The sequence below is a fragment of the Phenylobacterium zucineum HLK1 genome, from assembly GCF_000017265.1.
Classification (GTDB): Bacteria; Pseudomonadota; Alphaproteobacteria; order Caulobacterales; family Caulobacteraceae; genus Phenylobacterium; species Phenylobacterium zucineum.
Window position 1 is genome coordinate 160,339 of the sequence record NC_011144.1, and the last position, 53,898, is coordinate 214,236.

Genomic DNA, 53,898 nt, shown 5'->3' on the forward strand with positions numbered 1-53,898 from the left:
CGTCGTGCTGGGCGGTGATGTCGTAGCCGCCGTTGGCCTCCAGGAGGCGCTGCCGATCGGTCTCGTAGCGGGTCAGGATGTCGGTCATCGGCGTCACTCCGCCGCCATCAGGGCGGCCCCAGCGTGGGCGGTCAGGTAGCGGTGCATGGCCTCGGCGGCGTCGCGTCCGTCGCGGATCGCCCACACCACCAGGCTGGCGCCGCGGACGACGTCGCCGGCGGCGAACACGCCGGGGATCGAGGTCATCATCGAGCGCAGGTCGGTCTTCAGGGTGCCCCAGCGGGTCACCGACAGGCCGTCGGCTTTGAGGGTGGCGGGCAGGTCCTCGGGGTCGAAGCCCAGCGCCTTGATGACCATCTCGGCCTGCAGTTCGAAGTCGGCGCCCTCGATCTCCTCCGGGCTCTGTCGGCCCGAGGCGTCGGGCGGGCCAAGGCGCATGCGCGCGGCGCGCACGCCGGCGGCCTGCAGGGCCTCGCCGGTGATCGCCTTGGGGGCGGCCAGCCATTCGAAGACCACGCCCTCCTCCTCGGCGTGGCCCACCTCCCGGGCCGAGCCCGGCATGTTGGCCCGGTCGCGGCGGTAGAGGCAGGTCACCGAGGCGGCGTCCTGGCGGATGGCGGTGCGCACGCAGTCCATGGCCGTGTCGCCGCCGCCGACCACGACGACGTGCTTGCCCGCGGCGTTGAGGCGGGGCTCGACCGCCCCGTCGCCGAGCTGCTCGCGGTTGGAGGCGATCAGGTACTCGAGCGCGGGCACGACGCCCTCCGAGCCGGCGCCGGGCACGGTCAGGTCGCGGGCCGCATAGACGCCGGTCGCCAGCAGCACCCCGTCGTGGCGCTCGCGCAGCTCGGCCAGGGTGGCGTCGCGGCCGACCTCGAAGCCCAGCCGGAACTCGATGCCGCCCTTGGCCAGCCGCGCCGTGCGGCGCTCGACGACGTCCTTCTCCAGCTTGAAGCCGGGAATACCGTAGATCAGCAGACCGCCGGCGCGGTCGTGCCGGTCGTAGACGGTGACGGCGTAGCCCATCTCGCGCAGGCGCTCGGCGGCGGCCAGGCCCGCGGGGCCCGCGCCGACGATCCCCACCGACTGGCCGCGGTCGGCGCCGGGGACCAGCGGCTTGACCCAGCCCATCTCCCAGGCCTTGTCGGTCAGGTAGCGTTCGACCGCGCCGATGGTGACGGTGCCGTGGCCCGACTGCTCGATGACGCAGTTGCCCTCGCACAGGCGGTCCTGCGGGCAGATGCGGCCGCAGATCTCAGGCATGGAGTTGGTGGCCTGCGACAGCGCATAGGCCTCCTCGAGCCGGCCCTCGGCGGTCATCCGCAGCCAGTCGGGGATGTTGTTGTGCAGCGGACAGTGGGTCTGACAGAACGGCACGCCGCACTGCGAGCAGCGCGAGGCCTGCTCGGCGGCCTTGGCGTCGATGAAGTCCTTGTAGATCTCGTGGAAGTCGTGCGAGCGCGCCATGGCCGGCCGCTTCTCGGGCGTCGCGCGCGGCGTCGTCGTGAACTTCAGCATCTTCTCGGCCATGGGGGCGCCTCCTCCCGGTTGGCCGCGCATTTAAGGGGCGGCGCCGTGGCGGGAAAGATGATCATACAAAAACGGGACTATCAGAATCGTTCTGGGCTGCTCCATCAGTGCTGCTGCGAGCGCCTCTCGAAAATTAGTCCAATTTTGAGATGAACCGCTTCTTCACCATAGTGCCGCCCTCTTCACCCCCTTCATCCCTGTTCACGCGGAGCCGCCGATGCCCGATTGGGTCCTGGCCATCATCCTGGGCGTCGTCGAAGGCCTGACCGAATTCATCCCGGTCTCGTCCACCGGGCACATCCTGCTGCTCGGCCACTTCCTGGGCTTCCACTCGACCGGCAAGGTGTTCGAGGTGATGATCCAGCTGGGCGCGATCCTGGCGGTGATCAGCGTCTACTTCGGCCGGCTCTGGTCGGTGGCGACCCACCTGCACACGGACCCGGCCGCGCGGCGCTTCGTGGCCTCGATCGTGCTGGCCTTCCTGCCGGCGGGCTTCGCGGGCTTCCTGCTGCACGACTACATCAAGGCGGTGCTGTTCGAGACGCCCGCGGTGATCTGCGTCAGCCTGATCCTGGGCGGCTTCGCACTGCTGGCGGTGGACCGGATCCAGCGCGAGCCGGTCTACACGGACGCCGGCGCCTTCCCGCTGAAGACCGCCTTCATCATCGGCCTGTTCCAGTGCCTGGCCCTGATCCCCGGCGTCTCGCGGTCGGGCGCGACCGTGGCGGGCGCCCTCCTGATGCGCTGCGACAAGCGCTCGGCGGCCGAGTTCTCGTTCTTCCTGGCCATGCCCACCATGGCGGGCGCGTTCACCGTCGACCTCGCCAAGAACTACAAGCTGCTCAGCGCCGACGACGCCGGCATCATCGCCCTGGGCTTCGTCTGCGCCCTGGTCGCGGCGATCATCACCGTGCGCAAGGTGGTCGACTTCGTGGGCCGCCACGGCTTCGCGCCCTTCGCCTGGTGGCGGATCGCGGTCGGCGCCCTGGGCCTGCTGGGCCTGGCGTTTATCGGCTAGCGGATCGTCAGGCGTGGCCGCCGGCCACGGCGCGCGCTTCCTGGTCGGCGTACTGGCCGCCCCGGCGGTAGCGATAGAGGTAGGTCGGCAGCACCGCCTCGAGCGTCGTCGGCGTGATCCCGAGCTCGGGCAGGCCCGGCAGCGAGCCGCTGACCACGTTGTCGCTCCGCAGCAGCGTCACCTGGTCGGAGGTGACCGGCGGCGGCAGCACCATGGCCATCACGTCGCCCAGCGCGCCCAGCATCCCCGCCACGCCGAACGGCACGGGCAGCAGCAGGCGGCGCTGGCCCGTCTCGGCCAGCATGAGCTGCATCAGCTCGCGGAAGGTGAAGACCGCCTGACCGCCCAGCTCGTAGGTCTGGCCGGCCGCCGCGCTGTCGGTGACCATGCGGGCGATCGCCTTGCCGACGTCGCCGACGAACACCGGCTGGAACCGCGTCGTCCCGCCGCCGATCAGCGGCAGCACCGGGCTGACCTGGGCCATCGAGGCGAACTTGTTGAAGAAGCCGTCCTCGGGCCCGAACACGATCGAGGGGCGCACGACCACGGCGTCGGGGCGGACCTGCCGCACGGCGGCCTCGCCTTCGGCCTTCGTGCGGGCGTACTTCGAGGCGCTGTCCGCGGCGGCGCCCAGGGCGGACATCTGCACCACCCGGGTCACGCCCTCGGCGGCCGCCACCTCGGCGACGGTCCGCGCGCCGTCGACGTGGACGGCCTGGAAGCCCTGGCGGCCCGCCTCGTAGAGCACGCCCACCAGGTTCACCGAAGCCGTCGCGCCCTCCAGCGCCCGGGCCACGGAATCGCGGTCGCGGATGTTGGCCTGGACGACGTCGATCTGGCCGACGTCGCCGTGCAGGCGCATGGCGTAGCCCAGGCTCGGGTTGCGCACCGCCACGCGGATCCGCCAACCGGCCTTGGCGAGCTGGCGCACCACCTGGGTTCCGACGAAGCCTGATCCGCCGAAGACGGTGACGAGGTTCTGCATCTGGGCCGGCCGCCTCAAGAAAATGGGTCCGCGGGAGCCTGCCGATTAGACGATGCGGCCCCGCGCCGCAATGCGACTTCAAACCTTCTGCCGCGCCGCCGTTGACCGGGGGCGGCGGGCGCCATATGTAGCCGCCTCCCGATCCTACGGACGGGGCCCAGGTGGCGGAATTGGTAGACGCGCTGGCTTCAGGTGCCAGTGGCTTAACGGCCGTGGAGGTTCGAGTCCTCTCCTGGGCACCACCGTCGGGTGGAGCCGCTCTCCGGAAATGCGGCGCTCTCCGGAAATGTGGCAGGGACCCCCGCCTCAGTTCATCTTGAAACGGACCGGCACCGACTTCGGGCCGCAGACGAAGCTGGCTTCCATGCGCCGGGGCTGACCGTCCAGTTCGACGGATTCCAGGCGCGGCAGCAGCTCTTCCCAGAGGATCCGCATCTCCATCCGCGCCAGGTGCTGGCCGAGGCAGACGTGGGCGCCGTAGCCGAAGGCGACGTGCTTGTTGGGCGAGCGGGTCACGTCGAAGGCGTAGGGGTTGTCGAACACCGCCTCGTCCCGGTTGCCGGACGGATAGCTCAGGAACAGCCAGTCGCCCTTGGCGATCTTCTTCCCGGCGAGCTCGGCGTCGTCGGTGGCGGTGCGCATGAAGTGCTTCACCGGCGTCTCCCAGCGGATCGATTCCTCGATCAGCCCCTTCACCAGCGACAGGTCGTCCTTCACCGCCCGGAACTGGGCCGGGTTCTCGGCGAGGGCCCAGAGCGCGCTGGCGGTGGTGGAGGAGGTGGTGTCGTGCCCGGCGGTGGCGACGATGATGTAGTAGCTCATCGCCTCCAGGTGCCCGAGCGGCTTACCCTCGATCATGCCGTTGGCGATGATGCTGGCGACGTCCTGGCGCGGCTTGGCCCGCCGGTCCTCGGTCATCTCGTTGAAGTAGGCGATGAAGTCCGCGATCGTCCCCTGCAGGGCGAGCAGGGCCTGGTCCACGTCCTGCAGCTGGCCGGCCGACCGGTTGAGCTCGGGGTCGGCGTTGCCGAACAGCTCCTGGGTCAGCTTCAGCATCCTGGGCTCGTCGATTTCGGGGACGCCCAGCACCTCCATGATGACGTGCAGCGGATAGAGGAAGGCCACGTCCTTGGCGAAGTCGCAGCGCCCGCCGTGGGCGGCCATGCGGTCGACGAAGCCGCGGGCGATCACCCGGATCCGCTCCTCGAGGGCGCGCAGGTTCTGCGGCTGGAACCAGCCCTGGGTCAGGCGCCGGTAGTTGCCGTGGTCGGGGTTGTCCATCTGCACCAGCGAGCGGACGAGGTGCGGCGAGCCGCCCATCAGCGCCCGCACCTTCTTGTCGGCCTCGATGGTGGTGACCACGGTCGAGCGGTCGCCGTTGTGGAACAGCTCGTTCTGCAGCTCGACGGCGCGGATGTCGTCCTGGCGGGTGACCACCCAGAAGGGGTCGAAGCCCTCGGGTTGGGCCTGCTCCAGCGGGGCCTCGCGCCGCAGGTAGCCGAACGCCTCCTCGATCGGCGTCCAGGCCGCATAGGCCTTGGGGTCCACGATGGTGTTGGCGACGTCCTGCGGGATCATGGGCGCTGTTCCTCCGGGTCCCGCTGTGTCCGCGGGCTTGCCCTACGGCATAGGCGCAACTTGCTATACGTTCAACAAATAAGTACCAGGGTTACATGAGCGAGACCCTGCAGGTTCCGGGCCTTCCACCCGGCCTCACGCCAGCGCGGCGGACCCAGGCCGAGCGGAGCGACGAGTCCGGGCGGCGCCTGCTGGACGCGACGGCGAAGGTGGTGGCCGAGGGCGGGGTCTCGGCGGCGACGTTCGAGGCCATCGGGCGCAGCGCCGGCTACAGCCGGGGCCTGGCGACCCAGAAGTTCGGCTCGAAGGACGGGCTGATCGAGGCGCTGATCGCCGACCTGCAGGAACGCCAGGCGCAGATGCTGGTCCTGCACCACATCGACGACCGGCCGGGCCTGGAGGCGGTGCTCGCCTACGTGGACCTCTACCTTAGCCACCTGCGCGAGGAGCAGGCGACCCGGGCCTATTTCATGCTGCTGGCCGGGGCGGTGGCCGACGCCTCGCCCCTGCGGGCGGCGTTCGCCCGCACCCACGAGGCGGTGAAGGCGAGGCTCGCCGAGCTGGTCATGCGCGGCCAGGCCGAGGGCGGGATCCGGCGCGAGATCGACCCGCAGTCGGCGGCGCTGATGGTCGGCGGCCTGCTGCTGGGCCTGTCGGTGCAGTGGCTGGTCGACCCGGACATCGACCTGGACGCGATCCGCCGCACCAGCCTCGACACCCTTCGCCTGGCCTTCGCGCCCGGCCCCGCGACGGAGCACGCCTGACGTGAGCGCCGAGCCCAACAAGACCGAGCCCTACAAGACCTGGCAGTGCCGGACCTGCGGCTATCTCTACAGCGAAGCCGACGGCGATCCGGGCGAGGGCCTGGCGCCCGGCACCCGCTGGAGCGACCTGCCCGACGACTGGCGCTGCCCCCTCTGCGGCACGCCCAAGAGCGACTTCGACATGGTCGAGGTCTGAAGCCCCAAGCCGGGGCCCAAAGCGGGGGCCGCCAGCCGGCGCTAGCCCCCTTCCGCCGGATCATCTAAACACGGCCCTGGCGCCGCAGCTTGTCCGGGCGCCTGGCGTCGCGTCGCGGCCGGGTTGAACCTGCGGGGCGGAGATCCTAGATCGCCGCTCTTCCTGTCGTCCCGGCCGGCGCGGAAACGCCATGGAATTCAACGCCCATCGCGCGACACTCGGAAAGCGCGGGGCGGGCCGATGTCGGAGTCTCAAGGCGACGTGACCACTTTCGTTCATGAGGGGGACCTGCCCGCCGACGTGCTGGCCAGCGCCTCGTCCGTCGCCATCGATTCCGAGACCATGGGCCTGCGCCTGGGCCGCGACCCCTTGTGCGTCGTGCAGCTCTCGGACGGCGGCGGCGACGCCCACCTCGTGAAGCTGGACCGGACCACCTACGACGCGCCGAACCTGAAGCGGCTGCTGACCGATCCGGCGGTGACCAAGATCTTCCACTTCGGCCGCTTCGACATCGCCATGTTCTGGCTGCACCTGGGCGTGCTGACGGCCCCGGTCTACTGCACCAAGATCGCCTCGAAGATCGCCCGCACCTACACCGACCGGCACGGCCTGAAGGACATCTCCAAGGAGCTGCTGGGCGTCGACATGTCCAAGGCCCAGCAGAGCTCGGACTGGGGCGCGGGCAAGCTCTCGGACGAACAGGTCGCCTACGCCGCCTCGGACGTGCTGCACCTGCACGCCCTGAAGGACCGGCTGCAGCAGATGCTGGTCCGCGAGGGCCGCGACAGCCTGGCCCAGGCCTGCTTCGACTTCCTGCCGCACCGCGCCGTCCTCGACGTCGCCGGGTGGGAGGACGTCGACATCTTCGCCCATTCCTAGAGGCCGGCCATGACCGCGTCCCACGCCTCGATCGACGCCACGCCTCCCCGGCGCGCCGACTTCGAGCGCTGGCGGCGGCGCTCGAAGCTGATCCGGCTGCTGCGCGTGCTGCTGCCGGCGCTGATCGCGCTGATCTTCCTGGGCCTGGCGGGCAGCGTGGTGTGGTCCACCTTCAGCTCCCAGCCCCAGCGCGCCGCCTCGGGCGACGAGCCGATCCGGCTGATCAACCCGCGCTTCGTCGGCCGCGACGACAAGGGCCGCGCCTTCGTGCTGACCGCCGATTCCGCGATCCGCGACCGCAACGACTACCAGCGGGTGCTGCTGAAGGCCCCGGCCCTGGTGCTGGACGAGGGCGGCCCCGACGAGATGCGCCTGGCGGGCGCCGAGGGGGTGTTCCACGAGGCCACCGGCAAGCTCTCGCTGAGCGGCGGGGTCAAGCTGGCCGACGCCAAGAGCGCCTTCGACACCGCCGCCTCGATGTTCGACACCAAGACCGGCGAGCTGGTCGGTTCAGGCCCCATTCAGGGCGCCGGTGATCTTGGAGAGATCACCGCGGAGTCGTATGGCGTTTACGGCAAAGGCGACCGCATGGTCTTCAAGGGCGGGGTCCGGGCCCGGCTGCAGCCGAACCAGGAACAACCGAAGCAAGAATAGAAGCTGGGCAGTCATGAAGTCTCTCGTCATCCCGATGGCTCTCGCCGCGGCCCTCCTGGGCGCCGCGCCGGCGGCCGCCCAACTGGGGCGCAGCTCCGACGGACCCATCGACGTGACCGCCGACGAGCTCGAGGTCCAGCAGAGCGAATGCGTCTCGATCTGGCGCGGCAACGCCGAGGCGCTGCAGGGCGACACCCGCCTGCGGGCCAGCGTCATGCGGATGTACATGGCCAAGTCGTCGTCGCGGCCCGGCTCCGGCTCCAGCTGCGGCGAGCTGCTGCGCCTGGAGGCCGAGGGCGGCGTCTACTATGTGACTCCCCAGCAGCGGGTGCGCGGAGACCGGGGCGTGTATGACGCCGTCAAGGAGACCGTGGTGCTGACCGGCGACGTGGTCGCGGTCCAGGGCCAGAACGTGCTGCGCGGCTCGCGCATGGTGTTCAACACCCGCACCGGCGAGGGCAAGATGGAAGGCCAGGCCACCGGCCGCAACGCCACCGCCCGCCCGCGCGGCGTGTTCTATCCCAGCAAGAAGGGCGAATGAGCGCCGTGAAGCCGGAACGGATCGACCCGCGATCGGGCGTGCCCGCCGACGGCCTGGTGGTCGACAACATCGGCAAGTCGTTCCGCGGCCGGCCGGTGGTGAAGGGCGTCTCGCTGCGCCTGGCGCGCGGCGAGGTGGCGGGCCTGCTGGGCCCCAACGGCGCCGGCAAGACCACCTGCTTCTACATGATCACCGGCCTGATCCCGGCCGACTACGGCGCCATCTACCTCGACGGCGAGAACATCACCGCCCAGCCGATGTACCAGCGCGCCCGCATGGGCGTGGGCTACCTGCCGCAGGAGACCTCGATCTTCCGCGGCATGACGGTGTGGGAGAACGTGATGGCGGTGGTCGAGCTGCGCCAGCGCGACCAGAAGCAGGCCCGCGCCACGGTCACCGAGCTGCTGGAAGAGCTGCACATCGAGCACCTGCGCAACGCCCCGGCGGTGTCGCTGTCGGGCGGCGAGCGGCGGCGGGTGGAGATCGCCCGGGCCCTGGCGTCCGAGCCGTCGTTCATGCTGCTGGACGAGCCGTTCGCCGGCATCGACCCGCTGGCCATCGCCGACATCCGCGAGGTGATCGGCTATCTGAAGACCCGCGGCATCGGCATCCTGATCACCGACCACAACGTCCGCGAGACGCTGGACATCATCGACCGCGCCTCGATCATCCACGCGGGCGAGGTGCTGTTCGAGGGCGGCCCCGACGAGATCGTGGACGACCCGGAAGTCCGCCGCGTCTACCTGGGCGACCGGTTCGCCTGACGGCGGCTCCCTTCTCCCCTTGCGGGAGAAGGTGTCGGCCGAAGGCTGACGGATGAGGGGTTGAAGGCGGGTTCAGCTTCCGTGCCGCGGCGGGACGGGCGGTGCGACCCCTCATCCGACCTGCTGCGCAGGCTGCGTTCTCCCGCAAGGGGAGAAGGGTTCTAGTTATCCTCCCCCCAGGCGAGCCACTGGCGCTCGGCGGCCATGTGCCGGCCGACGTCGTGGCCCAGCGCCAGCAGCCGCGCGGCCTTGGCCCGGTGTTTCGCCCAGCCCTGGACGGTGCTGCGGCCCGGCATGCGCGGGTCGCGGCAGATCGTCCGCAGCGGCTCGCCCGCGCAGAGCCGCATGTAGATCGCCTCCATCAGCGCCTCGCCGTAGAGCGACGGGCGGCCCGGCCGGTCTAGCCCGCCATAGGCGCGCGCCGCCGCCACGTCGTGGGCGAAGTCCGGCCGCTCCTTCAGCCAGCGCATGACCGTGGGCCGCGTCGGCATGTCGGCCCCCCGGCAGATCGCCCGCAGCCCCCGCCCCGAGGCGAGCCCGGCGATGATCCGGTACGCCACCGGCTCGGCGAACGGGACGTAGGGCTTGGGGGGCCTGGCCATCCGGCGGATGTAGGGTGGGAACATATGGGGAACAAGGGGCGGGGGTTCGCGGTCGGTGGGTCCGGCACCGCTCAAGCGGCGCGGCGGCGACGCCGAGAGCCATTGGGATTTGTTGCGGCAGACGGGAAGTCGATGCTGGGGAGATCTGTCGATCTGCAATCTTAACCCGCGCCGTTGAGCGGATGGATTGCGTTGCTGTAAGTCTCGCCCGATACGCGTCGTGGCCGCCGCGGACGAACCGCGGTCGCGTAGTGGGGGACTAAGCAGTGGAAATGCGCTCTGACAAACGGGAGCTCGACAAGATTTTCAAGCGCCGTGATCGCTACGAGATCCCGGACTGGCAGCGTGACGAGGTCTGGGATGTTCCGCGCAAGCAGAAGCTGATCGACTCCATCCTGAGAGGTTGGCGACTTCCGAAATTCTACTTCGTCGTCACGGGGCCACAGACGTATGAGGTCGTGGATGGTCAGCAGAGACTTTCGACCATATTTGAGTTTCTTTCTGGAGAACTGACCCTCTCTGAGCAAACGGCCGAGGAATTTGGAGGTGCGACCTACGCCGAGCTGCCCGCCGACATCTCCGATCAAGTAGATGACTTCGAAATCGACTTTGACGAGATCAGCGACGCCTCAGATGACGAGCTGATGGATTTCTTCCAACGGCTGCAGAGTGGCCTGCAGCTGAACTCGAGCGAGAAACTTAACGCGGTTCCAGGCAAGCTGAAGGATTTCTGCAAGAAGTCAGCGAAACACAAGTTCTTCAAGGACTGCGTTGCATTCAGCGACCGCCGATACGCACACTTTGACGTTATGGCAAAGGTAGCTACCCTCGAAGTGGAGGGTCCGGGAACGGGCCTGAGATATCAGGACGTGAAGCAGGTGTTCGAAAGCAACGCCGGCTTTTCCGAGCAGTCACAGGTGGCGAAACGGATCAAAGCTGCGCTTGACCTGCTCGCTGGGGCGGTGCCCGTCGGCTCGAAGACCTTCCGTAGTCGGTCGATCACACAATCGTTCATTACCATGGTCTGCCACCTGCAGAAGACCACAAGCCTGAAAGGAAAAGAGCAGACAATCGGGGCCTTCGCCGAGCACTTCGTGAAGTCGCTCGCCGCCGAGGTGGAGAAGGGCCAAGACGCGACTGACGTCGACCTCATCGCCTTCCAGAAGAGCGTCAACGCCAATGTGAAGGCTGGCCCGATCGTCCGGCAGCAGGTACTGCTCCGGAAGCTCTTCCAGTTCGCCCCGGACTTCCTCGACGCCGTGGATCCACAGGCGCTCGCCGGTGCGAACTTCAGCGGCGAGATCGCCAGTGTTGCGAAGGCGATCCGCGCCGATATCCAGGCAATCAATGAAGCCTACGCCGGGACCCATGGCTCAGATCTGTTCAAGGCTACCAGCAAGACCGCTGAGGCCCAGGCGGTCATCGGGGAACCCGCAACCAACTACGACGCCTACAAAACCCTAGTGGACAATATGTATTTCCTCTTTTGGGAGGGACCAGGGCCGAAGATCGACAGGCCGGCGTCATTCAAGGACGTCAACGCTCTCCGGACAGAGCTCCAGCACGACACTGACCACGGGAATGCCAAAGACGTAGCGAAGAAGAAAATGAAGAACGCCAGCGTCTTCCAGAAGTACGCCGGTACCGCCTCGCCGCTCGTGGCCGCGCCTGCCCGCTTCCAAGTCCTGCAGTTGAATCTGCTGAGAGAGATCCGCAACGACCTACAGGCGATGCTTGCCGAACTTGCGTGAGCGCTGGAGGTAGCGCTGGCGACCCCCGCGCCGCGCCTGATCGCGGCTTTCCCACCCCGATCGCTGCGCGATCTGGCCCTCCCCAGACGGGGGCCTCACCCCGCCTCCTTCATGTTCTGCCAGTGCTCCTCGCGCAGGCGGCGCCAGCGGGCGCGGAGGGCGGCGGGGCGTTCGGGGTAGCGCTCGTCGGTGAACTCGGCGGCCGAGACGCGGTCGGTGCGGAAGCTGCGGAAGGCCTGGCGCAGCTCGCACCAGGTGACCAGGAGGCGGCTCGTCTCGTAGTAGCCGATGGCGAAGGGCCAGACGGTGCGGCGGGTCTCGCGCTCCTGCTCGTCGCGGTAGGTGAGGGCGATCTTGCGGCCCGCGCGGATGGCGCGGCGGACCTCGGCCATGTCGAGGTTGTCGGGCTTGGCGTGCCAGTTGGGCAGGGCGCGGGTGGCCGGCTCGAGCGCCAGCGGCCGCAGGGTCTCGGGGATGACGGCGGCGATCTTGGCGATCAGGTCCTCGGCGGCGCGCTTCAGGGCCGGATCGCCCCGGGCGGCGACCATCTGGGCGCCCAGCACCGCGGCCTCCACCTCGTCGGGCGTCAGCATCAGCGGCGGCAGGTCGAAGCCGTCCTCCAGGATGTAGCCGACGCCGGCCTCGCCGCGGATCGGCGCCCGCTGGCCGATCAGGTCGGCGATGTCGCGGTAGACGGTGCGCTTGGAGGTCTCCAGCTCCTGGGCGATGGCGTCGGCGGTCACCGGCCGGCGGGTGCGGCGAAGGATCTGGATGATCTGGAACAGCCGGTCCGCGCGGCGCATCGGGGCCTCCCGCCAAGCTGCTGACAGAATGCTGGCAGCAAGGCCGCCGTAGCGTCGGTCTGTCAAGTGAGGTCGGCGAGCGAGGCCGGCGAGCGAAGGACGGAGCGCGGCGATGATCACCCTGCATGGACGCGGCCCCGGCGCGGGCCTGCCGGAAGCGAGCCTCAGGGCCATGACCTCCGAGGTGCTGCTGAAGATCGCCGGCGTGGGCTACCGCAAGGCGGCGGGGGCTGTGGCCGACGCGCCGGTGCTGGAGGTCTGCGGGCGCGGCTTCGCCAGCCAGGCGATCGGCGGCGACGCCCTGGTGCGTGCGTTCCTGGAGCAGGTGCACGGCGTCGACTTCGAGGAGGGGCTGGCCGCGCGCGAGCGGGCCGGCGCCTGGATGGTGGAGCGCATGGCCGAGGACCACCTGCGGCCGGTGGCCGAGGGCGCCGAGGTGGAGCGCGAGACCTTGGTGCTGGCTGTCCGCTCGCTGGCGGCGCTGGCCGAGCTCTTGGGCGAGAACCCCTACCTGTTCGGCCGCCGGCCCTGCGCGGCCGACGCGGCGGTCTTCCCGGTGCTGGCCAGGCTGATGTCGCCGGCCGGCCACCCGCAGCTTAAGCGCCGGGCCGAGGCGCACGGCGGGCTCGTCGCCTACGTGGACCGGCTGATGGCCCGGTTCTATCCGGAGTTCCCCTGGCTGCTGGAGGCGGCCCAGGCTGCGTAGCGAGGGCCCGGGCGGGGCCGCGTCAGCGCGGCGGTTAACCAATCGGTCGCAAACACAGGCCTAGCCTCCCCTCAGCAAGAAACAGGCCAGAGGGGGCTTGAGGACCTTGGCGCTCGCCGCGCGACTGGAGCTTCGACAGGGGCAGGGGCTGGTCATCACCCCCCAGCTGCAGCAGGCGATCAAGCTGCTGCAGATGTCCAACCTCGAGCTCGAGGCCTTCGTCGAGGCCGAGCTGGAGCGCAACCCGCTGCTGCAGCGGGACGAGCGCGACCACGAGCCCGAGGAGGCGCCGGCCGAGGCCCCTGTCGCCGAGGCCGCCGCCGACCGCATCGATGATTCCACCGCCCGCGCCGACCTGGACGCCGCCCACGACGCGGCCTCGCCGGGCGAGCTGGCCACCGGCGACGCCCCCGCCCAGGCGGCGGGGGAGGCCGGCGGCGCCGTCGACTGGTCCCGCGCCGGCAAGGGCGGCGGCTTCGAGGGCGACGCCGACGGGCTGGACGGGCTGCTGGCCCACGAGAAGAGCCTGGCCGAGCACCTGCACGACCAGGTGGCGGTGGCCGGGCTTTCGCCCGCCGAGGCGGCGGTGGCCCAGGTGCTGATCGATTCGGTGGACGAGGGCGGCTACCTGCGGGCCGACCTGGAGGAGATCGCCGAACGCCTGGGCTGCGGCCTGCCGCTGGTGGAGCAGGTGCTGGGCGTGCTGCACGGCTTCGAGCCGGTGGGCGTCGGCGCGCGCGACGTGCGCGAGTGCCTGGCGCTGCAGCTGAAGGACCGCAACCGCTACGACCCGGCGATGGCGGCGCTGCTCGACAACCTGCCGCTGCTGGCCAGGCGCGACCTCGCCGCCCTGAAGCGGGTCTGCGGCGTGGACGACGAGGACCTGAAGGAGATGATCGCCGAGCTGCGGGGCCTGACCCCCCGGCCCGGCGCGGCCTTCGGCGGCGAGCCGGCCCAGCCGGTGGCGCCGGACGTGTTCGTGCGCGAGGGGCCGGGCGGCCTGTGGCACGTGGAGCTGAACTCCGAGACCCTGCCGCGGCTGCTGGTGGACCAGCGCTACCACGCCCACGTCAGCGGCAAGGCGCGCTCGGACCAGGAGAAGACCTTCGTCGCCGACTGCCTGGCCCAGGCCAACTGGCTGATGAAGAGCCTGGACCAGCGGGCCAAGACGATCCTGAAGGTCTCGTCCGAGATCGTCCGCCAGCAGGACGCCTTCCTGGCCTTCGGCGTCGAGCACCTGCGGCCCCTGAACCTGAAGACCATCGCCGAGGCGATCGGCATGCACGAGAGCACCGTCAGCCGGGTGACCTCGAACAAGTACATGGCCACGCCGCGCGGCGTGTTCGAGATGAAGTTCTTCTTCACCGCGGCCATCGCGTCGGCCGACGGCGGCGAGGCGCACTCGGCCGAGAGCGTGCGCCACAGGATCCGCCAGCTGATCGACGCCGAGGCGCGCGAGGAGGACGTCCACTCGGACGACCGCATCGTCGAGATCCTCAAGCAGGCCGGCGTCGACATCGCCCGCCGCACCGTCGCCAAGTACCGCGAGGCCATGCGCATCCCCTCGTCGGTGGAGCGCCGGCGCATGCTGAAGGAAGCCGTCTAGCGCTTCCTGCGTTGAGCCCCTTGGCGCGGCCGTTTGGGAGCGCCAGATGAGGGGGCGATGCTGCTATCCGATCCGCACCAGCCTCTGTCCGAGGTCCTGCAGGAGATCGCCGAGACGCCCTCGGAGCGGATCTCGCTGAACGAGCTGTCGGCCAGGTTCGGCGGCCGGGCGCTGGGCGCCCTGCTGCTGGTGTTCGGGATCCTGTGCCTGCTGCCGCTGCCGCCGGGCGCGACGACCATCTTCGGCCTGCCGCTGCTGCTGCTCGCCCCGCAGCTGCTGGTGGGCCTGCGCGCGCCCTGGCTGCCGCAGACGCTGCGCCACCGGGCGGTGGAGATGGACCAGGTGCGGCCGAACCTGCCGCGGGTGATCCGCTGGCTGCGGCGCATCGAATCGGTGTCGCGCCCGCGGCTGACGTTCCTGTTCGGCCCGGTCGGCCAGCGGCTGATCGGCCTCGTCTGCACGGTTCTGGCGGTGGTGCTGATCCTGCCCATCCCGCTGGGCAACCTGCTGCCGGCGGCCTCGGTCAGCGTGCTGGCCCTGGCGCTCATCCAGCGGGACGGAATCCTGGCCCTGATCGGCTACGGCGCGGCGCTCGCCAGCGCCTCGGTTCTGGTGCTCGCCGCCAGCATCGTGATCAAGGCTTTCCAGGGCCTGATGGCCCTGCTTTCGGCTGCTTGACACCTTCTGAGCGGAGGCGCGTTGATCGTCACATGGAAGTCCAAGTCACCGGCAAACACGTCGATGTCGGCGAGGCTCTGCGTTCGCGAGTCGCCGACGAACTCTCAGCCAGCATCGAGAAGTACTTCGACCGCGGCGGCGGCGCCGACGTCGTGGTCAGCCGCGAGGGCAACGCCTTCAAGGTGGACTGCGCGGTCACCCTGGCCTCGGGCCAGCAGCTGACCACCCACGGCGTGGGCGGCGACGCCCACATGGCCTTCGACGTGGCCCTGCAGAAGATGGACAAGCGCATCCGGCGGTATAAGCGCCGGCTGAAGGACCACTCGCCGCAGGCCGCCGCCAAGCAGGCCGAGAGCGCCGCCTACTTCGTCATCCGCCCGATCGACCTGGAGGAGGACGAGGAGGAGGATTCGGGCGAGCCCCAGGGCTTCCCCGAGCCCATGATCATCGCCGAGACCGAGAAGCCGGTGCGGACGATGACCGTTTCGATGGCGGTCATGGAGCTCGATCTGACCGAAGCTCAAACAATTGTGTTCCGAAACGCTGCGCACGGCGGGATCTCGGTGGTATATCGCCGCCCCGACGGAAACATCGGCTGGATCGATCCCGAGCGGACGAAGGGCCGCAACGGGATGGACGGGGAGGGAACCGGTCCGGCCCACTAGCGCTAACGAACGATCGTCACACGCCCCCGCTAGAGGCGCGGCCGACGGTCAGTAGTGAGTTCAAGACGAAGCATGCACATCGGCGACCTTCTCGATCGCACCGCGATCTCCCTGCGCGTCAGCGCGTCCAGCAAGCGTCAGGTCCTGGCCGTGGTCGCCGAGATCGCCGCCCGCAAGCTCGGCCTCGAGGCGGGGGCGGTGCTGGACGCCCTGCTCGAGCGGGAGGCCGCCGGCTCCACCGGGGTGGGCTACGGCGTCGCCGCGCCCCACGCCCGGCTGGAGGGCCTGGACCGCATGCGCGGCGTCTTCGTGCGCCTGGAGCAGCCGGTGGACTTCGACGCCGTGGACGACCAGCCCGTGGACCTGGTGTTCGCCCTGTTCGCCCCCAAGGACGCGGGCGCCGACCACCTGCGGGCCCTGGCCAGGGTCTCGCGCCTGCTGCGCCAGGCAGAGGCGCGCGAGCAGCTGCGCCAGGCGCGGACGGCCGACGCCGTCTACGCGCTGCTGGTGCAGGACGCCGCCCCCCGCTCGGCGGCCTGAAACCCCGATCCTGAAGCCGCAACGAAAAAGGCCGGCGTCTCCGCCGGCCTTTCCCGCATTTCGCGGTGAACTCTTCGCTTAACGGTCGGGCCTAGTGGACCGATACCGGCGCCAGCTCGTGCGCCAGGGCGGCGGCCACGGCCGATTCGCGGTCGGTGAGGACGGCGAGGCGCTCGCCGTCGGCGCGGTGGACCGCATAAAGGGTCTGGTCGGGATCGAGCTCGAAGCCCTGGATCTGGGACGACGGGACGCTCGCCAGGATCTCGGCCGCCTTGACCGGGCGGACATAGACCAGATGGGGGGCGCCCAGCGCCGCAAAGGCTTCAGTCGACAGTACAGGCGTCATCATGACCACCTCCATGTAACTCAACGCTCCGAACGGTCGCCGGTTCAGCCGGCCGTTCGTTTAGGGGAAGGCCCCGGATCATCCGGCGACCTCGAACAAGTTCTTCGACTAAGCTTGGCCGGCGCTCCGGATCGGGATGGTCTGCACCCGTTTTTCCGGCTCGGGCCTGGCAAGGTCGATGTGGAGCAGGCCGTGCTCCAGGGTCGCGCCCTCCACCACCATGCCGTCGGCCAGCACGAAGCTGCGCACGAAGCCGCGGGCGGCGATGCCGCGGTGGAGATAGGCGTCCTCGGGCTTGGACCCGGCCCCGTCGCGCTTGCCGGCGATCACCAGCTGGCGGTCCTCGACGGTCACCTGCAGCTGGTCGGGCGAGAAGCCCGCCACGGCGAGGGTGATGCGCAGGCCGCCGGCGCCGCGGTCCTCGACGTTGTACGGCGGATAGCTCTCCGCCGCCGCCTTGGCCGCCCGCTCGATCAGGCTGCGGGTATGCTCGAAGCCCAGCAGGAAGGGGCTGTCGAAAATCAGAGACCGGTTCATCCTTCAGAGCCCTCGCAAGGAAGCGACTCTCCGGCCTCGCCGCCCGGCATCGGCGCGGCAGGGCCGGACAGGCTCTATGTGGGGTCGGGCCGCCCCCCGCGCAACGGCCTAGCCGCGGTGGCGGAAGGCCCAGAGCCGCGAGGCGACGAAGGTGGCGGGCGGCACGGTCAGCACGGTGATCGCCAGCGCCAGCCAGAACGGCTGGCCCAGCCGGTCGGCCACCAGGTGGGTGATCCCCTGGTTCAGGGCCAGGCCCGCGAGCGAGACGGTCAGGAACCGGGCGAACTGGCCGCCGTGCAGCGCGTCGCGGCCGAAGGTGACCCGCGCATTGCCGAAGTAGGAGACGCCCACGGCGCAGGCGTACCCCAGGAAGTTGGCGACGAGGGGGCTCGCCCCCGCCAGATGGTGGGCGGCCAGGGCCACGGTCACGTGCACGCCGGTGGCGATGACGCCGAAGATCGCGAACAGGACGCCCTGCCGGGCCAGGATGCGCGCGCTCAAGGCTTGTCCCCGAAGCCGGGCTCGTCCCCGAAGCCGGCTTTCCGGCGGACCATGTAGATCGGCCGCCGCTTCACCTCCTCGTACATCCGCCCGACGTACTCGCCGAGGACGCCGAGGGCGATCATTTGCAGGGCGAAGCCGAACAGCAGCACGACCATCAGCGAGGCGTAGCCCGGCACGTCCCGGCCGATGACCAGCACCCGCACGATGATGACCAGCCCGAAGAGGATGGCGGCCAGGGCCGCGAGCACGCCGACCACGCTCCACACCCGCAAGGGCGCGGTGGTGAAGGCGGTGATCCCGTCGACGGCGAAGCGCCACAGCTTCAGCCAGCCCCACGAGCTGGTCCCCGCCGAGCGGGGCGGACGGACGTAGGGCACGCCCACCTGCCGGAAGCCGACCCAGGCGAACAGGCCCTTCATGAACCGGTTGCGCTCGGGCAGCCGCTTCAGGGCCTCGACCACCTGCCGGTCCATCAGGCGGAAGTCCCCGGCGCTGGCCGGGATCGGGTGGTCGGAGACGAGGTTGAAGACGCGGTAGAAGGCGCCGGCGGTGACCCGCTTGGCGGCGCTGTCGCTGGCCCGGTCGGCGCGCACCCCGTAGACGACGTCGTAGCCCTGCTCCCACAGCGCCAGGAACTCGGCGATCAGCTCGGGCGGGTCCTGCAGGTCGGCGTCGATCGGAACGACCATGTCGCCGCTGGCCGCGTCTAGCCCGGCGGTGAGCGCCGCCTCCTTGCCGAAGTTGCGCGAGAGGCCGATCAGCCGGATGCGCGGGTCGGCGGCGGCGCGCGCGGCGAGGCGCTCATAGGTGTCGTCGCGGCTGCCGTCGTCGACGCAGACGATCTCGAGCTCGACCCCCAGGCCGGCGGCGGCGGCGTCCACCCGGGCGAAGAAGGCGTCCAGCGCGGGCGCCTCGTCGTGCATGGGCGTTACGAGGGACAGGCGCTTGCCCTGGCGGCTGCGGATCACGGCCGGACCTCCCCGGGGCGGCGCAGCAGCAGGCCCGCGCCGGCGAGGATCAGCAGCAGGCAGAGCACGTTCGAGGGGAAGATGTAGCGCGCATCGCCCGCGGGCGCGGCCACGTACAGGGGCGCGAGGTAGGCGAAGGCCCCGCCCAGCAGGGCGAGCAGCAGCGGCGCGGCCTCGGGCCGGCGGAAGGCGGCCGCCAGGCCGATCACGGCGGCGGCGAGGTAGAGCAGGAACGGCCGGCGCCAGGCCTCGCCCGCATTGCGCTCCACATAGGCGACGGCCGCCGCGGCGAGGCCGGGCCTGGCCACCTCGAGGCCGAAGCGGTTGGGGTCGATCGTCCCGTGCGTGGGATAGAAAACGCCGGCCGGCGGCAGGCCGAGCTGGACGAGGGCGATCTGCGTGCGGTGCCACAGGTAGCAGCCCGGCTCGTCCGGGATGGTCTCGCGCCAGCGCCGCGGCGTGGCGCGGTAGGTGTCCTGCTCGTAGAGGCGCGGCACGCCGGGCTTGGGCGCCATGGTGATGTTCAGGTGGCGGGGATCGTAGGCGCGGCGGATCTGCTCCACCGTGATCGGCGCGCCCTGGGTCACCGCCGCCGGCAGGAGGTCGCGCCCGGTGCAGACCGAGACGCCGAACAGGTCGTGGAGCTGGGCGGTGGCGAAATTCGAGGGCTTGGGCAGGCGCTGCAGGTCCGGCAGCCGCCAGACGGTGGAGGCGCCGGCGAGGCCGATGAACAGCACGAGCGAGGCCGCCGCGGCGAGGCGCGCGGCCAGGGGCGCCCTGAGCGTCAGGAACGGGGCGGCGACCATCAGCGGGATCACCAGGGCGAAGAGGGCGAGCGCGTTATAGCGCAGCGCCGCCGCGCAGCCGATCGCGGCGGCCGCGCCCACCAGCAGCGGGATCGAGCGGGCCCGCGCCGCCGCCAGCCAGAGCGCCAGGGCCAGCAGGCCGAAGCTGGCCGTCGTCACGTCGCGCCACTGGACCATGGCCGCCCCGAGCAGCACCGGAAAGTAGACGAAGCCCAGGGCGAAGCCGGCCTGGCCCAGGAGCGCGAGCCGTCGCCCGGGCGCCAGCATGTTCAGGACGACGCCTGCCCCCAGGAACAGCAGGACGGTCTGGGCGACGAACACGCCCCAGGCGCCGGCCCCCAGGCTCTTGCTGATCCAGAACAGGTAGGTGTGCATCGGCGGCCAGCCGGCCGTCTGCACGCCGGTGAAGGCCTGCTCGTAGGCCAGCAGGCTGTCGAACGACATGAAGCCCGGCCAGCTGAGCAGACAGATCGGCGCCGCGGCCACGGCGGCGTAGACGCCGGCCTGCAGCCAGCCCGGCGCCGCCAGCGGCGGGCCGTCGCGGAGGCGCTCCCAGAGCCTCTTCATGCCGGGGCTAGAACTCGATGTGGCCCAGCGGGCAGACCCCGCGCCCGCCGCTGGTCACGCCATAGGCGTCGAGCGGGCCCGCGGTGCGGCTTGTGAACGCCTGCCAGCCGGTGGTGGGCGAGGTGATGTCGGGCTGGGCGCGGGTCACGTCGGGCCGGGGCAGGCCGGTCTCGCCAGCCCCCACGATCCGGAAGTCGGCGTCCACCAGGACGATCCGCTCGACCGCCGTCTTCTCGGCCTTGTCCCAGCCCCAGCCGATGATCTTGACCCCCGGCTGCGCGCCCTCGTAGCGGGCGCCGACCGCGTCGGTGTTGCCGATGCATTCGCCCGTCTCGGCGAAAGCCTCGCGCAGGCCCTTGCCCATGACCTCGGGCGCCCAGGCCGGCAGAGCCGGCAGCGGCTCGCCCGTGCGGGCCGCCCCGGGGCCCGGGGCCAGTTCGGCGGGCGCCTCGCCGCGCGGCTTCGGCTCGTCGCAGGCGGAGAGCGCAAGGGACAGGCCGGCGAGCGCGGCGAGCATGGCGGGAGCAAGCTTCACGGGGACGCACCTTTACCTAGCGGCGCAGGCAGTTATGCGCGCATCGCGGCGCGGCGCAACCGGGCCCCTGAAGACGGATCGCCGAAAGGCGAAGGCCCGCCGGCGTTACCGGCGGGCCTTCATGGTGGAGCTAAGCGGAGTCGAACCGCTGACCTCTTGAATGCCATTCAAGCGCTCTACCAACTGAGCTATAGCCCCGAGGTCTTGTCCTTCCCGGCTGTTGGCCGGCCGGGAAGGCGCGGAACCTATTCAATGAGGTTTCCGCAATCAAGCCCGCTGTGCGGGCTTTTTTTGCGACCTTTTATCTAGCGGTCCTCCTCGTCCCCCTCGTCGGGGAGGCCCTCGATCTCGGACTCATCGAAATCGTCCTCTTCCTCGTCCTCGAGGAAGGGCACGTCGTCGGCCTCCTCGACGTCTTCGTCGTCGGTGAATTCGCCCAGGTCCTCGGAGACCGCGGGGCCGGGTTCGGCCGCGTCCTCGTCGTCGTCGCCGGCCAGCGGCGGCTCGTCGGCCACCTCGTCCAGCTCGGGGGCGCCCACGTCCTCTTCCTCGTCCTCCTCGCGCTCGGCCTCCTCGGTGACCTGATCCTCACGATCCTCCTCGGCCTCGGTGTCGGGCGTGACGGCCCGGGCGCGGACGCGGCGGTTGCGGACCGCCTCGTCGGGATCGAACTCGGAGTGGCACTTGGGGCAGTGCGCGGGGCGCTTGCCGAGGTCGTAGAACTTCGCCTGGCAGTTGGGGCAGATTTGCTTCGTGCCCAGCTCGGGATTGGCCAAAGTAGGCGACCCTCTGAAATGTCGGTGGTTGCTCGCGAAAAGCGGGCTCCCTTGCCACGCGCGAACGCCGCTGTCAAAGCAATCCCCCTCGTGATTTTGCGCTTATCCCGGAGGCTCGTTTTCGGCACATGACGGCGGCCCACCTGACCGCCAGGCGCGCGGGGTCCCTCAAGGGGACCGTGCGGGCCCCGGGGGACAAATCCATCAGCCACCGCGCGCTCATCCTGGGCGCGCTCGCCAGCGGCCTGACCGAGGTCGACGGCCTGCTCGAGAGCGACGACGTGCGCCGCACCGCGGCCGCCATGCAGGCGTTCGGCGCGGGCGTGATCCGCACCGGCGAGGGCGCCTGGCGCGTCGAGGGCAAGGGCGGGTTCGCCGAGCCGGGCGACGTGATCGACTGCGGCAACGCCGGCACCGGCGTGCGGCTGATCATGGGCGCGGCGGCGGGCTTCGACCTGGCGGCGACCTTCACGGGCGACAGCTCGCTGCGCGGCCGGCCGATGAATCGGGTGCTGAAGCCGCTGGGCGAGATGGGGGCGAGCTGGATCTGCCGGGCCGGCGGGCGGCTGCCGCTGACGCTGAAGGGCGGGAGCCTGAAGCGCATCGCCTACCGCCTGCCCGAGCCCTCGGCGCAGGTGAAGTCGGCCGTGCTGCTGGCGGGCCTGAGCGCCGACGGCGGCGCCGAGGTGTTCGAGGCCGAGGCCACCCGCGACCACACCGAGCGGATGCTGCGCGGCTTCGGCGCCGAGGTGGACGTGACCGAAGAGAGCGCGGGCCGGCGCATCGTGCTGCCCGGCGGCCAGGCGCTGAAGGGCACCCGGATCCGGGTGCCGGGCGACCCGTCGTCGGCGGCCTTCCCGCTGGTCGCGGCGCTGGTCACGCCGGGCTCGCAGGTGACCGTCGAGGGCATGCTGCTCAATCCGCTGCGCATCGGCCTTCTCGAGACGCTGGGCGACATGGGCGCGGACCTGTCGGTGACCAACGTGCGCGACGAGGGGGGCGAGACGGTGGCCGACGTCACGGCCCGCCACTCCGCGCTGGAGGGCGTCGAGACGCCGCCCGAGCGGGCGCCGTCGATGATCGACGAATACCCGATCCTGGCCGTCGCCGCGGCCTTCGCCTCGGGCCGGACCGTGATGCGCGGCATCGGCGAGATGCGGGTGAAGGAGAGCGACCGGATCGCCCTGATGGCCGCCGGCCTCGCCGCCTGCGGGGTCGAGGTGGAGGAGGAGCCCGAGGGGATGATCGTCACGGGCCGCGGCGGCGCCGTGCGCGGCGGCGGGCGGATCACCACCCACGGCGACCACCGGATCGCCATGTCCCACCTCGTGCTGGGCATGGCCGCCGAGGAGCCGGTGAGCGTGGACGAGCCCGGCATGATCGCCACCAGCTTCCCCGGCTTCGTCGAGATGATGCGCGGCCTCGGAGCGGACGTGGGAGCGGACGTGGGAGGGGATGTGGGCGCGGACTCGCCGGTCGGCGCATGAGGGGCCCGTTCGTGATCACGGTCGACGGGCCGGCGGCCTCGGGCAAGGGCACGATCGCCAGCCGCCTGGCGCGGGAATACGACCTGCCGATGCTGGATTCCGGCCTGCTCTACCGGGCGGTCGGCGTGCTCGCGACCCGGGCGGGCCTCGACCTGGACGACGGCGAGGCCGTCGCGCGCCTCGCGCGCGGGCTGAAGGCGGAGCACCTGGGCGATCCCGAGTTCCGCACCCGCGGGGCGGGCGAGGCGGCGAGCCGGGTGGCGGTGCACACGCCCGTGCGGCTGGCCCTGCGCGACGTGCAGCTCGCCTTCGCGCGCCGGCCGGGCGGGGCGGTGCTGGACGGCCGCGACCAGGGGACGGTGATCTGCCCCGAGGCGCCGGCGAAGCTGTATGTCACCGCGAGCCCCGAGGTGCGCGCCGAGCGGCGCTGGAAGCAGCTGAAGGGCCAGGGCGAGGACGTACCCTACGCGGAGGTGCTGGCCGACATCGTGCGCCGGGACGAGCGCGACGGCGGGCGGGCCGACTCGCCCATGCGGCCCGCGCCGGACGCCGTCTTGCTGGACACCTCCGAATTGAGTATAGACGGCGCCTTCGATGCGGCCCGCCGCATCGTCGAGGCGGCGCGCGCCCGCTGGGGGAGGTCCCAAGAGGACGCCTCCCGGTAGGGCAATCCAACCGCGCCACACCCTCCGGACGGCCGCGGGCGATCTCACCTCTCAAACCCGACGCCTGGACTCCGCCCGACCTCGGTCGGCGGGCCTCGCGCCATTCGCAACACGAAAGACCCTCATGGCTGACGATCTTAGCCTCAACCCCACGCGCGACGACTTCGCCGCGCTGCTCAACGAGTCCCTCGGCGGACGCGACTTCATGGAAGGCCAGGTGGTCCACGGCAAGGTCGTGGCCATCGAGAAGGACTTCGCCATCGTCGACGTCGGCCTGAAGACCGAAGGCCGCGTGCTGCTGAAGGAATTCACCCAGCCCGGCGAGGACAAGCCGCCGCTGAAGGCCGGCGACACCGTCGAGGTGTTCCTGGAGCGCGTCGAGAACGCCATGGGCGAGGCGGTGATCAGCCGCGAGAAGGCCCGCCGCGAAGAGGCCTGGACCCGCCTGGAAGGCGTCTACGAGAAGAACGAGCCGGTGATGGGCGCCATCGTCGGCCGCGTGAAGGGCGGCTTCACCGTCGACCTGGGCGGCGCCTCGGCGTTCCTGCCCGGCTCGCAGGTGGACATCCGTCCGGTGCGCGACGTCGGCCCGCTGATGGGCCGCGAGCAGCCGTTCGCGATCCTGAAGATGGACCGTCCGCGCGGCAACATCGTCGTCTCGCGCCGCGCCATCCTGGAAGAGGCCCGCGCCGAGCAGCGCACCGAGCTGGTGTCGCAGCTGCAGGAGGGTGAAGTCCGCGAAGGCGTGGTCAAGAACATCACCGACTACGGCGCGTTCGTGGACCTGGGCGGCATCGACGGCCTGCTGCACGTCACCGACATGAGCTGGAAGCGCGTCAACCACCCGAGCCAGGTCCTGGCGGTGGGCGACACGGTCAAGGTGCAGATCGTCAAGATCAACCCCGAGACCCAGCGCATCTCGCTCGGCATGAAGCAGCTGCAGTCCGACCCGTGGGACGGCGTCGAGGCCAAGTACCCGGTGGGCGCCAAGTTCACCGGCCGCATCACCAACATCACCGACTACGGCGCCTTCGTGGAGCTGGAGCCCGGCGTGGAAGGCCTGGTGCACGTCTCGGAAATGTCGTGGACCAAGAAGAACGTCCACCCCGGCAAGATCGTCTCCACCTCGCAGGAAGTGGAAGTGGTCGTGCTGGACGTCGATCCGTCCAAGCGCCGCGTGTCGCTCGGCCTGAAGCAGGCCATGGCCAATCCGTGGGAGGCCTTCCTGGAGGCCCACCCGATCGGCTCGACCGTGGAAGGCGAGGTCAAGAACGCCACCGAGTTCGGCCTGTTCATCGGCCTCGACAACGACATCGACGGCATGGTGCACCTGTCGGACCTCGACTGGGCCGTGTCGGGCGAAGAGGCCATGGCCCGCTACAACAAGGGCGACGTGGTCAAGGCGCGCGTGCTCGACGTCGACGTCGAGAAGGAGCGCATCTCGCTGGGCATCAAGCAGCTCAGCGGCGACCCGATGCAGGGCGACGTGTTCCGCAAGGGCCAGACCGTCACCTGCACCGTCACCGAGGTCACCTCGGGCGGCATCGAGGTGAAGTTCGGCGAGGACGAAGCGCCGATGACGGCCTTCATCCGCAAGTCGGACCTGTCGCGCGACCGCGCCGACCAGCGCCCCGAGCGCTTCGCCGTGGGCGACCGCGTCGACGCCCAGATCACCAACGTGGACAAGGCCGCGCGCCGCGTCTCGCTGTCGATCAAGTCGCTGGAAATGGCCGAGGAGAAGGAAGCCATCGAGCAGTTCGGCTCGTCGGACTCCGGCGCCTCGCTGGGCGACATCCTGGGCGCGGCTCTCCGCGAGAAGGCCCAGAAGGACTAAGGTCCAGGACCGACGGACCGCCCCGCCCGGGGCGGTTCGAAGCGAAGGCCCCGTCCGGTCCGCCGGGCGGGGCTTTTTCGTGCCCGCAACCCGCGCAAGGCTTAACCGACGACGTGCGTAAACCCTTTTTACGCCTTGAACGGATTGGGAGAGTCGCCCATGGTCGCGCCGGTTCGAGGGGCCTCATGATCAAGTCAGAGCTGATCGCGAAACTCGCCGAAGAGAACCCGCACCTGACCCAGCGCGACATCGAGCGGGTGGTCGGCGTGATCCTGGAGCGGATGATCGAGGCCCTCGAAGAGGGCGGCCGCGTCGAGCTGCGCGGCTTCGGCGCCCTGTCGGTCCGCTCGCGCGATGCGCGGGCCGGCCGCAACCCGCGCACCGGCGAGCCGGTGGACGTGCGGGCCAAGCACGTGCCCTTCTTCAAGAGCGGCAAGGAGCTGCGCGAGCGGCTGAACGCCGTGGACGAGCGCTAAGCCGCCCCGGAGGGCTGGTCGATGAGCATCATCTCGGAATTCCGCGAATTCATCGCCCGCGGCAACGTGATCGACCTGGCGGTCGGCGTGATCATCGGCGCGGCGTTCAACGACATCGTCAAGGCGCTGGTCGACAACATCGTCATGCCGCCGATCGGGCTCGTCCTGTCGGGCATCGACTTCTCGGACCTGGCCTGGGTGCTGAAGCCGGACGATCCGGCGACGCCGGCGCTCGACGCCGTGGCGATCCAGTACGGCGCCTTCATCAACACCTGCATCCGCTTCCTGATCGTCGCCTGGGCGGTGTTCATGCTGGTGAAGCTGGTGAACGTGATCCGCCGCCGCGAGGCCGAGAAGCCGCCCGAGGAAAAGCCCGCGCCGACGCCGCAGGAAACCCTGCTGATGGAGATCCGCGACCTCCTGAAGCGGCGGGCGGACTAGGGCCTCGCGCGACCGCTGGATCCCCGACAGGCGGCTTCGCCGCCTTCCGGGATGGCGTGACCGGGGTCACGCCACCTTGAAGCCTTCCCAGTTCATCATCCGGGTGAGGCGGGCGTTCTCCTGCTGGGGCAGGGCCTCGCGGAAGGCGGGGAAGATCTCCTCCTCCTCCTCGCGCATGTGCTCCTGAAGGTCGGTGAAGAAGCGGCGGGCGGTCTCGAGCCAGCGGGGGTCGTCGGTCGGCAGCCGGCGCAGCTCGTAGATGAAGGTCTTCACCTCGCCATGGTCGGCGATCAGGTGGCGGGCCTGCTCCTCGCGGCCGTTCTCCACCATCGCCGGATAGATGACGTTCTCCTCCTCGATCGCGTGCTTGGTGAGCGCATAGGCGATCTTGGTCAGCATCATCTGCCGCTTCATGGTCTCGGTGTCGGAGGTGGCGAGCAGGGCCTGGAAGGTCTTCTCGACCATCCGGTGCTCGGCCTTCAGCGCCGCGACCCAGTCGCCGGCGACGAGCGAGGGGCCCTGGGCCACCGCCTTGCGGGCGTGGGGCATGGCCAGGCCCGCCATGAAGCCGAGCGCGGCGCCGGTCGCGAGCCGGCCGAGGTTTCCGTTCGTGGCGTTGCGCATGGTCAGGTTCTCCCGGGTTCGCCAGGGAAAACCCGGCACGGGCGGGGCCGTTCCGGCGCTTAGCACTTGCAGGGGAGCTCACGAGCCTCCTAATCCCGCCGCATGACGGCGATGGCCAAGATCTGCGGGGTCTCGACGCCCGAGGCGGTGAGCGCCGCCCTCGACGGCGGGGCGGCCTTCCTGGGCTTCATGTTCTTCCCGAAGAGCCCGCGGAACGTCAGCCCCGAGGCGGCGGCCCGGCTGACGCCGCCGGCCCGGGCGCGCGGGGCGAAGGTCGTGGCGGTGGTGGTGGATCCCTCCGACACCGAGCTGGACGCCATCGTGGCCGGCCTGTCCCCCGACCTGATCCAGCTCCACGGCAAGGAGAGCCCGGCGCGGGTGCGCGAGATCGCCGGGCGGACGGGGTGCGGGATCATCAAGGTGACGCCGGTGTCCGAGCCCTCGGACGTGGCCGCCGCCCGCGCCTACGAGCCCCTGGTCGAGCACCTGATGTTCGAGACCAAGCCGCCGAAGGACGCCGACCGGCCCGGCGGCCTCGGCGTTCCGTTCGACTGGACCCTGCTGGAGGGCGCCCGGTTCGCGCGGCCCTGGTTCCTGGCCGGCGGGCTCGATCCCTGGAACGTGGGCGAGGCGATCGCCGCCTCGGGCGCGCCGCTGGTGGACGTTTCCTCTGGCGTGGAGCGCGGCCCCGGACTAAAGGACCCCACCTTGATCCGGGCGTTCCTCGACGCCGTCAGACGCGCCTAAGAGCCTCGTTTTGAACGCGCCTTCCCGTCCGAACGACTACGCGGCCTATCCCGACCTCAAGGGGCGGTTCGGCGACTACGGCGGCCAGTACGTGCCGGAAACCCTGATGCCGCTGGTGCACGAGCTGACCGCCGCCTACGAGGCGGCCAAGGCCGACCCCGCCTTCCAGGCCGAGCTGGCCGGCTACCTGACCCACTACGTGGGCCGGCCCTCGCCGCTCTATTTCGCCGAGCGCCTGACGAGGCACTACGGCGGGGCGAAGATCTATCTCAAGCGGGAGGAGCTGAACCACACCGGCTCGCACAAGATCAACAACTGCATGGGCCAGATCCTGCTGGCCCAGCGGATGGGCAAGACGCGGATCATCGCCGAGACCGGCGCCGGCCAGCACGGCGTCGCCACGGCCACCGTCTGCGCCCGCTTCGGCCTGCCGTGCGTGGTCTACATGGGCGCGGTGGACGTCGAGCGGCAGAAGCCGAACGTGTTCCGCATGAACCTGCTGGGCGCCGAGGTGCGGCCGGTGACCAGCGGATCGGCCACCCTGAAGGACGCCATGAACGAGGCGCTCCGCGACTGGGTCACCAACGTCCACGACACCTATTACCTGATCGGCTCGGCGGCGGGGATGCACCCCTATCCGATGATGGTCCGCGACTTCCAGGCGGTGATCGGCCGCGAGACGCGCGAGCAGATCCTGGAGCTGGAGGGCCGCCTGCCCGACGCGCTGGTCGCCTGCGTCGGCGGCGGCTCGAACGCCATCGGCCTGTTCCACCCGTTCCTGAACGACTCCTCGGTGAAGATCTTCGGCGTCGAGGCGGCGGGCGAGGGGGTCGAGACCGGCCGCCACGCCGCAGCGATCAACGGCGGCCGCCCCGGCGTGCTGCACGGGAACATGACCTACCTGCTGCAGGACCGGGTGGGGCAGATCGAGGAGGCGCACTCCATCTCGGCCGGCCTCGACTATCCGGGCATCGGCCCCGAGCACGCCTGGCTGCACGACGTGGGCCGCGCCACCTACCTGACCGCCACCGACACGGAGGCGCTGGAGGCGTTCCGCCTGCTGTCCGAGCTGGAGGGCATCCTGCCGGCGATCGAGAGCTCGCACGCCCTGGCCCGCCTGCCCGAGATCACCCGCGAGGTGGGCAAGGACGGGATCGTCGTGCTGAACCTGTCGGGCCGCGGCGACAAGGACGTGAACACCGTCGCGAGCTACCTGGGGCGGCAGATTTGACCAAGGCCCGCATCGACGCCCGCTTCGCCGAACTCGCGCGCGAGGGCCGCGCGGCCTTCGTGCCCTATGTGATGGCCGGCGATCCCGACCGGGAGACGGCGCTCGCCATCCTGAAGGGCCTGCCCGCGGCGGGGGCGGACATCATCGAGCTGGGCTTCCCGTTCTCGGACCCGATGGCCGAGGGGCCGCCGATCCAGCGCGCCGCGGGCCGGGCGCTCGCCAAGGGCATGACGCTGCAGGGCGTGCTGGACTTGGTCCGCGCCTTCCGCGCGGGGGACGCGACGACGCCGCTGATCCTGATGGGCTACATGAACCCCCTCGTCACCTGGGGGCTGGAGGCCTTCGCCCGCGACGCCTCGGACGCCGGGGTGGACGGGCTGATCATCGTGGACTGCCCGCCCGAGGAGGCCGATCCGCTGGCCGACGCCCTGGACGCGGCGGGCGTCTCGCTGATCCGGCTGGCGACGCCGACGACCGGCGATGCGCGGCTGAAGGTGGTGGTCCGGCGGACCTCGGGCTTCGTCTACTACGTCTCGGTGGCCGGGGTGACGGGAGTGAAGGAGGCCGACGCGGCCGCCGTCGCGCCCAACGTGGAGCGGGTCCGCAAGGCCTCGGGCCTGCCCGTCGCGGTCGGCTTCGGCATCAAGACTCCGGAAAGGGCCGCGCAGGTAGCCCAGGTCGCCGACGCGGTCGTGGTGGGTTCCGCGCTTGTGGACGAAGTCGCCGAAGCAGTGGACATGAACGAAGACGTGACCGCGCGAGTTCTTTCCAAAGTCGAATCCTTGGCTAAGGCTGTGCGCCTTGCGCGTCGTAGCCACGAGGCGGTCTGAAAACCATGGCGATGGCTGATCAGCGTAACGACAAGCCCGGCCGTCCGGCCGCCCAGCGGGAGCGCCGCGGCTGGCTGTCCCGCATCGCGCCCGGCGTGCGCAACTTCGCCAAGCGCGAGACGCCCGAGAACCTCTGGGTGAAATGCCCCGAGACGGGCGAGATGATCTACCGGCCCGACCTGGAGGCGGCCCTGTGGGTCACGCCCTCGGGCCACCACATGCGGATCGGCGCGTCCCAGCGGCTGGCCGTGACCTTCGACGACGGCCAGTTCGAGAAGATCGACTGCCCGCAGGTCGTCGAGGACCCGCACAAATTCCCCGACGACCGCGCGTACCCCGACCGCCTGAAGGCGGCGCGCAAGCAGACCGGCGAGCAGGACTCCATCGCCGCCGCCTACGGCCACATCCGCGGCCAACCCGCCGTGGTGATGGTGCAGGACTTCGCCTTCATGGGCGGCTCGCTGGGCATGGGCGCGGGCGAAGCGTTCATCGCCGCGGCCAAGGAGGCCGTGAAGCGGCAGGTCCCGCTGGTGATCTTCACCGCCTCGGGCGGCGCCCGGATGCAGGAGGGCACGCTGTCCCTCATGCAGATGGCGCGCACCACCCTGGCCCTGAACGAGGTCAAGGACGCGGGGCTGCCCTACGTCGTGGTGCTGACCGACCCGACCACGGGCGGGGTGCTCGCCTCGTACGCCATGCTGGGCGACGTGCACCTGGCCGAGCCGAACGCCACGATCGGCTTCTCGGGCCGCCGGGTGATCGAACAGACCATCCGCGAGACCCTGCCGCCCGGCTTCCAGAAGTCGGAGTTCCTGGTCGAGCGCGGCATGATCGACCAGGTGGTCCGGCGCGCGGACCTGCCCGAAGTGCTGGGCTCGGTCCTGAAGACGCTTATGATGGGGCGTGAACGCCTTTCCCCCGCCGCCTAGGTCCAAGCCGAGCCTGACCCCCGCTCCCCCCATCGGAGAGGACGGGATAGGGCCATGACGTCCGCCGACCCCGGTTTCGACCCGATCCGCGCCTCGGACGCGGTGATCCAGCGGCTGCGCCGCAGCCACCCCACGCTCATCGACCTGACGACGGGCCGCGTCGAGCGCCTGCTGGCGGCGCTGGACCATCCCGAACGGCGGCTTCCGCCGGTGATCCACGTGGCCGGCACCAACGGCAAGGGCTCGACCGTCGCCTACCTGCGCGCCATCGGCGAGGCGGCGGGCCTGCGGGTCCACACCCTGACCTCGCCCCACCTCGTGCGGTTCGCCGAGCGGATCCGGCTGGCGGGCCGGCTGATCAGCGACGAGCAGCTCCTGGCCCTCACCGAGCGGGTCGAGGCGGCCAATGCGGACCAGCCGATCAGCTTCTTCGAGATCACGACGGTGCTGGCCCTGCTGGCCTTCGCCGAGACGCCGGCCGACCTGTGCGTGGTCGAGGTGGGGCTGGGCGGCCGGTTCGACGCCACCAACGTCTTCGACGCCCCGGCGGTCAGCGTCATCACGCCCGTGGACTACGACCACCTGGAGATGCTGGGCCCCGGCCTCGCCAAGATCGCCTGGGAGAAGGCCGGGATCATCAAGCGCGGGCGGCCGGTGGTGGTGGCGCGCCAGCTGGACGAGGCGCTGGAGATGATCGAGCGCGAGGCCGACGACCGCATGGCGCCGATGCTGCTGATGGGCCGCGACTTCGACGCCTGGGAGGAGCGCGGCCGGCTGCTGGTGCAGATGCCCGAGCGGCTGCTGGACCTGCCGCCGCCCAGCCTGTTCGGCGGCTACCAGTTCGCCAACGCGGGCCTGGCCGTCGCCGCGGCCCTGACCTTCGACCACGACCTCCCGGACGAGGTGCTGGGCGACGGCGTCGCCTCGGCCGTCTGGCCGGCGCGGATGCAGCGGCTGACCGCCGGGCCCCTGTTCGAGCTGGCGCGCGCCCGCGGCGCCGACATCTGGCTGGACGGCGGCCACAACCCGCATGCGGGCCGCGCGCTCGCCGAGGCCGCCTCGCGCATCGTCGACCGCGACCCGCGGCCGCTGACGCTGGTGGCGGGCATGTTCGCCCGCAAGGACGCCGAGGGCTTCTTCCGCCCCTTCGCCGAGATGAAGCCGCGGGTGATCGCCACCACCTTCGACTCGCCCCAGGCGGCGAGCGCCGAGGACATCGCCGTGGCGGCGGTGAAGGCGGGCCTGCCGGCCGAGATGTCGCCGAACGTCGAGGACGCCGTGCGGCGGGCGCTTTCGGTGGACGGGCCCGCGCCGCACGTGCTGGTCTGCGGCGGCCTGCATTTCGCGGGCGAGGTGCTCGCCATGAGCCCGGAGACCTGGCCCGCCTGATGCGTGCAAAGCCCTACAGCCTGCGCTTCGCCCTGCCGCGGCACTACCTGATCACCCTGGCGATCGCCCTGGTGGCGCTGTGGGGACTGGTGGAGGTGTTCGGCCGCACCGACGTGGTGCTGATCGGCTGGATGGTCGGCTTCCTGGTCGCCACCCGCGTGGTGCGCTGGTTCGTGCTGCGGCGGCCCCCGAAGAGGGCGGAACGGCCAGGGCCGAAAGAAGAAGGGCCGCCCGAAGGCGGCCCTGTGGAGTAACGCGCTTCGGCGGCCGCCTCAGGCGGCGACGCCGGCCTCGGTGAGCCACTCCAGGATCTTCTGCTTGGGCATGGCGCCCACCTTCATCGAGGCCATCTGGCCGCCCTTGAACAGCATCATCGTCGGGATGCCGCGCACGCCGTAGCGCGAGGGCGTCGTCGGGCTCTCCTCGATGTTCAGCTTGGCGATGGTCACCTTGTCGGCGAGTTCGTCCGAGAGCTGCTCGAGGGCCGGGGCGATCTGCTTGCAGGGGCCGCACCACTCCGCCCAGAAGTCGACGAGCACAGGGCGCTCGGCCTGCAGGACGTCGGTCTCGAAGGATTCGTCGGTGACCTTCACGGTGCTCATAGGAAAGCTCCTTTCGCGCACGGCCGGATGGAACGCGGGCCGGCGCCTGTCTGATCCGCCCATGTAGGCGGGTGTTAGGGCGGTATCAACCAGAACGGCGCAGCTCGGCCAGCGCCTGGGCCATCAGGTTTTCTGGAACGGGCATCAGCTTGGGCCCGTCGGTCCAGACGAGGGCGGCCTCGATCCGCCGGCCGGGGAAGACCTCGGCCAGGACGGCGCTGTAGAGCGCCATCTGGCGCAGGTAGGCGGGATCGGCGTCCTCGATGCGGCCGGGCGAGGGGCGGTTGGTCTTGAAGTCGGCCACCAGCACCCGGTCCGGCAGGATCACCAGCCGGTCGATCCGGCCCGAGATCCGCAGGGCCGGCGGCAGCGCCGCCGCCCCGCCGGCGATCGCCACCTCGGCCCGCGAGCCCGGCCCGAACACCTCGGCGAACCGCGGATCCTCCAGAACCGAGAGCGCGGCGGCGGCCATCTCGGCCCGCTGGTCGTCGGCAAGGTCAGTCTCGCGGCGCAGCAGGGCGGCCGCGCCGGCGGCGCGCTCGGGGGGCGCCAGGTCGGGCAGGAGCTGCAGCAGGCGGTGGATCAGGTCGCCGCGCCGGAAGCGGCCGAGCCCCTGGGCGGCGGCCAGCGGCGAGGGCGCGGCCACCACCGTCCCCTCGCCCAGGTCGGACGGGGAGGCGTAGCGGGCGAAGGCCTCCGGGGGCGGAGAGACCGCCGACCAGGCGGGCGCGGCGGCCGCGACGGCGTCGGCGGCGACCCGGCGGCCCAGCGGCTCGGGATCGGGCCCGTAGCGGGTGGCCAGCACCTCGCCGCAGGCGGCCTGGCGCAGGTGCGGGGCGATTGCCTCGTGCTCGAAGCCGGCGCGGATGGCGGCCCACCAGCCCTTCAGCCCGTCCTCCTTGCGGTTCGAGGGGATGCGGCCGCACAGGATCAGCCGCTCGCGCGCCCGGGTGAGGGCGACGTAGAGCAGCCGCAGGGACTCCTCGGTCTCCTTGTCCTGCCGCAGCGCCCGGGCCGCCGCCGAGGCTTCGCAGTCGGCCTTGCCGCTGGCGCACCACAGGAAGCCGCCGTCGGCGGTCTCCAGCATCGGCGAGCCCCGCGCGCCCTGGTCCGAGGTGGTCTCGGGCAGGACGACGATCGGCGCCTCCAGGCCCTTGGCGCCGTGGGCGGTCATCACCCGGACCTCGTCGCGGCCGCCCTCCAGCTCGCGCTTCACGATGATGTCGAGGCCGGCGAAGTCCGCCGCCAGCGTCTCCAGGTCGTGCACGCCGCGGCCCTCGGCGGCCAGCACCTGGGCCAGGAACTCGTCCAGCGCGTCCTGCGCCTCCGCGCCCAGCCGGCGCAGGAGGCGGCTGCGCATCGAACGGCCGTCGGACCCGCGGACCCCCAGCGCCCGGGCGTAGAAGCCGAACGGCCCGTGCTCGCGGGCGGCCTCGCGCATGGCCTGCAGGAACCCGGCCGCCGCCGCCCAGTCGGGGCGCTCGCCGGCCCTGGCCAGCAGCGTGCGCCAGAGCGAGCCCTCCCGGCCGTGGGCGAGGTCGAACAGCGCCGCGTCGTCCAGGTCGCAGAACGGGCTCTTCAGCAGGGCCGCCAGGGTCAGGTCGTCGGCGGGAAAGAGCGCGAACCTCGCCAGCGCCATCAGGTCGTCGAAGACGATGTGCTCGGACAGAGCCAGCCGGTCGGCGCCGGCCACCGGGATCCCCGCGTGCTTCAGCGCGCGCAGGATCTCCTCGAACAGCGCGCCGCGCTTGCGGACCAGGATCAGCACGTCGCCGTAGCGGGCGGGGCGCCTGCCGTCCCTGTCGGCCACCGCATCGCCGCGCCGGACGAGGTCGCGGATCTCGCAGGCGATGTTGCGGGCCAGCCGCTTGGTGGCGCTCTCCTCGCCCTCGACGTCGAGAGGCGCGTCCCAGGCCTCGCGGGCCTCGCCCTTCGGCTCGCGCTCCAGCGGCCACAGGTCGACGCAGCCGCGCTCGCCGGCGCGCATGGGGATGTGCTCCAGCGGCTCCACGCCCGGCGGCACCCCGGCGCCGAACACCGCGTCCACGAAGGCCAGCACCTCCTCCGTCGAGCGGAACGAGGCGTGCAGCGGCACCGAGGCGCCGTTCCGGCCCGCCGCGGCGATCTCGGCCACGTAGCGTCGGGTCTCCAGGATCAGCCGCTCGGGGTCGGCGCCCTGGAAGGAATAGATCGACTGCTTCTCGTCGCCGACGACGAACAGGGTGCGGTCCAGCTCGCCGCGCCGGGGCAGGGCCTCGCCGGCGAAGAACTCGCCGGTCAGGGCGCGCACGATCTCCCACTGGTCGGGAGCGGTGTCCTGGGCCTCGTCGACCAGGATGTGGTCGATGCCGCCGTCCAGCTTGTAGAGCACCCAGGCGGCGGCCGGGCGGCTGGCCAGGAGGGCGCGGGTCTTCTCGATCAGGTCGGCGAAGTCGAGGGCGCCGGCGAGCTGCTTCTCGACGCGGTAGGCCGCGAGGTAGGCCTCGGCGAGGGTGAGCGCGTCCAGGGTGTCGGCGGCGACCCGGGCGCCGCGCAGCCGCTCGCGGGCGGCGGCCAGGCGGTCCTGCTCGGTCAGCAGGGCCATCCGCAGGCCCTCGTGCGCCTTCAGGCCCGAGGTCTTGCCGACCCAGGTCGCGGGGGTCCCCTCGCCCTTCTCGGTGAACAGGGCGGCGAGCGCTCCGGACAGGGTCGGCGTCTCGGCCACCGCGCGGAGCTGACCTGCGCACTTGACGTCGGTGGCCGTGCCGGCGGCGAGGGCCTCGGCGGCGGCGCGCCAGAGGTTGCGGTCGAGGGCGGCGACGGCGGCCCGCTCCAGCGCCTCGGCGTCCTGGCCGGGTTCGAGCCCGCAGGCGTCCCAGACCCAGGCGAGCGCGCCCTCATAGCCGCCGCGGCTGTCGAAGAAGTCCCGGAGCCGGCCGCGGCGGGCCTCGAAGTCGAGGAACATCTGCTGGAACGATCCGAAGTCCAGCGCCACCGACAGGCGCGCGTAGGCCTCGGCGACCCGGCCCTCGCCCTTCAGCGCGTGGCGGGCCACGCCGGCGCGGGCGGCGGCGGCGATCGCGGCGGCCGCGGCGTCGTCCATCACCCGGAAGCCCGGCGAGATGCCGGCCTCCAGCGGAAAGCGCCGGAGCAGCTTCTCGCAGAAGGCGTGGATGGTCTGGATCTTCAGGCCGCCGGGCGTCTCCAGCGCGCGGGCGAACAGGGCGCGGGCCTCGGACAGGCGCAGGTCGTCGTAGGCCGCGGCCGGCCGGCCCTCGAGGTGGGCCAGCTCCTCGGTCAGGGGGCCGTCGGGCATCACCGACCAGTCGCCCAGCCGCTTGAACAGCCGCCGCTGCATCTCGGCGGCGGCGGCCTTGGTGTAGGTGACGCACAGAATGGTCTCGGGCTCGGCCCGGGCCAGCAGCAGGCGCGCGACACGGTCGATCAGGGTCTTGGTCTTGCCCGAGCCGGCGTTGGCGGTGACGAAGGCCGAGCGGCCGGGGTCGGCGGCGATCCGCTGGTGGTGCTCGGGCGGCAGGCGGACGCTCACGCCTCGCCCTCCTCGCCGCTGGTCGACCACTCGAACACCCGCGCCAGGTGGTCGTAGTCGGAGGCGTAGGTCTTCACGAACTGCGGGGCGGTGCGCGAGACGTAGGGCTGGTCGGGCCGGAAATAGCGGGCCAGCAGGCGGCGTGCGCCGTCCAGCGCCCGCTCGGCCGCCTCGGCGCTTTCGCCGACGCCGGCGCGGACCTCCTCGCGGCCGGCGGGCCGGCGGCCGGTGACCTCGAGATAGACCAGCTCGCCGGGGACCAGCGGGCCGATCGCGTCGAAGCCGCCGTGGGCCAGGATCGCGGCGGTGAGGGTGAGCTGCGGCGAGAAGCCGGCGTCCACCACCTTCTGCGAGGGCGCGCGGCCGGTCTTGTAGTCGAGGATGTGGCCGTACCCCTGCGGATCGGCCTCGATGCGGTCGGCCTTGGCGCCCAGCACCACCTCGTGGCCGTCCACGCGGATCGCCAGCCGGCCGGTCTTCTCGACGTGGATCGCGCGGCCGTCGGCGCGGCGGCGGGCCTCCAGCTCGGCCACCCAGGCGGCGGCCTCGCGGGCGAGGGCGGATTCGCGGGCCAGGGCCTCGCGCGGCATCCCCGCCTTCTCCAGCTCCTCGACGTACATCGCCTCGAAGATCGCCGCGGCGTCGGGCGGCAGGTCGCGGGGGTGGTCCAGGGCGAACCGCTCGAAGGCGGCGTGGATGGCGGTGCCGCGGGCGCGGGCCTCCACCGGCTCGTCCGGGCGCTCCAGCGGGCGCAGGTTCAGGATGTCGCGCGCCCACACGGCGTAGGGGTCGCGGGTCAGGGTCTCGACGCGGGTGACGAACAGCTCCCGCGGCCGCGCCTCCACCGGCGGACAGGGCGCGGGCCGGCGGGCCGGCCGGTAGTCGTCCGGCGCGTCGAGCGCCCGGGCCCAGGCGAGCGCCTCGGGGCGGCCGGGGATCTCCACCGCCGCGCCGCGGGCCAGGGTCTCCAGCCGCCAGAGCCAGCGGGACTTGACCGCCGGCTGGCCCTCGCGGCGCTCGGAATGCAGCAGGATCACCTCGGCGGCGCAGGCGGCCTGGGCGAAGTCGTGCGCCGACAGGCCGACCCGGCGCTCGGGCGGCGGCAGGCCCAGCGTGCGGCGCATGGGCCGCGACAGGAACGGGTCGAGGGGCGCACCGCGCGGCCAGACGCCTTCCTCCAGCCCCGCCACCACCAGCCGGTCGGCGCGCACCAGCCGGGCCTCGATGGCCCCCAGGATGCGCAGCCGCGGATGGGTCGCTCCGCCTGCGCGGACGCTCTCGCCCTCCATCAGCCGCGACAAGAGGTCGGCGAAGCCGCGGGCGCTGACGGGCGGGACGCCGCCGGTCTCGTGGATCAGGCCGGCGAGCAGGCGGCTCATGGCCTCGCCGCCGTGGCCGGCCCAGAGCTCGCCCGTCGAGCCGTCGGCGCCGGCGGCGAGCGCCTCCATGGCGGCGGTGACGGCGCGGGCGGCCTCGGCCACTGGACCCTCGGCGCAGGCGGCCTGCAGGGCCGAGAGCAGGTCCTCGAGACGGTCGACCAGCGGCAGGGCGTCGAGGCCCCGGCCCTTCTCCGCCAGGCGCGCCCGCAGGCCCGCCCAGGTCCAGGGCCGGGCGCCGCGCAGGCCGTGGCGCTCCAGCACGTCGCGGCGGCGGGCCAGGTCGTCGCCGTCCAGGCCGAGCCGGACGTAGGGATGCTTCAGCAGCGCGAGCAGGGTGACCGGCGCCAGGGGATCGACCGCGGCGCGCGCGACGAGGCCGGCCAGCACGCCGCAGCGGCAGCCGGCCAGCGGCTCGCCGGCGGAGGAGTCCGGCACGACGCCCCAGCGCGCCAGCTTGGCCGTCACCCGGCGCGCCAGCACCTGGTCGGGCGTGACGAGGGCGGCGGTCTTCTCGGGCGTCTCCAGCGCCTCGCGCAGCAGCAGGGCGGCGACCGTGGCGGCCTCCTCCTCGGCCCGCGCGCTGACGAGGGAGAGGCCCTTCAGCCCCTCGGCGATAGGATCGAGCCCCTCGGCGTCGGCCTCGGCGCGGAGCTGCTCGATGGCGTGCAGCCAGTCGGCGGTGGCGCGCGGCGGCCGCAGGGCCTCGTTGATCACCCGGCGGCGCCAGCGGCCCTGGGTCTGGTGCGCCAGGGCGGCAGGCCAGACCTCGACGTGCTTACGGTCTATGCCGGTGCGCGCCAGCAGGCGGCGCAGGGCGCCCTGCGGATGCTGCTCGTCCACCTCGCGCCAGGCGCTCTCGGCCAGGCTGTCGTCGAGGCCCGGGACGACGACCGCGCCGCGCGGGGCGGCGGCGATCACCGCCAGGAGGTCGGCGGTGGCCGGGGCGGTGCCCGTGGAGCCGGCCGCCACCAGCACCCCCTGCGGCGGGCGCGAGGCCCAGACGTCGGCCAGCCGCCGTAGCAGGCGCACGCGCCGCTCGCTGACGTCCACCAGGCCCAGCTCGGCGAGGCGCCTGGGCCATTCGGTCAGCGCCGTCTCGAGGAACTCGCGGCTGACCCGCCAGTGCTCGGCGAGGTCGGCCTCGACCAGGCCCGCCAGCTTCTCGCCGGCCTCGGCCTCCTCGATCTGCAGGCTGTCTAGGAAGGCGCCCAGGGCGTCGGCCAGCTCCAGCGCCGCCGAGGCGGTCAGCTCGCGGCCCGGCAGCAGCCGCCAGTGCCCGGCCACCAGCCGCGTCAGCTCGAAGCGCCGGCGCAGCGGGTCGATGGCGGCGGGCAGGTCGAGGGCCAGGTCGCCCGGCTCGAACGGCGGCTCGCCGGCCTCGAGGTCGCCCAGCGGGCGCATCTGCGGCGGCAGGACGGCCCGGCCGCCCGCGGCGCGCACGAAGGCGTCGGCCACCGCCCGCGCCCCGCGCCGGGTGGGCAGGAGGACGAGGGCGTCCGACAGCGCCTCGGGCCCGTCGTCGGCCAGGGCCTCGTAGAGCCCGCGGGCGAGGTCTTCGGCGAACGGCCGGTGCGCCGGGATGTTGAACCAGCGAGGACCCGGCCGCTCGAAGAAGCGGGTCACGACAGCCTCTGCTCCGCCGCCTCGCGCGCGGCGGGGTCGCCCACGTGCATCCAGAAAGCGTCCATGGCCACGCCGCGGAGCCGGCCTGCGGCCTGCAGCTCATGCCAGACCGGCAGGATCGAGAACGGGCCCGTCCTGGGCGAGGCGTCGAGGACCTGGGGCTTGAGGATGCCGAAGCCGGTGTTGGCGTAGGGCGTCGGCGGCTTGGGCGCGACCGAATGGGTCAGTCGGCCCTGCGCGTCCATGAAGAAGCCGTTGGGCCCCTCGAAGCCCAGGCCGTGGCCGCGGCGGACCAGCAGCAGGAGGATGTCCATGGCCGCCGGGTCCCAGACCCGCTTCAGGGTCTCCAGCGGCGGCTCGCCCTCGGTGATCCACAGCGAGTCGATGTTGGCGACGAAGATCGGCTCATCGCCCAGCAGCGGCCGGGCGTGCTGGATGCCGCCGCCGGAATCCAGCAGCTCGGCCCGCTCGTCGGAGATGCGGATCTCGAGGTCCGTGCGGCGCGCCAGGTGCGCCTCCACCTGGTCGGCGAAGTGGTGGACGTTGACCACGGCGCGGGTGACGCCGGCGGCGACCAACTCGTCCAGCACGTGGTCGATCAGCGGCCGGCCCGCCACCGGGACCAGGCACTTGGGCGTGGTGTCCGTCAGCGGCCGCATGCGGGTGCCGAGCCCCGCCGCCAGCACCATCGCCGTCGTGGGCGCCTGGCTCACGCGCGGGCCTCGGGCGGAACGTGGCGGTCGAACCAGGCCTTCAGGCCGGCGAGCTCGGGATCCTGCAGGTTGCGCTCCAGGTAGCGCCAGGTGCGCGGCATGAAGGCCTTGTACTGCGGCCGCCCCAGCAGCGCCTGCCGGGCGAACACCCGGCCGAGGATGCGCGCGGCGTTGGAGGCGGCCAGCGCCCGATACTCGAAAAGGAACCGGCTGGCGTCGAGATCCGGCCGGGCCCGCAGGTAGCGCTCCAGCATGACGGCTTCGAGCTCGGGCGAGACGTCGCGGCGGGCGTCCTGCAGCAGGTGCAGGAGATCCCAGGCCGGATGGGCCTTCAGGGCGTCCTGGAAATCGAGCAGGCCGACGCGCGCGGCTCCCGCGCGCTCGGGAAGCCAGAGCAGGTTCTGGGCGTGGAAGTCGCGGTGGGTGAAGACCGAGGCGCCGGCCTCGCCCCAGACCCAGACCGGCGCCCACAGGGCCTCCCATTCCGCCACCGCCTCGGGGCCGAACTCCGGCAGGCCGGCGAACCTCGGCCAGAACTCGAGGAAGGTGTCGGTGGCGACCTTGAGCGCCAGCGCGTCGTAGGTGAGCAGCGGCCACGCGCAGCCGTCGGCGCGCAGCACGTCCGGCGGCGGTTCGGCCTGCATGGCGACCTGCACATCGACGGCCGCCTCGTAGAGCGGCGCCTCGGCCTGCCCCTGGGCGATCAGGGTGGCGAACAGGCCATCGCCGAGGTCCTCCAGCACCGCGAGGCCGGCCTCGACGTCGTGGGCCAGGATCTGCGGCGCCGAGAGACCGCGCTCGCGCAGGAAGGCGGCGGTGGTGACGAAGGCGGCCACCGAGCCAGCCGCCAGGCGCGCGGCCGCGTTGTAGCCGAGCGCCCGGCGCTCCTCCGGCGTGGCCCTGGGCGGGCAGACCACGCTCTCCAGCGCCGGCGGCTGGTCCATGAAGATGAACGTCCGGCCGTCGGGGGCGAACAGGCGCTCGTAGCTGCGCGTCGAGGCGTCGCCGCCCAGCGGCTGGCGGCGCGCCTGGCCGAAGCCGGCGGCGCGCAGGAACCCGGCCTTCAGGGCCTCGCGGTCCGAGATGTCAGGCGCGGAACTCAAGCCCTCGTCCTTCCCAGGCGCCATGCGGTGTGAGCCGCACGCGCCTGCCGTCTGCGTCGTCTTCCGAGAGCGCGATCTCTACATCGAGTCGGTCGGGCGGGAGGCGGCCCTCCAGCCGCTCGGGCCATTCGACCACCGCCGCGCCCTCGTCCAGCGCCTCGTCCAGACCGATCTCATAGGCCTCGTCCGGGTTCGAGAGGCGATAGAGGTCGAAGTGGGCGACCTTCAGTCGCGGGCCCTCGTAGAACTGCACCAGGGTGAAGGTGGGCGAGGGGACGTCCTCGGCCGGCGTCGTCAGCGCCCGCACCAGGGCCCGGGCCAGGGTGGACTTGCCGGCCCCCAGCGGCCCGGAGAGGCAGACCGCCTCGCCCGGCTTCAGCCCGGCCGCGATCGCCGCGCCCAGCCGCGCCGTGGCCGCCTCGTCGTCGAGGCGGAACTCGCCCTCGGCCGCGAGGATCATGCGAAGGCCCGGTCCGGATCGGCGGGAAGGATCCCCTCGACGTGCGCCTTGAGCGCCAGCGTCGCCTCGGCGGGATCCCCGGCCAGGCGTTCGGGCGCGACGGGATGGCCGACCGTCAGGTCGAAGCGGCGCCCGCGCTTGTTCAGCAGCTCGTGGAAGAGGGTGATGTCGCGCAGCTCCTGCGAGAGCCCGTGGAAGAAGTGGAACAGCGTCGACCAGGGGCCCGCCACGTGGACCGGCACGACGGGCGCCTCGTACTTCCGGGCCAGCGAGACCGCCGACGGCGCCCAGGGCGGATCGGCGAGCCCCCCGTCGGGCTGCCGGCGCGCCAGCCGGCCGGCTGGGAAGATCACCAGGCACCGCTCGGCCTCCATCGCCTCGCGGGTCAGCTGCAGGGTCAGGCGCGTGCGCTCGCGGGTGCGCTTGCCCTCGACCCATTCCACGGGGATCAGCACCTCCTCGAAGCCGGGGCAGACCCGGTGGGCGTCGGCGTTGGCGTAGAAGCAGATGTCGGGGCGCAGGGCCTTCAGCGCGTCGTAGACGGCCACGCCGTCGGCGATGCCGGTGGGGTGGTTGCAGACCACGATCGCCCGGCCCTGCGCGGGCACGCGGTCGAGTCCGCTGGCCGCCACCTGCACCGACAGCAGCTCGGAGACGTGCTCCAGGGCCGCGCGGCCGGGGAGCGGGGCGATCGCGTCGGCCATCCGCCGCGCCTTGCCGTAGTCCAGCAGGGCGTAGAGCAGCGGGCGCAGCACGGGCCAGGCGGCCGAGCCCGACAGCTTCGGCGCGCGCTCGGCGATCAGGGCGTCCACGATGTGGTCGGCGCCCCTCGGGCGCGCCAGGGCCGGGGCGTGGCTCAACGCGGTCATGGGCGGAACATGCGCCGCCGTCCCGCTCGCGGGCAAGCGCCGGGCGGCGCCTCCCGCAACGGAAGCTAGGCGCTCCGGGGCGTTGGGCGTAGAACGCCGGCCATGCGAGACATCACCCATTTCATCGACGGCGCGCCCGTTGCAGGCCAGTCCGGCCGCTTCGGCGACGTGTTCAACCCCAACACCGGCGAGGTGCAGGCCCGCGTCGCCCTGGCGACCGAGGCCGAGCTCGACAAGGCGGTCCAGTCGGCGCTGCGGGCGCAGCAGACCTGGGCCCTGGTCAATCCGCAGCGGCGCGCCCGGGTCATGTTCGAGTTCAAGCGGCTGGTGGAAGCCCGCATGGACGAGCTGGCCGAGATCCTGTCGTCCGAGCACGGCAAGGTGATCGCCGACTCCAAGGGCGACATCCAGCGCGGCCTGGAGGTCATCGAGTTCGCCTGCGGCATCCCGCACGTGCTGAAGGGCGAGTACACCGAGGGCGCGGGCCCCGGGATCGACGTCTATTCGATGCGCCAGCCGCTGGGCGTCTGCGCGGGGATCACCCCGTTCAACTTCCCGGCCATGATCCCGATGTGGATGTTCGGCATCGCCATCGCGACGGGCAACAGCTTCATCCTGAAGCCGTCGGAGAAGGATCCGACGGTGCCGGTGCGCCTGGCCGAGCTGATGATGGAGGCCGGCGCGCCCGCGGGCGTGCTGAACGTCGTGCACGGCGACAAGGTCGCGGTGGACGCCATCCTCGACCACGCCGACATCAAGGCGGTGAGCTTCGTGGGCTCGTCCGACATCGCCCACTACGTCTACAGCCGCGGCACGGCTGCGGGTAAGCGGGTCCAGGCCATGGGCGGGGCCAAGAACCACGGCATCATCCTGCCCGACGCCGACCTGGAGCAGGCGACCAAGGACCTGATCGGCGCCGCCTACGGCTCGGCCGGCGAGCGCTGCATGGCCCTGCCGGTGGTCGTGCCGGTGGGCAGGAAGACCGCCGACGAGCTGCGCGAGCGCGTGCTGGCCGAGATCGACACCCTGAAGGTCGGCCTATCGACCGACCCCGCCGCGCAGTACGGCCCGGTGGTGTCGGAGGCCCACAAGAAGCGGGTCAGCGACTACATCCAGATGGGCGCGGACGAAGGCGCCGAGCTGGTCGTCGACGGCCGCGGCTTCAGCCTGCAGGGCTATGAGAAGGGCTACTTCATCGGCCCCAGCCTGTTCGACCAGGTGAAGCCTTCGATGAAGACCTACCAGGAAGAGATCTTCGGGCCCGTCCTGCAGATCGTGCGGGCCGAGAGCTTCGAGGAGGCCCTGCGCCTGCCGTCAGAGCACCAGTACGGCAACGGCGTGGCGATCTTCACCCGCAACGGCCGGGCCGCGCGCGAGTTCGCCTCCCGCGTCAACGTCGGCATGGTCGGGATCAACGTGCCGATCCCGGTGCCGGTGGCCTACCACACCTTCGGCGGCTGGAAGCGCAGCGCCTTCGGCGACACCAACCAGCACGGCATGGAAGGGGTGAAGTTCTACACCAAGGTGAAGACGATCACCGCCCGCTGGCCGGAAGGCGCCGTCGAGGACAGCGCCTTCGTCATCCCGACGATGAAGTAGCGCCCAGCAGCGTCGGCTCCCCCTCGGGGGAGCTGTCGCGAAGCGAACGAGGGGGCTTCGTCCGCGCGGTTCGGCGGCGGAAGCCCCCTCAAACCCATTTCGGGCCGCCTCCCCCGAAGGGGAGGACGCCGTCCCTACGTCCGGCGGCTGACGATGTCCTTGTTGTGGGCGCGGGTCTTGGCGCCCTGGCCGCGCTCCAGCTCGGTGCGGCCGGGACGGTTGTTGTTGGTGGACGAGAACACCGTCCCCTCGTCGGCCGGGTCGCCCCAGTCCTGCTGGGGATTGTCCTCCTGGCCCAGCTTGTGGACGTCGACATTGGCGGGCGTGCCGGCCCCCAGGTCGCCGCGCACGTCGCCCATGCCCGCCTCGTCGCGGCCCAGGTCGGGGTCGAGGCCCCAGCCGTCCCGCCGCTGGCCCTCGGCTCCAGCCTCTTCACCCGCGGCCGCGATGTCGCTGTCGCCGAACTCGGCCTGGCTTGGCCGGTCGGCGTTGGTGGCGCCGTCGAGGTCGCCCTCAAAGCTGCGCTGCTCGGGATTGGTGGCGGTCTGGAACCTGTTCGGGTCGCGCTGCTCGTCCATCTCGCGCGCGCCCAGGCCGCCGCCCTGCATGCGGGCCCGATTCGCCTCGGCCTGGCTGGGGCTGAAGTTGCGGTCGTCTTGGTCGGCCATGGTCGGGGCTCCTTCTTGCTTCCCTTCCTGAACCCCGTGGCGAAGCGGCCGTTCCTTGCGCCGGCCGTCGCCGGCCGCTAGGCGAGGACCCGATGCCGTCCGCGCTGCAAGCCGCCTACGACGCCCGCCTCGCCGAAGGCGTGATCCGCCCGGACCCGGCCCAGGCCGCCGCCCTGGCCGCCCTCGTCCGCCTGGAGGGGGAGCTGGCGGACGCCCAGCCCGCCTCGGGGCTCAAGGCCCTGTTCCGCAAGCGCGCGCCCGAGAGCCGGCGGGGGGTCTACCTCGTGGGGCCCGTGGGCCGGGGAAAGTCCATGCTGATGGACCTCTTCTTCGAGACCGCCCCGGTCGAGAAGCGGCGGCGCACGCACTTCCACGTCTTCATGGGCGAGGTCCACCGGCTGATCGACGCCTGGCGCAAGGGCGATCCCGCCGCCCGCAAGGCGCGCTTCGGCCAGTCGAAGGGGGACGATCCGATCCCGCCCGTGGCCGACGTGGTCGCCGAGCGGGCGAGCCTGCTCTGCTTCGACGAGTTCCAGGTCACCGACATCGCCGACGCCATGATCCTGGGCCGGCTGTTCGAGGCGCTGTTCGATCGCGGCGTGACCCTGGTGGCCACCTCGAACCGGCTGCCCGACCAGCTCTACAAGGACGGCATCAACCGCCAGCTCTTCCTGCCGTTCATCGAGCTCCTGAAGTCCAAGGTGGAGGTGGTCTCGGTGGCGGGGCCGCACGACTACCGGCTGGACCGGCTGCGGGCCGCGGGCGTCTGGTTCTCGCCCATCGACCCGGACAACGAGCGGTCCTTCGACCGGCTGTGGCGCGAGATGCTGGGGCCCGAGGACGAGGACGAGCTGGGTGAGACGCTGGAGGTGCTGGGCCGGCGGATCACCTTCCCGAACGCCTCGGGCGGGCTGCTGCGGGCCTCGTTCGGCAGTCTCTGCTCGGTGGCCCTGGGCCCCAACGACTACCTAGCGCTCGCCGAGCGCTTCCACACCGTCTTCCTGGAGGGCGTGCCGAGGCTCACCCCCGCCCGGCGCGAGGAGGCCCGCCGCTTCGTGATCCTGATCGACGCCCTCTACGAGGCGAAGACCAAGCTGATCGTGCTGGCCGAGGCCGAGCCCGTGAAGTTGTATCCCGAGGGGGACGGCGCCTTCGAATTCGAGCGCACGGCCTCGCGCCTGCAGGAGATGCGATCGGCCGACTGGCTGAAGGACAGCGCCTGACGCAGGTGTTCGCCCTGCGCCCTTCTGTCGCGGCGGCGGGCCCTTACGTTTTCGTGAGTAATTGCGGGCTGCGACGATTTGACGGCCTGCGATCACGTCTTCGCGTACAGCTATAGAAAGCAGCGTTATTCGCTCTATCTCTAATTCAAGGACCGCGGGATCTACTCGCGGCATGATGTCGGGGAGCGGGCGAGTGTTCGATACGGCCGTCGAGTTCATCCAGGCCACGGTGCAGCTGGAGCAGCCGACCGCCTCGGGCCAGCGCACCGTCGGGACCGGGTTCCTGATCTCGTCGGTGGACGCCTCGGGCGCGCCGCGGACCGTGCTCGTCACCGCCCATCACGTGCTCGACGGCATGGCCGCGCCGATCGCCGCCATCGGCTACCGCACCGCCGCCCACGACGGCGGCTGGACCTACAGCCCCGCGCCGCTACGCATCCGCGACGACGCCGGCGAGCCGCTGTGGACCCGCCACCCCGCGCAGGACGTGGCGGCCCTGGTCGTCGAGGCGCCGCCCGAGTTCGCCAAGGCGGCGATCCCGGCGGGCTACCTGGCCGCGGAGGGGGCGCTGGAGCGGCAGGGTTTCGGCCCCGGCGATGAGCTGATCGTCCTGGGCTTCCCCCGCGGCCTGGCGGCGAACAACGCCGGCTTCCCCATCCTCCGCTCGGGGCGCATCGCCTCCTATCCCCTGACCTCCAAGGCCTCGCCGACCTTCCTCCTCGACTTCTCGGTCTTCCCCGGGAACTCCGGCGGGCCGGTCTTCGCCCCGGGCGGGACGGGAACGGCGCGGATCAAGGCCTCCGGCGCGCCGCGGCCGGTGGTGGCGGGCCTGCTGACCCAGCAGGTCGAGTTCAACAGCGAGCGTCTGGAGATCGGCGTCGTCACCCACGCCCGCTACATCGTCGAGACGCTCAGGCTGATGCAGCACGGGATCGCGCCCGCCGTGGAGGCGCCGGCGCCCGAGGTCGCGGGCGCCACGCCGGTGGTCGAGACCCCCGAGCGGCGCTCGCCGGTGGGGCGGGCGATCGAGGCGCTCGGCCGCCTGTTCGACCGCGCCGTCTTCGCCCTGCGCGACGCCGGGGCGGGCCTGATCGCGCGACTGTCGGGCGGCGCGCCGGCGCAGGCCTGAACCTCCGCGCCTCGGGCGTTCGTCAGGCGCTCTTCAGGGCCGCCACCAGCTCGCGCGCGTAGGGGCGCAGCTCGTCTTCGGCCCGGACGACGATGCGCAGTTCGCGCAGGGCCCAGTCGTCGGCCAGGGCCACGACGCCCAGCGACATGGTCCGCGCGGCCCGCGCGGCGGTGGTCTCGGGCACCACGCCGACGCCCACGCCGCACTCCACCAGCCGGCAGACGGCGTCGAAGCTGCGCAGCTGCACCCGCAGCTTGAGCGGGCGGCCCTCGCGGACGGCCTTGGCGGTGAGGAACCGCTGCAGCGAGCTGGACCGCTCAAGGCCCACGAAGTCGAAGTCCAGCACCTCGGCGAAGCCCACGCTCTTGCGCGCCGCGAGCGGGTGATCCTTCGCCGTCACCACCACGAACCGGTCCGAGCGGAAGGGATAGGTCTGCAGCCGGCCGACCTCGACCGTGCCGGCGACGATGCCGATGTCGCCGACGCCCTCGGCGATCAGGCCGACGATCTCGTCCGACAGGCGCTCCTCCAGGTCGACGCTGACGTGCGGATGGTCGGCCAGGAACCCCGACAGGGTCTCGGGCAGGAATTCGGTGAGCGCGTTGGTGTTGGCCAGCACCTTCACCTCGCCCGAGAGGCCGCCGGCGTAGGCGGACAGATCCTCGCGCATCCGCGCCTGCTGGGCCAGCATGGCGCGGGCGTGCTTCAGCAGCATCCGCCCGGCGGGGGTGGGGCTGACGCCCTGGCGCGAGCGCGAGAGCAGGGGCGCGCCGAGCGCGGCCTCCATGTTGCGGATCCGGGTCGAGGCGGCGGCCAGCGCCAGCGCGCTCCGCTCGGCGCCGGCGGTGATGGACCCTGCGTCAACCACCTCGCAGAACAGCCTCAGGTCGGTGAAATCGAACCGCATCCTTCGCACCTCGCGAAGGAAAGCTACAGGAAAGACGGATTGTGCAGAAGCCCGCCATGGGAAAACTTCGGCGGTCGCGAAGGATGCGAGGCTGCGCCCGCCTTTCGTTGACACCCGACGAGGCAGGCCTACAACCGGACCGGCTTCGGACGCTGGGTTTCGGAGAGTGGGACGGACGGCACGATGGCTGAGGTAACGAGGGTGGTTCGCGAGCGGCCGACGTCGCCGCATACGACGATCTGGCGGTGGCACCTGACCATGGCCACCTCGATCCTGCACCGGATCACCGGGGTGGCGCTCTACGGCGGCGCGCTGATCGCGGCGGCCTGGGCGCTGTCGCTGGCCGGCGGGCCCGAGACCTACGCCGCCTTCAAGGGCGTGATGGGCTCGTTCCTCGGCAAGCTCGCGCTGTTCGGCCTGACGCTGGCGGGCTTCTACCACCTGGGGAACGGCGTCCGGCACCTGACCTGGGACCTGGGGCACGGCTTCGACCTGAAGAGCGCCAACGCCTCGGCGGTGGGCGTCATCGCCTTCGCCGTCGCCGCCACCCTGGCGGTGTGGGTGATCGCCGGCATGACGGGAGCCCTCTGATGTCCAGCTTCCGCACCCCTCTTTCGCGGGCCAAGGGCCTGGGCTCGGCCAAGCACGGCGTCGGCCACTGGATCGGCGAGCGCGTCAGCGCCGCGGCCCTGATCCCGCTGACCCTGTGGGCCGTCTACGCCGTCATCCGCCTGGCGGCGCTGGACTACTACGGCGCGGTCGCCTGGATCTCGACGCCGCTGAACATGACGCTGATGGTCCTGACGCTGGCGTTCAGCTTCTGGCACATGCACGCCGGCCTGCGGGTGGTCGTCGAGGACTACATCCACAAGACCCTGAGCAAGGCCGCGCTCCTGCTCCTCAACTTCTTCGTCTGCGGACTGGCCGGCGCGCTCGCCGTCTTCTCCGTGCTGAAGGTCGCGCTGGGAGGCGCGTGAGACACCCCATGGCCGCTTACGAATTCATCGACCACAAGTTCGACGTCGTCGTCGTCGGCGCCGGCGGCTCGGGCCTGCGGGCCGCGCTCGGCTGCGCCCAGGCGGGCCTGAAGACCGCCTGCATCACCAAGGTGTTCCCGACCCGCTCGCACACGGTCGCCGCCCAGGGCGGGATCTCCGCTTCGCTGGGCAACATGGGCGAGGACGACTGGCGCTGGCACATGTACGACACCGTCAAGGGGTCGGACTGGCTTGGCGACCAGGACGCCATCGAATACCTCTGCCGCAACGCGCCGGCGGCGGTGTACGAGCTCGAGCACTGGGGCGTCCCGTTCAGCCGCACGGCCGACGGCAAGATCTACCAGCGCGCCTTCGGCGGCATGACCCGCAACTTCGGCGAGGCCCCGATCCAGCGCACCTGCGCGGCGGCCGACCGGACCGGCCACGCCATGCTGCACACCATGTACGGCCAGTCGCTGGCCCACGACACCGAGTTCTTCATCGAGTTCTTCGCCCTCGACCTGATCATGGACGAGGGCGTCTGCCGGGGCGTCACCGCCTGGAAGCTGGACGACGGCACCCTGCACCGGTTCCAGGCCCAGATGGTCATCCTGGCCACCGGCGGCTACGGCCGGGCCTACTTCTCCTGCACCAGCGCCCACACCTGCACCGGCGACGGCGGCGGCATGGCGCTGCGCGCCGGCCTGCCGCTGCAGGACATGGAGTTCGTCCAGTTTCACCCCACGGGGATCTACGGCGCCGGCTGCCTGATCACCGAAGGCGCGAGAGGCGAGGGCGGCTACCTGACCAACTCCGAGGGCGAGCGGTTCATGGAGCGCTATGCGCCGACCGTGAAGGACCTCGCGCCGCGGGACATGGTCAGCCGGGCCATGACCATCGAGATCCGCGAGGGCCGCGGCGTCGGTCCGAACAAGGACCACATCTTCCTGCACCTGGATCACCTGGATCCGAAGATCCTGGCCGAACGTCTTCCGGGGATCTCGGAAAGCGCCAAGATCTTCGCAGGCGTCGACGTGACCAAGGAGCCGATCCCGGTCCTGCCGACCGTCCACTACAACATGGGCGGCATCCCGACGAACTTCTACTCGGAGGTGGTGACCAAGGCCGGCAAGAATCCGGACCAGGTGGTGCCGGGGCTGATGGCGGTGGGCGAGGCGGCCTGCGTCTCGGTGCACGGCGCCAACCGGCTCGGCTCGAACAGCCTGATCGACCTCGTGGTGTTCGGCCGCTCGGCGGCCCTTCGCGCGGCCGACGTCCTGACCCCGGGCGCCAGCCAGCCCGAGCTGAAGGACCACATGACCGACGGCCACCTGGCCCGGTTCGACCGCTTCCGCCACGCGGCGGGCGAGGTTCCGACCGCCGAGCTGCGGCTCGAGATGCAGCGGGCCATGCAGGAGGACGCCGCCGTCTTCCGCACCGGCGAGAGCCTGACGTCGGGCGTCAAGCGCCTGCAGGCGGTGCACGACAAGCGCAAGCACATCCGCGTCACCGACCGCAGCATGATCTGGAACTCGGACCTCATGGAGACCCTGGAGTTCGACAACCTGGTCGGCCAGGCGGCGGTGACGGTGAACGGGGCGGCCAACCGCACCGAGAGCCGCGGCGCCCACGCCCGCGAGGATTTCCCCGACCGCGACGACAAGAAGTGGATGAAGCACACCCTGGCCTGGTTCGACGACAAGACCGGGAAGGTGAAGCTGGACGACCGTCCGGTGCACAACTTCACCATGTCCAACGACATCGCCTACATCCCGCCGAAGGCGCGGGTGTACTAAGGCCAGCCCCAGGAAGACCCGCCCGATGGCCGAGATCCGCCTGCCCAAGAACTCCCGCGTCACCCAGGGCCGCCACCACCCGGCGCCCGCCGGCGCGGCCCGCACCAAGACCTTCAAGGTCTACCGCTACGACCCGGACGACGCGGCCAACCCGCGCTGGGACACCTACGAGGTGGACGTGGACGCCTGCGGCCCGATGGTCCTGGACGTCCTGATCCATATCAAGAACACCATGGACCCGACGCTGACCTTCCGGCGCTCGTGCCGGGAGGGCGTCTGCGGCTCGTGCGCCATGAACATCGGCGGCCGCAACACGCTCGCCTGCACCCACGGCTGGGAGGAGGTCCCCGGCCAGGCCGTGCAGATCAGCCCGCTGCCGCACATGCCGGTGGTCAAGGACCTGGTCCCGGACCTGACCCTGTTCTACGCCCAGTACGCCTCGATCGAGCCCTGGCTGCACACCAAGACCCCCGAGCCGCAGACCGAGTGGGCGCAGAGCCCCGAGGACCGCGAGAAGCTGGACGGCCTCTACGAGTGCATCCTGTGCGCCTGCTGCTCCACGAGCTGCCCCAGCTACTGGTGGAACCAGGAGAAGTACCTGGGGCCTGCCGCCCTGCTGCACGCCTACCGATGGATCATCGACTCGCGCGACGAGGCCACCGGCGAGCGCCTGGACGAGCTGGAGGATCCCTTCAAGCTCTACCGCTGCCACACCATCATGAACTGCGCCCAGGTCTGTCCTAAGGGTCTCAACCCAGCCAAGGCCATCGGGGAAATCAAGAAGCTGCTGGTGGACCGGGTCGTCTGACGCCCGGGGCCGCCGGGTTCCGGCGGGGAAAAGTTGACGGGGCCGTCACTTTTGGGCATCGAGGTTCCATGAGCGACGCTACGGCGCATGTGGTGATCCTGGGCGCGGGCCATGCCGGCGGCACGGCCGCCGCGCTGCTGCGCCAGTACGGCCACGAGGGCCCCATCACCCTGGTGGGCGAGGAGCCGATCCCGCCCTACCAGCGCCCGCCGCTCTCCAAGGCCTGGCTGAAGGGCGAGGCCGACGCCGACTCCCTGGCCCTCAAGCCCCTGGAGTTCTACGCCGAGCACGGAATCGACTTCCGCCCGGGCGTGAAGGCGGTGCAGCTCAAGCGCAGCGACCGCACCGTCGTCCTCTCCGACGGCTCGACCCTCGCCTACGACGTCCTGATCATCGCCACCGGCGCCCGGCCCATCGCCCTGCCGATCCCCGGCGCCGACCTGGCCGGCGTCATGTTCCTGCGCACCGCCGCCGACGCCGAACAGCTCAAGGCCGCCGTCGGACCGGGCAAGCGCCTGGCCGTGGTGGGCGGCGGCTACATCGGGCTGGAGGTCGCCGCCTCGGGCAGGGCCCTGGGCGCCGAGGTCACCGTGCTGGAGCGCGAGCCGCGCCTGCTGGCCCGGGTCGCCTGCCCCGAGCTCTCCACCTTCTTCCGCGAATACCACGAGAAGCACGGCGTCACGTTCGAGCTGGGCTGCAGCGTCACCGGCTTCGAGGGCGAGGCCGGCCGCGTCACCGGCGTCACCCTGGCCGACGGCCGCACGATCGCCTGCGACGCCGCGGTGGTCGGCGTGGGCGCGGCCCCCAACGACGAGATCGCCGCCGACGCGGGCCTCGAGACCGCCCGCGGCGTGGTGGTCGACCTCGACGCGCGGACCTCGGACCCGGCCGTCTTCGCCATCGGCGACGTCGCCCACCGGCCGATGCCGATCTACGACCGGATGTTCCGGATGGAGAGCGTGCCCAACGCCCTGGAGCAGGCCAAGCAGGCCGCCGCCGCCATCACCGGCCGCCCCCGCCCGCCGGGCGAGTGCCCCTGGCAGTGGTCGGACCAGTACGACCTGAAGCTGCAGATCGCCGGCTACCCCTTCGACGCCGACCAGATCGTGGTGCGGGGCGACCCGGCCACGGCGAAGTTCGCCGTCTTCCACCTGAAGGGGAGCCAGGTGCAGGCCGTCGAGGCGATCAACGCCCCGCCCGAATTCATGATGGGCAAGCAGCTCATCGCGAACCGCAAGCCGGTGGACCCCGCAAGGCTTGCCGACCCCACGATTTCCATGAAAGAGGTCGCCGCTTAAGCGAGCGGCTCACGAGGAGCGCCATGGCCAAGATCACCTACATCGAGCACGACGGCACCGAACACGTCATCGACGTGAAGCCCGGGCTCTCGGTCATGGAAGGCGCGGTGAAGAACAACATCCCGGGCATCGACGCCGACTGCGGCGGCGCCTGCGCCTGCGCCACCTGCCACGTCTATGTGGACGAGGCGTTCCTGGCCAAGACGGGCACGCGCTCGGCCATGGAGGAGTCGATGCTCGACTTCGCCGAGGGCGTCGAGGAGAACAGCCGCCTGTCGTGCCAGATCAAGGTCACCGACGACCTGGACGGCCTCGTCGTCCGCATGCCCGAGAGCCAGCACTAGGGAAGACGCGGCAGGCCCCGCTTGGGTCCCCCGGATCAGCCTTCGGCTGACCGTGGGATGACGAAGGGGGGTGCGGCCCCCCAACAGCTCGTCATCCTCCGGTCGCCCGGCAGGGCGATCCGGGGGACCCATGCTGCGCGGGCGGCCCCGCCGGGCCCCGCTGCGCGGGGCTCAAGACGCGGAAGACGAGGCAGGCCCCGCTTGGGTCCCCCGGACCAGCCTTCGGCTGACCGTGGGATGACGAAGGGGGGCGCGCTTATCGACGCTCGGGCGTGCGCTGCGGGCGTCGCTGCGCCACCATCGGGTGCAGGAGGCCGCCGTGGTAGGCGACGAGCCCGCACATCCGGTCCGCCGCGCCCGACAGCACGGCGTCATAGGCCACGTCGCCCTCGCGGGATCCCACGATCATCCGGACGTTCCGGCCGGTGACCGTCAGGCTTCGCACGATGACGGGCGCCGTGCGCACGGGGGTCAGCGTTCCGGCGTAGCGCCCGTCCAGCCGGCCGAGGGTCAGGAGGCCGAAGCTCGGGACGCCGCCCACGTCCATGTAGAAGTCCCACAGCCCGGACAGATCCGGTTCGCCGGCCGCGCCTGAAGGCTCCTGGGCGCACGTCGTCTTCAGGACCGTGGCGTCCTGGGCATGGGCGGCGAGAGGGAGGGCGGCCGCGAGCATGACGGCGCAGGCGAAAAGTCGGTGACGCATCGGATCTCCGGGAGAGCTGGCTAGGGGCTCCCCTCTCGAACAGCTCGCCGCCCGCGGACAACCGCCCGATCCGCCAATGTCATTCGCGCGCCCGGAATTTTCGGCGACGCCACAGGCGGCCCTCTGGGGGGAACGCCCTCAGGCGCTGCCCGGCCCCAGGCCCGCGCGGACCGCCGCGAGATAGGTCCTGCCGACCGGGACGGTCAGGCCCCCCGT

58 protein-coding genes and 2 tRNA genes (2 of these 60 cut by a window edge) are annotated in these 53,898 nt (G+C 71.5%); 34 read left to right on the top strand and 26 right to left on the bottom strand.

The features are described 5' to 3' along the window. Both gltB and PHZ_RS00890 read right to left on the bottom strand, forming a co-directional pair. A protein-coding gene (gene gltB, locus PHZ_RS00885) for a glutamate synthase large subunit (RefSeq protein WP_012520726.1) crosses the window boundary here: on the bottom strand, window positions 1-88 show its start. It extends 4,457 nt beyond the left edge of the window; only the first 88 of its 4,545 coding nucleotides appear in the window; its start codon is at window positions 86-88; the stop codon falls past the left edge of the window. A 5-nt stretch (window positions 89-93) separates the two neighbouring features. Further along, on the bottom strand, window positions 94-1,530 hold the full coding sequence (locus PHZ_RS00890) for an NAD(P)-dependent oxidoreductase (RefSeq protein ID WP_012520727.1): 1,437 nt from the start codon (window positions 1,528-1,530) through the stop codon (window positions 94-96). A gap of 217 nt (window positions 1,531-1,747) precedes the next feature. Here PHZ_RS00890 and PHZ_RS00895 point away from each other — a divergent pair, with 217 nt between their 5' ends. Then, the gene (locus tag PHZ_RS00895) at window positions 1,748-2,548 is read left to right on the top strand and encodes an undecaprenyl-diphosphate phosphatase (RefSeq protein ID WP_012520728.1); all 801 of its coding nucleotides are present in this window, start codon (window positions 1,748-1,750) and stop codon (window positions 2,546-2,548) included. Window positions 2,549-2,555: 7 nt separating this feature from the next. Here PHZ_RS00895 and PHZ_RS00900 read toward each other — a convergent pair whose 3' ends face one another. Continuing rightward, window positions 2,556-3,533: a complex I NDUFA9 subunit family protein gene (locus tag PHZ_RS00900; RefSeq protein WP_012520729.1), complete on the bottom strand. Its 978-nt coding sequence runs from the start codon at window positions 3,531-3,533 to the stop codon at window positions 2,556-2,558. Between the two features lie 155 nt (window positions 3,534-3,688). On the opposite strand from PHZ_RS00900, the gene PHZ_RS00905 reads away from it, so the two are divergent. Then, window positions 3,689-3,775: transfer RNA gene (locus PHZ_RS00905), tRNA-Leu, on the top strand. 64 nt (window positions 3,776-3,839) lie between these two features. On the opposite strand, the gene PHZ_RS00910 is transcribed toward PHZ_RS00905, so the two are convergent. Next, on the bottom strand, window positions 3,840-5,111 hold the full coding sequence (locus tag PHZ_RS00910) for a cytochrome P450 (RefSeq protein WP_012520730.1): 1,272 nt from the start codon (window positions 5,109-5,111) through the stop codon (window positions 3,840-3,842). 95 nt (window positions 5,112-5,206) lie between these two features. Between PHZ_RS00910 and PHZ_RS00915 the strand changes: the two genes are divergently transcribed. From PHZ_RS00915 to lptB, 6 genes are all read left to right on the top strand, one after another. Next, the gene (locus tag PHZ_RS00915) at window positions 5,207-5,875 is read left to right on the top strand and encodes a TetR/AcrR family transcriptional regulator (RefSeq protein WP_012520731.1); all 669 of its coding nucleotides are present in this window, start codon (window positions 5,207-5,209) and stop codon (window positions 5,873-5,875) included. A gap of 1 nt (window position 5,876) precedes the next feature. Next, the gene (locus tag PHZ_RS00920) at window positions 5,877-6,071 is read left to right on the top strand and encodes a rubredoxin (RefSeq protein WP_012520732.1); all 195 of its coding nucleotides are present in this window, start codon (window positions 5,877-5,879) and stop codon (window positions 6,069-6,071) included. A 261-nt stretch (window positions 6,072-6,332) separates the two neighbouring features. Further along, complete coding sequence (locus PHZ_RS00925; RefSeq protein WP_012520733.1) at window positions 6,333-6,950, top strand: ribonuclease D; 618 nt, start codon at window positions 6,333-6,335, stop codon at window positions 6,948-6,950. Window positions 6,951-6,959: 9 nt separating this feature from the next. Continuing rightward, a complete protein-coding gene (gene lptC / locus PHZ_RS00930; protein ID WP_012520734.1) occupies window positions 6,960-7,604 on the top strand; it encodes an LPS export ABC transporter periplasmic protein LptC in 645 nt (214 codons plus the stop codon). A gap of 13 nt (window positions 7,605-7,617) precedes the next feature. Next, a complete protein-coding gene (locus PHZ_RS00935) occupies window positions 7,618-8,145 on the top strand; it encodes an LptA/OstA family protein (protein ID WP_012520735.1) in 528 nt (175 codons plus the stop codon). Further along, a complete protein-coding gene (gene lptB / locus PHZ_RS00940) occupies window positions 8,142-8,909 on the top strand; it encodes an LPS export ABC transporter ATP-binding protein (RefSeq protein ID WP_049758089.1) in 768 nt (255 codons plus the stop codon). The genes PHZ_RS00935 and lptB overlap by 4 nt, the downstream gene beginning before the upstream one ends. Before the next feature lie 161 nt (window positions 8,910-9,070). On the opposite strand, the gene PHZ_RS00945 is transcribed toward lptB, so the two are convergent. Beyond that, the gene (locus tag PHZ_RS00945) at window positions 9,071-9,511 is read right to left on the bottom strand and encodes a terminase small subunit-like protein (RefSeq protein WP_148216755.1); all 441 of its coding nucleotides are present in this window, start codon (window positions 9,509-9,511) and stop codon (window positions 9,071-9,073) included. Window positions 9,512-9,783: 272 nt separating this feature from the next. On the opposite strand from PHZ_RS00945, the gene PHZ_RS00950 reads away from it, so the two are divergent. Then, on the top strand, window positions 9,784-11,262 hold the full coding sequence (locus PHZ_RS00950) for a GmrSD restriction endonuclease domain-containing protein (protein ID WP_012520737.1): 1,479 nt from the start codon (window positions 9,784-9,786) through the stop codon (window positions 11,260-11,262). Window positions 11,263-11,357: 95 nt separating this feature from the next. Here PHZ_RS00950 and PHZ_RS00955 read toward each other — a convergent pair whose 3' ends face one another. Beyond that, window positions 11,358-12,065 carry a helix-turn-helix transcriptional regulator gene (locus PHZ_RS00955; RefSeq protein WP_012520738.1) on the bottom strand — a complete coding sequence of 236 codons (708 nt, stop codon included), beginning with the start codon at window positions 12,063-12,065 and terminating at the stop codon, window positions 11,358-11,360. Between the two features lie 112 nt (window positions 12,066-12,177). Here PHZ_RS00955 and PHZ_RS21395 point away from each other — a divergent pair, with 112 nt between their 5' ends. The 5 genes from PHZ_RS21395 to ptsN all read left to right on the top strand — a co-directional run bounded on the left by PHZ_RS21395 (window position 12,178) and on the right by ptsN (window position 16,260). After that, window positions 12,178-12,771 carry a glutathione S-transferase family protein gene (locus PHZ_RS21395; RefSeq protein WP_012520739.1) on the top strand — a complete coding sequence of 198 codons (594 nt, stop codon included), beginning with the start codon at window positions 12,178-12,180 and terminating at the stop codon, window positions 12,769-12,771. 106 nt (window positions 12,772-12,877) lie between these two features. Then, complete coding sequence (gene rpoN / locus PHZ_RS00965) at window positions 12,878-14,377, top strand: RNA polymerase factor sigma-54 (protein WP_012520740.1); 1,500 nt, start codon at window positions 12,878-12,880, stop codon at window positions 14,375-14,377. 57 nt (window positions 14,378-14,434) lie between these two features. Further along, window positions 14,435-15,055: an exopolysaccharide biosynthesis protein gene (locus PHZ_RS00970; protein WP_012520741.1), complete on the top strand. Its 621-nt coding sequence runs from the start codon at window positions 14,435-14,437 to the stop codon at window positions 15,053-15,055. Window positions 15,056-15,087: 32 nt separating this feature from the next. After that, entirely contained in the window at window positions 15,088-15,720 is a 633-nt protein-coding gene (gene hpf, locus PHZ_RS00975; protein WP_041372930.1) for a ribosome hibernation-promoting factor, HPF/YfiA family, read from the top strand. A gap of 72 nt (window positions 15,721-15,792) precedes the next feature. Further along, a complete protein-coding gene (ptsN, locus tag PHZ_RS00980; RefSeq protein WP_012520743.1) occupies window positions 15,793-16,260 on the top strand; it encodes a PTS IIA-like nitrogen regulatory protein PtsN in 468 nt (155 codons plus the stop codon). Between the two features lie 91 nt (window positions 16,261-16,351). On the opposite strand, the gene PHZ_RS00985 is transcribed toward ptsN, so the two are convergent. From PHZ_RS00985 to PHZ_RS01020, 8 genes are all read right to left on the bottom strand, one after another. Then, complete coding sequence (locus PHZ_RS00985) at window positions 16,352-16,621, bottom strand: DUF1150 family protein (protein WP_012520744.1); 270 nt, start codon at window positions 16,619-16,621, stop codon at window positions 16,352-16,354. 93 nt (window positions 16,622-16,714) lie between these two features. Then, window positions 16,715-17,143 carry an Hsp20 family protein gene (locus PHZ_RS00990; protein ID WP_012520745.1) on the bottom strand — a complete coding sequence of 143 codons (429 nt, stop codon included), beginning with the start codon at window positions 17,141-17,143 and terminating at the stop codon, window positions 16,715-16,717. A gap of 108 nt (window positions 17,144-17,251) precedes the next feature. Next, window positions 17,252-17,644 carry a GtrA family protein gene (locus PHZ_RS00995; protein ID WP_012520746.1) on the bottom strand — a complete coding sequence of 131 codons (393 nt, stop codon included), beginning with the start codon at window positions 17,642-17,644 and terminating at the stop codon, window positions 17,252-17,254. After that, complete coding sequence (locus PHZ_RS01000) at window positions 17,641-18,615, bottom strand: glycosyltransferase family 2 protein (RefSeq protein ID WP_012520747.1); 975 nt, start codon at window positions 18,613-18,615, stop codon at window positions 17,641-17,643. The genes PHZ_RS00995 and PHZ_RS01000 overlap by 4 nt, the downstream gene beginning before the upstream one ends. Next, window positions 18,612-19,988 carry a hypothetical protein gene (locus PHZ_RS01005; protein ID WP_012520748.1) on the bottom strand — a complete coding sequence of 459 codons (1,377 nt, stop codon included), beginning with the start codon at window positions 19,986-19,988 and terminating at the stop codon, window positions 18,612-18,614. The genes PHZ_RS01000 and PHZ_RS01005 overlap by 4 nt, the downstream gene beginning before the upstream one ends. Window positions 19,989-19,995: 7 nt before the next feature. Further along, the gene (locus PHZ_RS01010) at window positions 19,996-20,523 is read right to left on the bottom strand and encodes a hypothetical protein (RefSeq protein ID WP_148216756.1); all 528 of its coding nucleotides are present in this window, start codon (window positions 20,521-20,523) and stop codon (window positions 19,996-19,998) included. A 122-nt stretch (window positions 20,524-20,645) separates the two neighbouring features. Continuing rightward, window positions 20,646-20,721: transfer RNA gene (locus PHZ_RS01015), tRNA-Ala, on the bottom strand. A 107-nt stretch (window positions 20,722-20,828) separates the two neighbouring features. Beyond that, a complete protein-coding gene (locus tag PHZ_RS01020) occupies window positions 20,829-21,299 on the bottom strand; it encodes a TIGR02300 family protein (protein WP_012520749.1) in 471 nt (156 codons plus the stop codon). 128 nt (window positions 21,300-21,427) lie between these two features. Between PHZ_RS01020 and aroA the strand changes: the two genes are divergently transcribed. The 5 genes from aroA (at window position 21,428) to mscL (ending at window position 26,202) form a co-directional block, all read left to right on the top strand. Next, the gene (gene aroA / locus PHZ_RS01025) at window positions 21,428-22,786 is read left to right on the top strand and encodes a 3-phosphoshikimate 1-carboxyvinyltransferase (protein WP_012520750.1); all 1,359 of its coding nucleotides are present in this window, start codon (window positions 21,428-21,430) and stop codon (window positions 22,784-22,786) included. Continuing rightward, a complete protein-coding gene (gene cmk / locus PHZ_RS01030) occupies window positions 22,783-23,451 on the top strand; it encodes a (d)CMP kinase (protein ID WP_012520751.1) in 669 nt (222 codons plus the stop codon). Before aroA ends, cmk begins: the two co-directional genes overlap by 4 nt. Window positions 23,452-23,575: 124 nt before the next feature. Then, the gene (gene rpsA, locus PHZ_RS01035) at window positions 23,576-25,285 is read left to right on the top strand and encodes a 30S ribosomal protein S1 (RefSeq protein WP_012520752.1); all 1,710 of its coding nucleotides are present in this window, start codon (window positions 23,576-23,578) and stop codon (window positions 25,283-25,285) included. A gap of 185 nt (window positions 25,286-25,470) precedes the next feature. Continuing rightward, on the top strand, window positions 25,471-25,761 hold the full coding sequence (locus tag PHZ_RS01040) for an integration host factor subunit beta (RefSeq protein WP_041372932.1): 291 nt from the start codon (window positions 25,471-25,473) through the stop codon (window positions 25,759-25,761). Between the two features lie 21 nt (window positions 25,762-25,782). Next, complete coding sequence (gene mscL, locus PHZ_RS01045; protein ID WP_012520754.1) at window positions 25,783-26,202, top strand: large-conductance mechanosensitive channel protein MscL; 420 nt, start codon at window positions 25,783-25,785, stop codon at window positions 26,200-26,202. 66 nt (window positions 26,203-26,268) lie between these two features. Here the strand turns inward: mscL and PHZ_RS01050 are convergent, their stop codons facing one another. Beyond that, window positions 26,269-26,826 carry a hemerythrin domain-containing protein gene (locus PHZ_RS01050; RefSeq protein WP_012520755.1) on the bottom strand — a complete coding sequence of 186 codons (558 nt, stop codon included), beginning with the start codon at window positions 26,824-26,826 and terminating at the stop codon, window positions 26,269-26,271. A gap of 102 nt (window positions 26,827-26,928) precedes the next feature. Here PHZ_RS01050 and PHZ_RS01055 point away from each other — a divergent pair, with 102 nt between their 5' ends. Genes PHZ_RS01055 through PHZ_RS01080 form a run of 6 tightly spaced genes read left to right on the top strand, consistent with a single transcriptional unit; the run spans window position 26,929 to window position 32,206 of the window. Next, a complete protein-coding gene (locus PHZ_RS01055) occupies window positions 26,929-27,573 on the top strand; it encodes a phosphoribosylanthranilate isomerase (RefSeq protein ID WP_041372933.1) in 645 nt (214 codons plus the stop codon). 10 nt (window positions 27,574-27,583) lie between these two features. Continuing rightward, window positions 27,584-28,804: a tryptophan synthase subunit beta gene (gene trpB / locus PHZ_RS01060; protein ID WP_012520757.1), complete on the top strand. Its 1,221-nt coding sequence runs from the start codon at window positions 27,584-27,586 to the stop codon at window positions 28,802-28,804. Continuing rightward, window positions 28,801-29,634, top strand: coding sequence for a tryptophan synthase subunit alpha (gene trpA / locus PHZ_RS01065; protein WP_012520758.1), 834 nt, complete (start codon window positions 28,801-28,803; stop codon window positions 29,632-29,634). The genes trpB and trpA overlap by 4 nt, the downstream gene beginning before the upstream one ends. Window positions 29,635-29,639: 5 nt before the next feature. Next, window positions 29,640-30,563: an acetyl-CoA carboxylase, carboxyltransferase subunit beta gene (gene accD, locus PHZ_RS01070; RefSeq protein ID WP_012520759.1), complete on the top strand. Its 924-nt coding sequence runs from the start codon at window positions 29,640-29,642 to the stop codon at window positions 30,561-30,563. A gap of 54 nt (window positions 30,564-30,617) precedes the next feature. Then, window positions 30,618-31,952 carry a bifunctional folylpolyglutamate synthase/dihydrofolate synthase gene (locus PHZ_RS01075; RefSeq protein ID WP_012520760.1) on the top strand — a complete coding sequence of 445 codons (1,335 nt, stop codon included), beginning with the start codon at window positions 30,618-30,620 and terminating at the stop codon, window positions 31,950-31,952. Next, on the top strand, window positions 31,952-32,206 hold the full coding sequence (locus tag PHZ_RS01080; protein ID WP_041372934.1) for a hypothetical protein: 255 nt from the start codon (window positions 31,952-31,954) through the stop codon (window positions 32,204-32,206). Before PHZ_RS01075 ends, PHZ_RS01080 begins: the two co-directional genes overlap by 1 nt. Window positions 32,207-32,224: 18 nt before the next feature. On the opposite strand, the gene trxA is transcribed toward PHZ_RS01080, so the two are convergent. From trxA to PHZ_RS01115, 7 genes are all read right to left on the bottom strand, one after another. Next, a complete protein-coding gene (trxA, locus tag PHZ_RS01085) occupies window positions 32,225-32,554 on the bottom strand; it encodes a thioredoxin (protein ID WP_012520761.1) in 330 nt (109 codons plus the stop codon). 85 nt (window positions 32,555-32,639) lie between these two features. After that, window positions 32,640-36,083 (bottom strand): double-strand break repair helicase AddA, encoded by a 3,444-nt coding sequence (gene addA, locus PHZ_RS01090; protein WP_012520762.1) that lies wholly within the window; start codon window positions 36,081-36,083, stop codon window positions 32,640-32,642. Beyond that, window positions 36,080-39,085: a double-strand break repair protein AddB gene (addB, locus tag PHZ_RS01095; RefSeq protein WP_012520763.1), complete on the bottom strand. Its 3,006-nt coding sequence runs from the start codon at window positions 39,083-39,085 to the stop codon at window positions 36,080-36,082. The genes addA and addB overlap by 4 nt, the downstream gene beginning before the upstream one ends. After that, the gene (locus tag PHZ_RS01100; RefSeq protein WP_012520764.1) at window positions 39,082-39,798 is read right to left on the bottom strand and encodes a nucleotidyltransferase family protein; all 717 of its coding nucleotides are present in this window, start codon (window positions 39,796-39,798) and stop codon (window positions 39,082-39,084) included. Before PHZ_RS01100 ends, addB begins: the two co-directional genes overlap by 4 nt. Further along, on the bottom strand, window positions 39,795-40,901 hold the full coding sequence (amgK, locus tag PHZ_RS01105) for an N-acetylmuramate/N-acetylglucosamine kinase AmgK (protein WP_012520765.1): 1,107 nt from the start codon (window positions 40,899-40,901) through the stop codon (window positions 39,795-39,797). The genes PHZ_RS01100 and amgK overlap by 4 nt, the downstream gene beginning before the upstream one ends. Then, window positions 40,885-41,361: a tRNA (adenosine(37)-N6)-threonylcarbamoyltransferase complex ATPase subunit type 1 TsaE gene (gene tsaE / locus PHZ_RS01110; RefSeq protein ID WP_012520766.1), complete on the bottom strand. Its 477-nt coding sequence runs from the start codon at window positions 41,359-41,361 to the stop codon at window positions 40,885-40,887. Before tsaE ends, amgK begins: the two co-directional genes overlap by 17 nt. Beyond that, window positions 41,358-42,230 carry a GNAT family N-acetyltransferase gene (locus PHZ_RS01115; RefSeq protein ID WP_049758092.1) on the bottom strand — a complete coding sequence of 291 codons (873 nt, stop codon included), beginning with the start codon at window positions 42,228-42,230 and terminating at the stop codon, window positions 41,358-41,360. The genes tsaE and PHZ_RS01115 overlap by 4 nt, the downstream gene beginning before the upstream one ends. A gap of 102 nt (window positions 42,231-42,332) precedes the next feature. Between PHZ_RS01115 and PHZ_RS01120 the strand changes: the two genes are divergently transcribed. Continuing rightward, window positions 42,333-43,829 carry a CoA-acylating methylmalonate-semialdehyde dehydrogenase gene (locus tag PHZ_RS01120; protein WP_012520768.1) on the top strand — a complete coding sequence of 499 codons (1,497 nt, stop codon included), beginning with the start codon at window positions 42,333-42,335 and terminating at the stop codon, window positions 43,827-43,829. A gap of 134 nt (window positions 43,830-43,963) precedes the next feature. On the opposite strand, the gene PHZ_RS01125 is transcribed toward PHZ_RS01120, so the two are convergent. Beyond that, on the bottom strand, window positions 43,964-44,497 hold the full coding sequence (locus PHZ_RS01125; protein WP_041372936.1) for a hypothetical protein: 534 nt from the start codon (window positions 44,495-44,497) through the stop codon (window positions 43,964-43,966). A 92-nt stretch (window positions 44,498-44,589) separates the two neighbouring features. Here PHZ_RS01125 and zapE point away from each other — a divergent pair, with 92 nt between their 5' ends. Further along, window positions 44,590-45,720, top strand: coding sequence for a cell division protein ZapE (zapE, locus tag PHZ_RS01130; protein ID WP_012520769.1), 1,131 nt, complete (start codon window positions 44,590-44,592; stop codon window positions 45,718-45,720). Between the two features lie 193 nt (window positions 45,721-45,913). Further along, a complete protein-coding gene (locus PHZ_RS01135) occupies window positions 45,914-46,849 on the top strand; it encodes a trypsin-like serine peptidase (protein WP_236611858.1) in 936 nt (311 codons plus the stop codon). 22 nt (window positions 46,850-46,871) lie between these two features. Here the strand turns inward: PHZ_RS01135 and PHZ_RS01140 are convergent, their stop codons facing one another. Next, entirely contained in the window at window positions 46,872-47,756 is an 885-nt protein-coding gene (locus PHZ_RS01140; protein ID WP_012520771.1) for a LysR substrate-binding domain-containing protein, read from the bottom strand. A gap of 183 nt (window positions 47,757-47,939) precedes the next feature. On the opposite strand from PHZ_RS01140, the gene sdhC reads away from it, so the two are divergent. From sdhC to PHZ_RS01170, 6 genes are all read left to right on the top strand, one after another. Next, the gene (sdhC, locus tag PHZ_RS01145) at window positions 47,940-48,347 is read left to right on the top strand and encodes a succinate dehydrogenase, cytochrome b556 subunit (RefSeq protein WP_041372937.1); all 408 of its coding nucleotides are present in this window, start codon (window positions 47,940-47,942) and stop codon (window positions 48,345-48,347) included. Next, a complete protein-coding gene (sdhD, locus tag PHZ_RS01150; protein ID WP_041372938.1) occupies window positions 48,347-48,733 on the top strand; it encodes a succinate dehydrogenase, hydrophobic membrane anchor protein in 387 nt (128 codons plus the stop codon). Before sdhC ends, sdhD begins: the two co-directional genes overlap by 1 nt. Before the next feature lie 8 nt (window positions 48,734-48,741). Further along, entirely contained in the window at window positions 48,742-50,529 is a 1,788-nt protein-coding gene (gene sdhA, locus PHZ_RS01155; protein WP_012520774.1) for a succinate dehydrogenase flavoprotein subunit, read from the top strand. A gap of 25 nt (window positions 50,530-50,554) precedes the next feature. Beyond that, window positions 50,555-51,337 (top strand): succinate dehydrogenase iron-sulfur subunit, encoded by a 783-nt coding sequence (locus PHZ_RS01160; protein WP_012520775.1) that lies wholly within the window; start codon window positions 50,555-50,557, stop codon window positions 51,335-51,337. 68 nt (window positions 51,338-51,405) lie between these two features. After that, entirely contained in the window at window positions 51,406-52,635 is a 1,230-nt protein-coding gene (locus PHZ_RS01165; RefSeq protein ID WP_012520776.1) for an NAD(P)/FAD-dependent oxidoreductase, read from the top strand. A 23-nt stretch (window positions 52,636-52,658) separates the two neighbouring features. After that, complete coding sequence (locus tag PHZ_RS01170; RefSeq protein WP_041372939.1) at window positions 52,659-52,979, top strand: 2Fe-2S iron-sulfur cluster-binding protein; 321 nt, start codon at window positions 52,659-52,661, stop codon at window positions 52,977-52,979. 256 nt (window positions 52,980-53,235) lie between these two features. Here PHZ_RS01170 and PHZ_RS01175 read toward each other — a convergent pair whose 3' ends face one another. Together PHZ_RS01175 and PHZ_RS21400 are read right to left on the bottom strand one after the other, a co-directional pair. Further along, on the bottom strand, window positions 53,236-53,682 hold the full coding sequence (locus tag PHZ_RS01175) for a hypothetical protein (protein ID WP_041372940.1): 447 nt from the start codon (window positions 53,680-53,682) through the stop codon (window positions 53,236-53,238). Between the two features lie 138 nt (window positions 53,683-53,820). Further along, window positions 53,821-53,898, bottom strand: the 3' end of a protein-coding gene (locus PHZ_RS21400; RefSeq protein WP_012520778.1) for a LytTR family DNA-binding domain-containing protein. Its footprint extends 690 nt past the window's final position; the window shows 78 of its 768 coding nt (coding positions 691-768); the start codon falls outside the window, past its right edge; it ends in the stop codon at window positions 53,821-53,823.

Excerpts from the sequence above, each read along its gene's own strand:
- PHZ_RS00890 (WP_012520727.1), bottom strand. The coding sequence starts at position 1,530 with ATGGCCGAGAAGATGCTGAAGTTCACGACGACGCCGCGCGCGACGCCC.
- PHZ_RS00895 (WP_012520728.1), top strand. The coding sequence starts at position 1,748 with ATGCCCGATTGGGTCCTGGCCATCATCCTGGGCGTCGTCGAAGGCCTG.
- PHZ_RS00900 (WP_012520729.1), bottom strand. The coding sequence starts at position 3,533 with ATGCAGAACCTCGTCACCGTCTTCGGCGGATCAGGCTTCGTCGGAACC.
- PHZ_RS00910 (WP_012520730.1), bottom strand. The coding sequence starts at position 5,111 with ATGATCCCGCAGGACGTCGCCAACACCATCGTGGACCCCAAGGCCTAT.
- PHZ_RS00915 (WP_012520731.1), top strand. The coding sequence starts at position 5,207 with ATGAGCGAGACCCTGCAGGTTCCGGGCCTTCCACCCGGCCTCACGCCA.
- lptC (WP_012520734.1), top strand. The coding sequence starts at position 6,960 with ATGACCGCGTCCCACGCCTCGATCGACGCCACGCCTCCCCGGCGCGCC.
- PHZ_RS00935 (WP_012520735.1), top strand. The coding sequence starts at position 7,618 with ATGAAGTCTCTCGTCATCCCGATGGCTCTCGCCGCGGCCCTCCTGGGC.
- lptB (WP_049758089.1), top strand. The coding sequence starts at position 8,142 with ATGAGCGCCGTGAAGCCGGAACGGATCGACCCGCGATCGGGCGTGCCC.
- PHZ_RS00945 (WP_148216755.1), bottom strand. The coding sequence starts at position 9,511 with ATGGCCAGGCCCCCCAAGCCCTACGTCCCGTTCGCCGAGCCGGTGGCG.
- PHZ_RS00950 (WP_012520737.1), top strand. The coding sequence starts at position 9,784 with ATGCGCTCTGACAAACGGGAGCTCGACAAGATTTTCAAGCGCCGTGAT.
- PHZ_RS00955 (WP_012520738.1), bottom strand. The coding sequence starts at position 12,065 with ATGCGCCGCGCGGACCGGCTGTTCCAGATCATCCAGATCCTTCGCCGC.
- PHZ_RS21395 (WP_012520739.1), top strand. The coding sequence starts at position 12,178 with ATGATCACCCTGCATGGACGCGGCCCCGGCGCGGGCCTGCCGGAAGCG.
- PHZ_RS00970 (WP_012520741.1), top strand. The coding sequence starts at position 14,435 with ATGCTGCTATCCGATCCGCACCAGCCTCTGTCCGAGGTCCTGCAGGAG.
- hpf (WP_041372930.1), top strand. The coding sequence starts at position 15,088 with ATGGAAGTCCAAGTCACCGGCAAACACGTCGATGTCGGCGAGGCTCTG.
- ptsN (WP_012520743.1), top strand. The coding sequence starts at position 15,793 with ATGCACATCGGCGACCTTCTCGATCGCACCGCGATCTCCCTGCGCGTC.
- PHZ_RS00985 (WP_012520744.1), bottom strand. The coding sequence starts at position 16,621 with ATGGAGGTGGTCATGATGACGCCTGTACTGTCGACTGAAGCCTTTGCG.
- PHZ_RS00990 (WP_012520745.1), bottom strand. The coding sequence starts at position 17,143 with ATGAACCGGTCTCTGATTTTCGACAGCCCCTTCCTGCTGGGCTTCGAG.
- PHZ_RS01005 (WP_012520748.1), bottom strand. The coding sequence starts at position 19,988 with ATGAAGAGGCTCTGGGAGCGCCTCCGCGACGGCCCGCCGCTGGCGGCG.
- aroA (WP_012520750.1), top strand. The coding sequence starts at position 21,428 with ATGACGGCGGCCCACCTGACCGCCAGGCGCGCGGGGTCCCTCAAGGGG.
- cmk (WP_012520751.1), top strand. The coding sequence starts at position 22,783 with ATGAGGGGCCCGTTCGTGATCACGGTCGACGGGCCGGCGGCCTCGGGC.
- rpsA (WP_012520752.1), top strand. The coding sequence starts at position 23,576 with ATGGCTGACGATCTTAGCCTCAACCCCACGCGCGACGACTTCGCCGCG.
- PHZ_RS01040 (WP_041372932.1), top strand. The coding sequence starts at position 25,471 with ATGATCAAGTCAGAGCTGATCGCGAAACTCGCCGAAGAGAACCCGCAC.
- mscL (WP_012520754.1), top strand. The coding sequence starts at position 25,783 with ATGAGCATCATCTCGGAATTCCGCGAATTCATCGCCCGCGGCAACGTG.
- PHZ_RS01050 (WP_012520755.1), bottom strand. The coding sequence starts at position 26,826 with ATGCGCAACGCCACGAACGGAAACCTCGGCCGGCTCGCGACCGGCGCC.
- PHZ_RS01055 (WP_041372933.1), top strand. The coding sequence starts at position 26,929 with ATGACGGCGATGGCCAAGATCTGCGGGGTCTCGACGCCCGAGGCGGTG.
- accD (WP_012520759.1), top strand. The coding sequence starts at position 29,640 with ATGGCGATGGCTGATCAGCGTAACGACAAGCCCGGCCGTCCGGCCGCC.
- PHZ_RS01075 (WP_012520760.1), top strand. The coding sequence starts at position 30,618 with ATGACGTCCGCCGACCCCGGTTTCGACCCGATCCGCGCCTCGGACGCG.
- PHZ_RS01080 (WP_041372934.1), top strand. The coding sequence starts at position 31,952 with ATGCGTGCAAAGCCCTACAGCCTGCGCTTCGCCCTGCCGCGGCACTAC.
- trxA (WP_012520761.1), bottom strand. The coding sequence starts at position 32,554 with ATGAGCACCGTGAAGGTCACCGACGAATCCTTCGAGACCGACGTCCTG.
- tsaE (WP_012520766.1), bottom strand. The coding sequence starts at position 41,361 with ATGATCCTCGCGGCCGAGGGCGAGTTCCGCCTCGACGACGAGGCGGCC.
- PHZ_RS01115 (WP_049758092.1), bottom strand. The coding sequence starts at position 42,230 with ATGACCGCGTTGAGCCACGCCCCGGCCCTGGCGCGCCCGAGGGGCGCC.
- PHZ_RS01120 (WP_012520768.1), top strand. The coding sequence starts at position 42,333 with ATGCGAGACATCACCCATTTCATCGACGGCGCGCCCGTTGCAGGCCAG.
- PHZ_RS01125 (WP_041372936.1), bottom strand. The coding sequence starts at position 44,497 with ATGGCCGACCAAGACGACCGCAACTTCAGCCCCAGCCAGGCCGAGGCG.
- zapE (WP_012520769.1), top strand. The coding sequence starts at position 44,590 with ATGCCGTCCGCGCTGCAAGCCGCCTACGACGCCCGCCTCGCCGAAGGC.
- PHZ_RS01140 (WP_012520771.1), bottom strand. The coding sequence starts at position 47,756 with ATGCGGTTCGATTTCACCGACCTGAGGCTGTTCTGCGAGGTGGTTGAC.
- sdhC (WP_041372937.1), top strand. The coding sequence starts at position 47,940 with ATGGCTGAGGTAACGAGGGTGGTTCGCGAGCGGCCGACGTCGCCGCAT.
- sdhD (WP_041372938.1), top strand. The coding sequence starts at position 48,347 with ATGTCCAGCTTCCGCACCCCTCTTTCGCGGGCCAAGGGCCTGGGCTCG.
- sdhA (WP_012520774.1), top strand. The coding sequence starts at position 48,742 with ATGGCCGCTTACGAATTCATCGACCACAAGTTCGACGTCGTCGTCGTC.
- PHZ_RS01160 (WP_012520775.1), top strand. The coding sequence starts at position 50,555 with ATGGCCGAGATCCGCCTGCCCAAGAACTCCCGCGTCACCCAGGGCCGC.
- PHZ_RS01165 (WP_012520776.1), top strand. The coding sequence starts at position 51,406 with ATGAGCGACGCTACGGCGCATGTGGTGATCCTGGGCGCGGGCCATGCC.
- PHZ_RS01170 (WP_041372939.1), top strand. The coding sequence starts at position 52,659 with ATGGCCAAGATCACCTACATCGAGCACGACGGCACCGAACACGTCATC.
- PHZ_RS01175 (WP_041372940.1), bottom strand. The coding sequence starts at position 53,682 with ATGCGTCACCGACTTTTCGCCTGCGCCGTCATGCTCGCGGCCGCCCTC.